The following is a 57,671-nucleotide window of genomic DNA, read 5'->3' as shown; positions in this document are numbered from 1 at the left end:
ATGAAACCCTAGAGCATGTTAAGCAAGCCAGTTCTGAAGCCTCGTGCGGCGAGCAGCGTTTGCAAAATAATGTTGCTGAAATCAAAGCGCTTGAAGCGTCAATCGAAAAGTCAGCAAATGCTATCTCGATGCTCAGTAGTGAACTGGATAATATAAACTCGGTGCTGGCGGTGATTCGCAGTATCGCAGAGCAAACCAACTTGCTAGCGCTCAATGCGGCTATTGAGGCCGCAAGGGCCGGAGAGCAGGGGCGAGGCTTTGCTGTGGTGGCAGATGAAGTGAGGACACTTGCCAGTCGTGCTCAAAACGCAACGGAGGAAATTGAAAAAGCCATAAATGGATTGCAAGAAGGGGCAAGAGATGCAGTGACTACCATGTCGACGTCTCAAAAAGATACTCAGACCTGTGTCGAGGGTATTGAGTCTGTGAAAGATACCCTAGTGTCAATCGTTGGTAGTGTCGAAACCATTAAAGATATGAGCCAACAGATAGCAGCCGCATCTGAAGAGCAAAGCTTGGCCGCGATGAGCCAATACGAAAATGTTCAACATATGCATGAAATCACCGATCTCACCTCGAGTCATGCTAAAGAAAATCAACAGGCCAGTCGGCAGCTCGCAGAAATGGCAGAGACGCTTAGAGCCATGATGAGCCAATTTAAAACTTAGGAGAATACAATGAAACTACTACTCGCAATTGGCGCTGTATCTCTAGTACTTAGTGCTATGCCAATAGAGGTAAAAGCAGGCACTTGTGAAATCAAGTACCTAAGAACGGCTTGTCCGGGTAAAGAAAAGATCAGCTTTAAAAAATGTAAAGGTAAGCAAGCATGCTCTAAATTTAAAGAAGCTGCAACCGCCTCTGAGTGTGGTGAAATGGCTGTAAAATCGTGTCGAAATAAGCGTTTAACCATTACCAAATCAAAAGTTATTACAGCCTTGTTTGATGGCCAACAAATAAAAGCGAGTAATGGTAACGAAGACTTTTGTACTGTCTATGAAAAGGCGTCTGAGGAATTTAATAAATGTGGTGGATAGCTATTTAGCTGGGCATTTGCCCACCATAGAGAACTGATGTTGGTGGGCACGTTGTTAGTTGGCACTTTTTCTTGAGTTCAAAACTCAGGAAGGTGGATTGCATGACTCATCGTTTTGACAAACAACTTTACTGTTCGGCAGAGTATGGAGCTCAACCATGAGATGTGCTCGTAGGTCTGCTTTTTGAAGGGGATTTACTAGCCACTGGCGTATTTCTTTAATTGTGGTGCAGTCTGATTCACCAAACTTGTCTAAATACATGTTGCTAAAAGAACGAATTGTCAATCGTTTACGTATTTGGCTTTGGGTTAGTTGTATGGTGATGGTATTTAATGATTCTACTGTAATTAGCTGTTTCAATAACGCCCATTCACCAGCATCAAGCTATATACCGCCAACAGTGACGCTGTAGTCGATTCTAAAATCTGACTTTTCAGAAACTTTGAACTTACGCGCAATTGAGCCAGATACAGGGCATCGGCTGGCACGCTTCGGGTCATAAGACGGAATTTGAAAAGGTGGCATATTCGTTCCTTTCTTTCCAAGCAACTGAATCTTCTATTAATACTCCATTCCCATTGCAATTAGAGTAGGTATGACCGCTAAACAATCCATCAAGTGGCGTTGATTTCAAAATACCATTTTCACAGCTTGTACATTGCATTTTATTTTCCCATGCGATGCCAAGTCCATTTGACTTGGTGAAATAGTCCATGCTCGACAGTGCTGTCATTTTAACTGACTGAATTAACACGTTGTGGTGCTGTAAAGCTGGTATTTATACCTGCTTCGCCGAGTTGGAGCACACTGAAGTTAATGGTAGACTCAGTAAAAAATTGAGTGTTGTATATCGCGTTTGTGCCAGAGTCATGGCAGCAAGGGTGTTAGCATAATCAATAATCATTTATGATTTTGATTTTTAAGGAATATGTGTTTTATGTGTGAATTGCTCGGCATGTCAGCCAACGTGCCAACAGACATTTGTTTTAGTTTTTCTGGCTTATTAGAACGTGGCGGAAATACTGGGCCTCATAAAGACGGATGGGGTATAACTTTTTACGAGGGCAAAGGCTGCCGTACTTTTAAAGATCCTGAACCAAGCTGTCGTTCAGAGATCGCAAAATTGGTGAAGGCCTATCCCATCAAAAGTGTGTCAGTGATTAGTCATATCAGGCAGGGAAATCGCGGCAGAACATGTTTAGAAAACACCCACCCATTTACGCGGGAGTTATGGGGAAGGGAAATGTCGTACGCACATAATGGGCAACTATCCAATTACAAAGATCTCAAACCAGAATATTATAAACCTGTCGGGAATACGGATAGCGAGCTAGCATTTTGTTGGTTACTAGATAAAATCCGTCAAAAGTATCCTAAAAAGCCATCTAATATGGCGAGTGTATTTCGTTATGCTGCGAAGCTTGCGCAACAGCTCAGAGAAAAAGGCGTGTTTAATATGCTCTTAACGGATGGTGTGTTCGTTTTAGCCTACTGTAGTAATAATCTGCATTGGATCACTCGTCGAGCGCCTTTTGGTAAAGCAACCCTCATTGATGCGGACATGGTGGTTGATTTTCAAAAAGAGACTACGCCAAATGACATTGTAACCGTAATTGCGACGAGACCACTTACCAATGACGAACAGTGGAATAAAATGGAGCCAGGGGAGTTTGTGCTGTTTAAACTCGGAGAAAAGGTATAACAAAAGCAGGTGCATAAAGCACCTGCTCAATACATTGGCTATTCTTTGCCTTTAGGTGTTTGAGAAGTCATTTGAATTTGAAACTGTTCAACGCCATCCTTGCCTTTTAGCATTTGTACCAACATATAATCGTACTTTGGTGCAAACCAGGCCATTGCATGGCGTTTGTTACTATCGTAAAGTCGTTTAACTTTGACCGTCTCTACGTTGCCAACAGGTAAAGTGATGGTTTCTGTACCTACCACTTTAAAATTATACAACCGGACATTACCGTTTTTATCAATGATTGGGTAGCTAAACTGGGTTTTTCCTGCTTTCAGTTCATGCCTCAATTGATTTTGATAAGAAAGTACATCTTGACGAGATTCATCCCATTCGACTTTTAGTGGGTACTCATGTTCTTTCGAAAACAGCTGTTTGTTGTCTCTATCAAACTTGATTCTAAAGCTTTTGTCAGGACGAGTACCTTCACGATTTAAACTGTAGTGTAAGGGCTTAGTTTCGCCATTCTCATATTTAAATAGGCTTTGCTCAGTCCGCTTCTCTGTAAAGATCATCCACTTAACATCTGTTTCGTAGCTTAAAGCGTAGGTGTTGTCTGCCACTTGGGTGAACGCCCGAGTTGCTTTGCCGTGAATTTTTCCTTTTCTTAATACATTGTATTCGGCTGAATATTCGGTGAGTGTCGAGGCTTGAAGGGAAGAAGAAAAAACAGCGCTCATGCCTATGAGCAAAGCGCTGTTGATGTATTTTTTAGTTGTGATCGACGCCTTGCGCTGGAAGGGGTTGTTTATCAAAAACTGCATAGTCTGCTTCCATTGTTAGTCTGTGTTCACTGAACCACTTGACCACCAAAGGATAAATGACATGTTCTTGTTTGTGTACCCGTTGTGCTAATGCATCAGCTGTGTCATTTGGCAAAATAGGTACTTTTGCCTGTAAGACAACCGGCCCTCCGTCTAACTCTTCTGTGACGAAGTGCACACTAGCGCCATGATACTCATCGTTTGCGTCAATTGCTCTTTGATGGGTGTTCAGCCCTTGATACTTAGGCAACAAAGAAGGATGAATGTTCAACATTTTTCCTTTAAATTTTTGCACTAAGTCAGGAGTTAGAATACGCATAAATCCAGCTAATACAACTAAATCTGGATTACAAGAGTCAATTATTTTCGCAAGTTGTTCATCATAGGCTTCACGACTATCGAACGCTTTATGGCTTAAAACTTGAGTTGGAATGCGTGCTTGCTCCGCTCGCGTAAGCCCGTAAGCATCTGCCTTGTTACTGATCACAGAGACGATATCACCTTGGATATCGCCGCTTTGACAGTGGTCAATTATGGCTTGCAAGTTTGAACCACTTCCCGAGATCAATACAACGATCCGAGTGGATGCCATTACTCGGCACCACCAAGAATTTCAACTTGCTCTTCACCGGCTTCGGCATTTTGAATTTCACCGATGTGCCATGCATTTTCGCCTTGAGCTGATAGAATTTCAATGCTCTGCGCTAGCTTCTCTGCTGGCACGACTAATATCATACCAACACCACAGTTGAATGTACGGTACATCTCATGTGTACTGATGTTACCGTTTTCTTGAAGCCAGTTGAAAATGGCAGGCCACTCCCAACTATCACCTTTGACAACCGCTTTTGCAGACTCAGGTAATACGCGAGGAATGTTTTCCCAGAAACCACCACCCGTAATGTGTGATAGTGCGTGTACGTCAACTTCTTTAAGCAGCTCGAGGATAGGTTTCACATAGATGCGAGTAGGCTCAAGTAAATGTTCGCCTAGGGGTTTGCCCGCATATTCTTCGTTCGTGTCTGCGCCAGATACTTCAAGTACTTTACGAATTAATGAGTAGCCATTTGAATGTGGACCACTTGATGCAAGCGCAATGAGTTGATCACCCGCTTTTACCTTTGTGCCATCGATGATTTTAGACTTTTCTACTACGCCCGTACAAAAGCCAGCCATATCATAGTCATCACCTTCGTACATACCTGGCATTTCTGCAGTTTCACCACCGATGAGCGCACAGCCAGAAAGCTCACAACCGGCACCAATACCGCTAACTACATCAGCAGCAGTATCTACGTCTAGTTTGCCCGTTGCATAATAGTCTAAGAAAAACAGTGGCTCAGCACCTTGAACAATCAGGTCATTCACACACATTGCAACTAGGTCGATACCAACCGTGTCGTGCTTTTTTAAGTCAATGGCTAAGCGAAGCTTAGTACCAACACCATCGGTGCCAGCAACCAAAACAGGTTCTTTATAACCCGTTGGTAGTTCGCATAGTGCACCAAAACCACCAATACCACCCATCACCTCAGGGCGGCGTGTTTTTTTCACTACGCCTTTAATGCGTTCAACCAATGCGTTACCAGCATCGATATCAACGCCTGCGTCTTTATAGCTCAGAGACTGTTTTTGTTCGCTCACAGGTTTTCCTCAAAATAACAGTATAGATTTGCTTAGAAACGCGCGTATTTTACAACAATTGCGCGAACGCGGCTAGTTGAAAAACGAGGTCGGAGCTTATTGTTGGTGAAAGTTTATCATTAGGTTTAAGTATTTGCCTGTTTGGTCGATTTTTTAAAAAGAGAGGGTCTTGCTAGCTTGCGTTAGATCAAGGTGTTAGTAATATTTGAGCGTACTATTTTGTTTTACAAAGAGGGGCATTTACGCGTTAAATTTTGATTTAATCGTCGTTAAGGTTATGAGTTTGCACCAATTTTGCGGATGCCATTTAACGATCTCTGCGTACAAACTCGAAAGACCTTTGCGTTGCAGGAGTTGGATATGACTGTAGGATACGAAAACCTTATTAGAGAGTTGCCTGAGTTTGAGTCTAAAATCTGCGAGCTTAATATGTGCGACCCGCAATTTACGCAACTGCTTAATGATTACAATATGTTGGAGCATAGAATTGCAATCATGAAAGACCGTGCACATCCAAACGATGAGACCCTTTTGGTTGACTTAAAAAAACGCAGTCTGACTTTAAAAGACCGAATGTACATCATATTGAAAAATGCTTAATTGGACTTTAGATACCGCGTCATGGTGAACAATGAGCACGCACATTTTGAATATTAAACTATACTAAAACAATCTTTCCCCTTGGGTCTTGTTTTTGGAAACATTAAGCCTTTGTTTGATCCTCGTTGGGCTCTCATTTTTAGTGGTATCGTTTAAACCCGCTATTGAGATATGCCGTATCGCTCAAGCTTCTGGTTGGCGCGTTTTATTTGCTCTGATCTGTTTTTTTGTGCTGGGTTATGCAGGGTTTGCCGCTTATGTTTACGACAGTGTAGATGCCTCTCATATTACGTTTGGTTTATCGACCATTTTGGCATTAGGTGGTTTGTTTGTCATCGTTGTGGTGAACTTAAGTAAAGCCAGCCTCACAAAACTAAAAAAATCGGTCGATTTAGAAAAGTACAACTCGCAACACGACCACTTAACTCAGTTAAGAAACAGGCCACAATGTTTCAAATGTATTGAACAGCGGCAACGCAAGGACACTCGATTTTCTGTGGTGTTATATGACCTCTATAACTTGAAGCAAATAAATGATGCAATGGGCCACTTTTTTGGTGATAAGTTACTCATTTCATTCGCACAGACTTTGGCAAATAGTCTTTTACCAGGGAGTGAATTATTTCGTATAGGCGGGGACGAGTTTGTTGTTGTCAGTGAAGCGAGGAATGAATCCGCTTTGTTTGCGCAAAACAATGCGATTTTGAGTGCTTTGCATAACGGGCTGGTGGTTGAAGAGGTTGCGGTTGATGTTATTTATAGCTCAGGTGCGATTATCAACATACCTGAAGAGAGGACATCTGCGTCTGAGCTGCTTAAGCGTGCTGATATTGCAATGTATGCCGCAAAAAGAAGCAAGCAGAGCTTAGTCTTGTTCGACAAAGCGTTACATCAAGGTGTGGTGTCTGAATTCCATATGCTTAATGATTTTAAAAGTGCGCTGGCGCGAGGGGATTTGACGGTTTTTTATCAACCGATAGTCGACGCGTCGAGCAGTAAAGTACATGGTGTAGAGGCGCTGGTACGCTGGCCCTCTGACGATGGTGCATATATTTTACCTGAACGTTTCATTCCAATCGCTGAAAAAAACAATATGATCAAGTATTTAAGTGCATATGTCATAAACACAGTCTTCAGTGACCTCAATATACTACTCAAACTCAATGCCAATCTAACCGTACATATCAATTTGTCGTGCCAAGACTTAGTCGGTAACAATTTAATTAATGTACTGAACAGTCAAATCGAAAGTAAGAAGGTCGATCCGAGCAGGATTATTTTCGAACTGACGGAAAGTATGGTGATGACGGACGTGGAACAAACGAAACACTTGATTGAGAAACTCATCGATATGGGGTTTTCTGTGAGTATTGATGATTTTGGCACTGGCTTTTCGTCATTTTCAATATTGAAAGAGTTACCTATTTCCCAAATTAAGATAGACAAATCATTTGTAACAAAATGTCTAGATCAAGAAAAGGATAGAGCCATTATTGAGACGACGCTCTTTTTAGCTAAAAAGTTGGAGTGCTCGGTGGTAGCTGAAGGCGTCGAAAATGATGAAACGTCGCAGTACCTAACTAAACAAGGTTGCACCTATATTCAAGGCTTCAATATCAGTGAGCCACTTTCTTTAGGGGAAGTAAAAGGGTGGATCACCAGCAGTGGCGTAATTCATACGGCGTTAAGGAAGTATTAAGGTTCATTCAGATATACTCGTCCGCTTTTTTAATCTGTCTGGGTTTTGGAGCGGGTAGGTATACATCGGCACGTGAGCTGATTGTGTATTACGTTGTGTAACTTGTTGATGTTATTCGCTAACGAATAAATCCGCATCGACTTGAAACAGAACACTCGATTCTCTGGTCCATTCTACTAAGCAGAATGTTTCATTCTGTAAAATTCAATACAATTTTTGACAACTTTTGCGATCATATAGCTTTAGGATATGGCTTAACATATTCATGTCTAAAGGTTTGGTTGAATACGTTGTTATAAACCCACATTTGAGCCATGTGGGACGTTAATTTATTCTGAGAGGATTTGAAATTGAAAAAAGTCGTCAGCTTTTTATTTTTATTGGTTTGCTCAACGATGGCGATGGCTAATGAGACGCCTTATCAACTGATCACACAGGTTGGTGACGGGCTCTTTGCAGACATAAAAGAAGTGAATGCAGGAGGCAAAGCAACATCTAAGGAAATGCGTGGTATTGTGAAAGCACGTTTAATGCCACACATCGATACACGATTTGTATCAAGAAAATTATTAGGTAAACATATTAAAGGCCTGAAACGTCAAGAGGCGATCGAGTTTATTAGTGCGGTAACTCACTATCTAGAAGTGACGTATGCTAGCGCACTGATGCAATACAAAGGGCAGGAAATTGTTTTCGAAAATGGACCTGTTCCCAAAGACAGTAAATATGCAACGATTAAAGCGATCATTAAAGAAAGCGCAGGGCCAGACATTGATCTGCATTTTAAATTCCGCAAAGGTAAGAATGGTCAGTGGAAAGTGTATGATCTGGTCGCCGAAGGAATCTCATTATTGAGTGCGAAACAAAAAGAGATAGTGTCGCGGATTTCTCAAGTCGGTTTAGCGCAGGTAACGACTGAATTGAAAAGTAAAGGCTAACAGCGCGTTAGCCGCTAACCTCTGGGAGATAGAAATTTACCTGTTTCTATCTCTTCGCGTGTTTTGAGAGCCAATTGCTCAAGTACGCCGATATTTCTTCCCCTTGATGTCAATTCATGTTTTATATCGATTATGTCCACCGCTTCAAAACCCGACAGCTGTGCTATGCGAGCAAAAGTATAGGCATGCTTAAATTTCTTTTGTTTATAGAAAATGCTCACTAATGCTTTATAGACTTCAATGTCAGGCGTCTCTCCCGCTTCATTCAACTCTAAAACGCGATAGAGCAGATCAATGGTTTTGTCATCATCAAATTTTGCATAATATGTTGCCAAAAACATTTGAATTTCGCTGCTGTCCTTGACGTACGGTTCATCTTGCATCCTAAGCAGCTTATTCATCGCAAATTGGCTATTGTTTCTAGACCAGTGGTAATAAAGCAGCCCAGGATGATCAGAACCGCGAGTATCTTGGTATATTCGGTTCATCTCTTTGAGGCTGGTGAGGTGCCCCTCTACACGGGAAGTGGTTTTTTCTTTGAGCTTGATGTGTTCTATCTTGGCTGCCAATGAGATACAAGTATTGTAGGTTTCAAAGTTTTTCAGTAATTGATATTTGTTGTCGTCATTGGGCGCTTTATATTCGAGGTAACGACTAATTATAACTGTGGCTCTCTCTTCTTTACAGTGACTATCCTTATTGAGGTCATTACAAAAGCCTGGCGTTTCATCACACACCTTTGCCAGCGTCAAAGGCTCCTCACACCCTGTCATTAATGAAAGTAAAGAAGCACTGACAATAGAAAACATCCACCTATTAGCCATTGTTTATCCTAAATAATTTGAACACGCGCACAACATACCATTTTTGCATCTTTCGAAACAGCCTAATCTCGATGTATGTTATCTAAGTTTAATCCAGATAGTGATTTTTGTACGACTATTTTATGAATTTTACACCGTCAACAGTGCGACAGCGCAGCCAAGTGTCTCAATTTTAGTGTCTCTGTAAAATCGGCAGGCGTTCCTATTATGAAAACTTGAGGAAATGTCAGGTAAAAGTGGAGAATAATTGCAGATTAAATTAGAATGGCGATGCCCAATAGGGCTATCCGTTCAAAAAATTGTTTATTAGGCAGAAAAAATGACCTTATCTCACGAGCAAGAATATCAAAATAGCTGGCAAGAGCGCCAAGATTACGCTGAAAATATGCAACCAATCATCGGTCGCTTATATCGTAACTTAGGTGTTGAAATCGCTGTTTATGGCCGTCCACTTGTTAACACAAGCACAATTGACGTGATCAAAGCACATAAAACAGTTGCACGTTTTGAAGAGACTAAATTGCGTCTTCGTGAAAGCTTCCCATTCCTAGAAGCTATCAGCAAAATGGAGCTTGCACCTGGCCGCATCGATTTAGGTAAGCTAGCTTATGCATACATCTACAAGAATGCAGGTGAAGGCCGTTCAATTGAAGAATACTTGAACAGTGAGCTTGCTGATTTATTAAATAAAGGTACAGGTCCTGAACCTCGTGACGTAGTACTTTACGGTTTCGGCCGTATTGGACGTTTATTAGCGCGCCTGCTTATCGAGCGCGGCGGCTCTCACGCTGATTTACGTCTTCGCGCAATTGTTGTTCGTGGTGGCCGAGATGGTGACCTAGAAAAACGTGCAAGTTTACTTCGTCGTGATTCAATCCATGGCCCATTCGATGGCTCAATTACGGTAGATCACGAAAAAGGCGCGATTAAAGCAAATGGTAACTACATTCAGGTGATTTACGCAAATACTCCTGAAGAAGTTGATTACACTAAGTACGGTATTGAAAACGCACTTGTTGTCGATAACACTGGTGTTTGGAAAGATGAAGATGGCTTAGGTAAACACCTTAAATCAAAAGGTGCATCTAAAGTATTGCTTACTGCGCCTGCAAAGGGTGACATCAAGAACATTGTTTACGGTGTAAACAATGTAGACATCCTAGGTGAAGACAAGATTGTTTCAGCGGCAAGTTGTACAACAAATGCCATTACGCCAGTATTAAAAGCACTTAACGACAAGTTTGGTATCAAGAATGGTCACGTAGAAACCGTTCACTCTTACACAAATGATCAAAACTTGATTGATAACTACCACAAAGCTGAGCGTCGTGGTCGTAGTGCTGCATTGAACATGGTTATCACATCAACGGGTGCTGCTAAAGCTGTGGCTAAAGCACTTCCAGAGCTAGCAGGTAAATTAACGGGTAACGCAATCCGTGTACCGACACCAAATGTATCAATGGCCATTCTTAACTTGAACCTAGATTCAGAGACAACAGCAGAAGAATTAAATGAATTCTTACGTGAAACGTCTCTGTATTCTGACCTGCGCGATCAAATCGATTACACTGCGTCTACAGAAATCGTATCTACAGACTTAGTGGGTAGCCGTTATGCGGGTGTTGTTGACTCTCAAGCAACAATCGTAGATGGTGACCGCGTTGTACTATACGTTTGGTACGATAACGAGTTTGGTTACAGCTGTCAGGTTGTACGTGTAATGCGTGATATGGCTGAAGTCGCCTTCCCAAGTCTGCCGTAATAAAGGTATGACCATTAAAAAAGCCAGCATTTGCTGGCTTTTTTAGTTTTTGATCGGCGTCATGTGTGTTAGGCTTTTCACAGTTTTTAGCTACATCTAGCTAACATGAATAACAATTCGTTGTTTTGCTAAACGTAGGCAATATTAAGGCAAGAATTTTGCCAAATGATTAGGGTAAATATGAGAATCTCAAGTAATTTTGACAGCGGTAATATCAAGGTAATTTCGGCTGAGCAGCCTCACGATATACAGCTTGAAATCAATAAAGACAATAACTCAGACTTCTTTCAATGGTTTCACTTTCGACTCGAGTCAACGCCTTTTGTCGAGCACAAATTACATATCAATAAATTGGCTGAATCGGCTTACCCAGAAGGGTGGGATGATTATCAGGCTGTCGCCTCATATGACAGACAAACGTGGTTTAGAGTTCCAACCACATATAAAGATGGCCAGCTAGTTATCGATTTCGAACCAGAGTATAGCCATACATTTTTTGCTTACTTTGCACCGTATAGCTACGAACGTCACCTAGATTTACTGTACAGAGCGCAAAGTCACGATGCATGTCAGATTGAAACGCTGGGTGAAACGATTGATGGCAGAGACATCAGTTTGTTGGTTGTTGGTGAGCCAAGTGAAACGAAGAAGAAAATTTGGATAACTGCGCGTCAGCATCCGGGTGAAACGATGGCTGAATGGTTTGTTGAAGGGCTATTAGAAAAGTTGCTTGACGACGAAGATCCACATGCAGCCGCATTGTTGTCAAAAGCCGTGTTCTACATTGTACCTAACATGAACCCGGATGGCAGTGTACGAGGACACCTACGAACTAATGCTAATGGCGTCAACCTAAATCGTGAATGGCAAACGCCGAGCGTTGAAAATTCGCCTGAGGTGTATTATGTGTTAGAAAAGATGCGTGCAGTTGGTCTTGATATGTACTTGGATATTCATGGTGATGAGGCACTTCCGTACAATTTTGTTGCTGGCAGTGAAGGTATTCCTAGTTATGATGCGCGTTTAGCAAACTTAGAAAACCAGTTCAAAGACGCATTATTAACTATAACGCCAGACTTCCAAGATGTTTACGGTTACCCAAAAGATGAACCTGGTCAAGCTAATTTAACGGTTGCATCATGCGCTGTGGGTGAAGAGTTCAAAGCGTTATCTTATACCATTGAGATGCCATTTAAAGACAACGCAGATTTACCAGATCCCTACTTTGGCTGGTCTGATAGACGTTCATACCAGTTTGGGCAAGATACATTAGCTGCAATTGTAAAAGTTGTAGATACACTCAGATAATCAACAGTAAGGCAGCTCAATGGGTTGCCTTTTTTATTTATATAACAACAACTAGAAGAGGAAGTGTCGTGGACGTATTAGGAAGTTTTCTTGATAGCCTAGATGCCATGCTTGGAGGCTCGTGGTGGTTTCCATATGTATTATTGGGGGTGGGTTTCTTTTTTACAGTGTATTTGAAGTTCCCGCAAATTCGCTATTTTAAACATGCTTGTCGCGTTGTTACGGGCAAGTACGATAAGAATGCACATGAAGGTGATACAACGCATTTCCAAGCGTTGTCGACGGCATTATCTGGTACGGTTGGTACGGGTAACATTGGTGGGGTTGCCCTGGCGATTTCTATCGGTGGTCCAGCTGCGCTGTTTTGGATGTGGATGACCGCATTCTTTGGTATGACGACTAAATTTGTAGAAGTCACCTTGTCTCATAAGTACCGTGTAAAAACAGCTGATGGCACAATGGCGGGTGGTCCAATGTATTACATGGACAGACGCTTAAACATGAAATGGCTGGCGGTTCTTTTTGCTGTTGCAACGGTGATCAGTTCATTTGGTACCGGTAGCTTGCCGCAAATCAATAACATTGCACAAGGTATGGAAGCCACATTTGGTTTTGAAAGAATGGCAACAGGTGCGGTGTTATCAATTTTACTCGCTTTGGTTATTTTGGGTGGCATCAAGCGTATCGCCGCGATTACGTCTAAAGTGGTACCAGTGATGGCTGCCGTATACATACTTGGTGCGTTTGCAGTTATCTTCTACAACATTGAAAACATCGGTCCGTCGTTTGTCTCCGTTTTCACGAATGCATTTTCAGGGTCTGCTGCCGCAGGTGGTTTCTTAGGTGCGTCTTTTGCTTATGCATTTAACCGCGGTGTTAACCGGGGCTTGTTCTCGAATGAAGCGGGTCAAGGTTCTGCACCTATTGCGCACGCGTCTGCAAAAGCGGATGAGCCAGTGTCGGAAGGTATGGTATCAATCCTTGAGCCATTTATTGACACTATCATCATTTGTACACTGACGGGCTTAGTTATTCTGTCTTCGGGCGTGTGGACAGAAAAATTTGAGACTGAGTTTGAACGCTCTGGCATGACTTTTATCAAAGGCAATTATGACGAAGCGAATGAGGCAGATAGAACGCAGCTATATAAGTATTTAAATGGGCACTCTGATCACCAAGTTGAAGAGTACAATGGTGCCATACAAGTTGTTCAAGGTATCGCTGTGAATAAGGACTTTACGGTGATTCACTCTCGTTCAATTGGTGAAGATATTCGCTTTGGTATTTCAGATGCACATCAATACACTGGTACGGTTGATATTGAAGACGGTACACCCGTTGACCCGAGTATTACCATTCAAGGTAAATCTTTGGTTCATTCAGCCGAATTGACGACGAAGGCGTTTACCCGAGGTTTCTTTGGCGACAGTGGTAAGTACATTGTGTCTATCGGCCTGTTACTCTTTGCGTTTTCTACGGCGATTGCTTGGTCATATTATGGTGATCGTGCCATGACCTACTTATTAGGGCCACGCTCAGTTATGCCATATCGTGTGTTCTATGTCGCTGGTTTCTTCTGGGCATCGTTTGCAGATACGACGCTTATATGGAAGTTAGCTGCGGTAGGGATTGTAGTAATGACCCTGCCAAACTTGTTCGGCATAATGGTTTTGAGAAAAGAAATGAAAGAAACCGTTGATGATTATTGGGAAAAGTTTGAAAAAGAACAAGGTCAAGCTTCTGGAGACGATAAAATCGAAAAATCTCGTGATTTCCAATAAGACAAACTAGCTTAAACCAAGTAGAATAGGGCGCCATCAGGCGCCTTATTTTTTATTCGGAGTAACTAGAGTATGGCAATTGCCCAATGCCCCAGTTGTAATAAATCGATTTCTTCTAAGCATACAATTTGCCCTCATTGCGACGTAGAGCTCGGCAAAATAAGTGAGGACGAATTACGTCGTTTATCTGTAAGAAACCGTATAAAGAAACAGCAGAGCATTATGAATTACTCTTTCTTAGCTCTGATCTTATTCTTAGGTGGCTTTTTATATATGTACTGGCAACATCCAGTTGAGGGCAGCTTAGAGATGTATGCTGCTAAATCAGCCATCGGGATAGGTATGGTTTGGTATTTAGTTAATCGTGTGATCTTAGTAATTTTGAAAAAGAAAAAGTGACGATGAATGTAGAAAACTTGGTAAGTAGTATTACCCCAGAATTATTTGAGCGCTTGCAATATGGTGCGTCAACAGGCCGCTGGCCCGATGGCACTGAATTAACTGAGGCACAAAAAGAGCAGACTGTTCAACTCGTCATGTTGTATCAAGCCAAAGTGGCAAAGTCGAATGAGCAATTTACGATTAATGAAGACGGTGAAATGGTTCAGAAGTCAAAACGAGAATTGCAAAAAGAATTTAAAGCAGAAAACGAAATAGCTAGGTTCACTGAAAATGATCTTTAAACACTTATTTACACCTAAATGGAAGCACCCTAAAGCGCAAGTGCGTTTAGCGGCGGTGGATAAATTAGACATAACCAAGGATGCGGAAGCACTTACAACATTAGCGCTAGAGGACGACTCGATACAAATAAGAAAAAAAGTCCTAAATAAAATCGATGATTTAGGTCTATGGTGGAAAGTCTACAAGCAAGACCAAGCGTTAAAAGAGGTTGCGGAGCAACACATCAATCAAGCGGTGCTCTCCGGCTCTCAAATGCTGAGCAATGAGATCCGAGAGGAGTATATTGATCGTTACGCGCCAGTAAAAACCTTAGAAAAACTCGCATTTTCGAATATTGCGTCAACTCAAAGAGTGAAGTTACTAAAACGTATCGCTAATGCGAAGTTAATTGAAAAAGCATTTAAAGAAGGTGAGGCGTCACTTCAGGTAGCATTACTAGAATTGATTTTTCAATATGACCTCGCAAAGGCCGTATTGAAGCATGCTCAGGGCGATGCGAAAGCACAGATCGATGCTCATATGGAATCAGTGAAGCTGGCAAAGGTTATGCCAAAACAGGTTGCTGAGCAGGTTAAGTTGATCCTAGCTAAGTTTAATGCACTACGTGAGAAGGTAGATTACCAACTAGTAGATACTCAATTCAATGAGCTTAGCCAGCAGTGGCAGGCACTAGAGCTTAATTGGCTTGATGAAGAAACGCTGAATATTCAGTCTGAAAAATACCAAAATCTGACAGAAAAACTTGCGGTTCATATCAGCAAATTAAAAGCGCAGCATGAAGCACAACTCGCAGCGCAACAAGCCGAAGAAAACAAGCGTATTGCAATGACAGAGATTGAGACTCAGTGCGCCAGTTTTGAGTCTGTCGTAAACAACGCAGTGAAGGAGTTAGATGTAGACTCACAAGCTGCACTGCAATCTCAGTACGAGCAATTACTGACATCGCTTGAAACATCACCATATCATGACTCAAAAGAGCTTCAGCCATTTTTCACCAAACTAACAGAACTCAAAAGCGTGTTGGTCAAATTGCCAGAAATGATTACGGCGAGCAAAGACTTTCAATTAGCTTTAGATGCCTTAACCAAAGTGGAAGCGAGCGAAGACATTGAACAGCTGGATAAGTTGTTAAGTGAACAAAAACTGGCTTACCAAGCTTGCAATAATGCGCTCAAGGCGTTGCCTTTTGAATTACAAAAACAGGCAAAAGCGGAGTTAGGTGAAGTTTCGAAAGCGTTTTTAGCTGCAATGAAACCGCTGGTAAATAAACAACAGCAATTACTCAAAGAAGCACGTAAAAAAGCGCGAGATGTGCAAAGGCTTATTGAGCAAGGTCGCTTTAATATTGCGTTTGGCGTGTTTAATGGTTTTATAGAAAGCTATGAACAATTGACTGAAGGCCATAAAGAGCAAGTTGCAAAGCAGCATGAGTCATTACAAGCACAACTTGCAGAGGTGAAAGACTGGCAACGTTATGCATCTGCGCCTAAAAGGACAGAGTTGTTAGAGCAGATTGATGAAAAGTTAAAAGAAACAGACATTGATCCAAAAACACGTGCAGCTGACGTAAAAATGCTCCGTGTACGTTGGAATGAACTTGGCCGTATAGAAAGCGAAGAAGAAAAGCAGCAAGCCAAGCAGTTTGATGAAAAAGTTGAGTTGTTATTTGCGCCTTGCCGAGCCTACTTTGCAGAGCAAGAGGAAGCTCGTAAAAAAATCATTGCTGACAGAGAGAAGCTCATTGTTGACATGCAAGCGCTTGTTGCGTTTGCAGTTGAGGAAGAAGGCGCATGGCGCAAACTGGAAAGCCAATTTAATCGTATTAACAAACAGTGGCGTGGTGCAGGTAGTTTAGATGCGCAAACCTATCAAGCGTTGAACGGAAAGTATCGTGATGCGTACACAGCAATTAATGAGCGTTTGAAGTCGCATCACCATAATAATGCGCAACAAAAGCAAGCATTAGTTGATGAAGCACTGACACAGATTGATAATGACGATGTTGCTGATGCTTGCGAAGTACTAAAAACACTGCAAAAGCAGTGGCAAAGCATTGGGTTTGCAGGCAGTAAAAATGAACATGTACTGTGGCAAACCTTCAGAAAGCACAATGATGCAGTTTTCGCTAAGCGAGAAGCGCTTGTCGCACAGCAAAAACGCGAGAATGCCGAACTGGAAACTGAACAAAGGCAAGTACTTGCTAATTTCGACAGTGCGGTGATTGAGGCAAAAACCCAGTCTGAATTGAACCAGCTTCAAGAAGACATATCTGCATTAGAAGTCCTGGGCGGCCTGAGTAAAATCAAAAAAGCACTGCTTGAGCAAGTTAATATTAAATTGAATGAACTATTCTCCACTTTAAATAGAGAAAAATTCACTGAGTTAGTGAATGCGGTTGAACAGGGTAGTGACATTCCAGCTTGCTGGCAGGGTAAAAACGCATTAAATTTGAATGCCAATAGCCTTTTATTGAGGCTAGAAATTTTGACCAATGTGGAATCTCCAGAAGGTGAGCAACAGTCAAGAATGGCAGAGCAAGTTGCATTGCTTGATGAAAAACTGCAAGGCGAGTCGCGTAAACTCGACTTCTACCTTGTATGTTATTTGGCTCAGGCACAAGCGGAAGGCGAAGAGTTAGACTCCGAGCGTTTACTTAAAGTGCTCAACGCATAAATTAGTGTAAAGGCCCGCAAGGGCCTTTTTAATGCTCAGTTGGCGTATAAAATTAACCCTTTTCGGTTTTTACTCATTATTGAAAAGGCGGTGATAAACACAGTTGCTAGACGATATAGTGTTTAAACTTGACGACGTCATCTGGTCTGAATTGACAGTTCTTTTGCAAGGTAGCACTAAATTTAATCTGAATTGAAAAAGCCCCAAATGTTGGGGCTTTTTGCTTTTGAGTAGGTTGACAGGTTAAGTATCACAAGGCGGAAACAATGCCGATACATCAATTGAATATGACTGTTCAATCGTTTGCCCATCTACGGTCGCCAATACAGTCACAGGGAACTGCCCAAAGGTCGCTTCAGGCGGTGTCCAAGTTATTCGGTTGCCGCTGAGAGACATGCCACTGGGTGCATTCAATAAGCTGAATTCAACCGGTCCTTCAGAATCTACACTTAATTCATAGCTGTATTGTTGCTTGCTATAGGCTTGGGTATCTGGTGTTGAGGTAAATACATACTGCCTTTGCTCGGTTTCTATGCGCAAGTGCTGCTTGTTGATTTTAGCAATGTTGCCATTAAACCAAGTTTCAACGTAGTCATTGGTTTGTTGAACTACGACCCAAACAGAACCGCTGGGTACATTGCCAATAATCACATTATTCGCATTGTACACGTCAGATTGAGCGATTGCCTCTGCACATATTCCTTGACTTTGCGACAGGTAGCCTTTTGCGTAGGCCCAGCGAGGCTCGTTATCAAACCACATATTTGCCCAATTACCATTTTGACCTAAAAGCGCATATTGCTCTGTGGCGTGTAAATAGCCAACTTTTTCACTGGCGCTTGAATTACTGGCGCGGACGTTCACATTTTTGACCCCTTCCACGATTGCACAGGAGGCCTGATCCAACTCGGAAACTTCAATATCGAAAGATTGCTTAAGTTCACTTTTACTGACATCCATAGCGGTAATTTGAACGGTGTGCTTGCCGACTTGTTGTGCTGTAGGCTTCCAAACTAGCGCGCCATCATTGAGCGTCATGCCTGCAGGTGATTGCGTCAGTTTAAAAGTTACATTTTGTTGGTTATTTAAGCGTGGATAATATTGAAATGAAGCCCCTACGTATGCTTTACCACTTGGGGTGGATTCAAATTGCCAGTTATCGTGAACAGGCAAAAGCTGGCTGTGGGATTTGCGAATATAGCCAAGCTGATTTTGCCAGCGGATTTGGTACCAATCATCGACTTCTTGAAGTACTACAAAGCGAGTATCTGGCTGCACCAGAGCCTGTTGATTAGAGTCAATCTCAGCAGAGATATTGACAGGCGTTTCTTGGGTAATTGCAATGCACCGCCCACCGCCTTGAGTTAAATACCCTTTTGCATATGACCAAGCTTGATGGCCTTCAAACCAAAGGTTTTTCCAATTGCCGTTTTCACCAATTAGGGAATACTGCTCTTTTGAGCGAATATAGCCAATTTTTTGTGCGCTTCCATTTGGGTGCGCTCTGACATTAACGCCCTTAATACTTTCAACAACTTGGCAGTTTGCTTGCGTCGCAGGCAGTACGGTTAACGTGTAATCATGCGCTATGATTTGGCCATTCGATGCTGTCCCTTGCCATTTGATAGTGTGACTTCCCAAATCACTTTCCGTAGGCTGCCAAAATAAAGTGTCGCCCTCCAACTGATGGCCAGTAGGGGCAGAGATTAATTGCCAAGTAATGTTTAGGTTAAAGGAAGTAATGGGTTGATAAGAATAGTAAGTACCAACAAATGCGAACTCATTAGAGCGCGACAAAATATTTATATCAATATGATCTAGTTGCTTTTTTAAATAAGCTCTTTGATTAGCAAACCAAACTTCATACCAATTCGGGGTATGGGATTGAATGACCCATTTTGATTCACTGGGTGCAGTGCCATATACCTCACTCGTATCATCTAGGCCAGCATGTACCTGTTGCACCTTGGTCAATGTGGTGCACTCACCTTGCTTTTCTTCTAAGTAACCTTTGCCATAAGACCAGCGCGGCTGTCCGTCATACCAATAGTTGTACCAATTTCCGCTTTTTTGAATTAATGCGTATTGTCCACCCTTTGAAAAGTAACCAACCTTAGCCGATGAAGAGTTAGGTTCGGCTCTCACGTTTACGCCTTTGATACTCTCAACAATATCACAGGTAGCGAACGAAAATGGGGAAAATAAGAGCAGGTTTAGGAGGCCTATTTGGGGTTTCATTACTGCAAGTCCATGTCTAAGTTTGACTAAAAATGGCGCGATAATATATTTGCATTGTTTGGTGGTCAACAAATATATATAGAGTTTACGAGTTTAATAATATTTTCATATCAAATCGGGAAGAGTTTTACTAATTAACGAAACTCTCTTCCATTGGAGGGGTTATATTGTTTTAGTTACATAAAAATAATACTTTTTAATTATTATTCTTGACAGGGATCTTGTTTTTCATATAATTCGTTCGCCGTTCAGGGACGAGATAAAAGGTGTATTAATGGTTCTAAAGCAAAAAATTGTGAATTTTAAGATTAAAATAGTTCTGCTATTTGCTTTATTTTTGTTTAATTATTCTGCTAATGCATTATCTCTTGCTGATGTAAGCCGCATTACTCAGCAAGTTAATGCGCTCTCTTCACAACCAGATAAAGGCCTCGATCAGATACCGCAGCTCGTTACCCAGTTAAACGCGCTAGAAGCCGAATATCAAAATGAACGTTTAAAAGACAATGCTAATTTGGGCGAGCTTGAAAAAGTTAATACTGCGCTCTTAAGCACAAAGCTTAGACTTTCTAACCATGTATACGAACAAAGGTTATATTCGGCTTTGCAAAACAGCATGATTGAGTTGGCATCAGAGACAAGCACTGCTGCAATCGCGCATAAAAGCTTTGCACTTAATATATTCATTGCAGGTCCATCATCCCAGAGTAAACAGTACTTTACTCGCTATCTGAATGACGAGATGGCTGGCGGGTTCAAGCTGCGCGAAGCGATATTGTATTTCACCTTTCATCCAAATAATGATGTAGAGAAGCATATCAAATTGCTCGCCAGTGAAAAGGTACACCCAATTTTTAGAGGGCCAGCAAGTTGGGTGTTTGGTAAATTGAGTTCGAAAGATGACTCAGTGGCAATCGCGCAGTTAACACGTGCACTCAACCAATCTATTCTTGATAACTATGGCTTTGAAACCAAGATTTTAGGTGTTTTAGGTTTAGCTGAAGTGGCAAGCCTTGACTACTTTAAAGCGAATTTCACGAGCGTGGGTTTGGACAAAAACCTGCAAAATCTGGGTGTTCGATACATTACTTTTAAAAGGGCCAATGCCGTTAAAAAACAAGCGCTAATAGTCAATACCTATGCCTCAGAAATGAATCAGTATGAACGCGCAGAGGCAATTGCTTTTATTTTAGAAAATAATCTAAAAGATGTTTTGAAGCAGCTAAAGTTGCTGGTTGACTCAGATAAAGGCCTAATTGTAGAGCAAGAGCTGTCGAAGGTAGCGAATATACTAGGCTATTCCATTTCGGGTAGTGCTGATAACCCTATAATTTCTATTAAATAAATGGGCTTAAGAGTTATTTAAAAGGTGTCACTTATGTTTATGGCTTTGCGTATTTTCACATTGATATTGGTGTCATCACTGTTAGCCAGTTGTGACTTTTTAGATGACTCCTTTGGCTATCGAGGGCCTATTGAAATCACCATAAAAACCAGTGATGGCAGTAAACCGAATTTTCCTTTTGTCGTCACATCAGGCTACTCAGAAAGCTGCGGACATGGAGGGTGTGGTATTGAATTTGGATATAACCACGTCAAAACCGGATTCGCCGGAGATGCGATTAGATTTCCTAGAGAGCATCTTGATTTACTTCGCCCGAACGCGTACGCAAGCATTACTTTTGTCGTTATGCACCCCAACTATAAAAAAGTCGTATTGAGTCAAGGCTATGCGCCGAGCAAAGCGGATGACCCAATAAAAGTGGACATTGTCGTGACGCCTTTCGAGACATTTATGGCGCAATGGAGCGACATAGCGGTAAAAGCGAAGCTCGACATGGCACAAGCAGTGCCAGACAGCGATGACTATGACAAATTAGAAATTCAATATCGTAACCGTCGATTTGAACTAGGGCGTTCAATTGTATCCCATATCCAAAGTGTAAAGCGAGACTATCTGGTTCAATTTGAGGGCGTTCTAAAACAAAAAATAATAGAGAAATATCGCCCTATTTTTAAGCAGTGGTACTTCAGTGTTCCCGAAACAGATTGTTGGAGTTCTGTTAAGTGTCAAAGACAAATACAAAAACCTAATCGAATAATGGAATATAATGGACTATAGCGTACCTACCACTATAAAAACGATCATCTTAGTCTCGGCAATTGTCTCTAGCGATTGGTGTTCAGCGCATGACACCAATACGAGTCACCCACGAATTACAGAGGTGATTATCAAATCAATTGAAAGTCAGGACTTCGAGGTAAATGCATACCATCAGCTTTACCAACATCACCCGAAATATCGCACGGCGCAATATGGGAAAGCGCGCTATACAGTTCCTCTAGATTCATCTTACCCTTATTTATGGGGTTATGACCCGTCATTCGATGACAAGGATCAAAAGGCGATTGATGAAAACGATGATGCTCCAAACTACAAAGCGTTTAGAAAGCTAAGTCTCAATGTGATTGATGGGGTTGTGATGGAGGATACGCCAGACAGCAGAGTAATGTCTCACTTTCAACATGCTTATACGGGCTCTCCATTGTCAATCGATGACTGGTTGGACTCTATTACATATTATGTCGATTGGATTTATGGGACCGTTGAGCCCAGTGAGATTACAGCGGGGCGGTTTTTTAATAAAGCCATTACAACAATGGGCTATATAAACAGCATAACTGATTTAAGAGAAGCGCAACCAGACAAAAGTTGGACTTTGGAACAGCATGGCCGAGAGCTGAGTGGCGCCAAAGCGATGTGGTTATTTGGTCATGCTTTACACCACGCAGAAGATATGATGTCTATTGCTCATGTGCACAATGATGCACATTTAACTCGGTTAAAAGACCAGCTAGGGGAGCCAGATGATTACGAGGCACATTTTATTCCAAGTAAAATATATGAGTTTATAAATAGGCAAGATATAGACAAGTGGTTTGTTGAAGTAGCAAAGCACAAATTAATTACTTCAGCGGACCAAATTTGGTCGCGTAAGACAAGTCCTCAAGGTTATTCGCAGCTCAACACGCTGACTGACCCTAACAATATGTCCAGAGGTATTTACAACACGGCATTATTTCAAGCGGACTTATCTTATGACGTTGAGATGAGAGATACGAGGCTGTTTACCCACCCCATATCCGTACTGATAGAGAATAATATAAAAGCTTGGAATATTGATGTAGAAGCAACGAAAGCGGCTTATCGTGCGGCTAATAAGCTATGCGGAAAGGGTGAGCTAAGCAAAATGTTCTACTTCGGAGCGCTTTCTGATTTTGATAGCGATTTGGGCCCAAAGATAGATGCATGTGGCTTAAAGCTCAATGTTTGGTCCAGATCTTCGCTGCCGCAATATGAGATTATGCATGCTGCTGCAGATAGCTTTGGAGATAGGGGAGACTTCAATGTTCATGAGTTTAAACTTGCCGGAAAGTTAAATAGTTTGTTCGCCGAATGGTGGGAAGCCAGCGCATTTGGTGGACCGCAAGGGTATTACTATATAGAACAAACAATGAAAGGCGTGACCTATGAAGGGGAGGTTGCTGGGCGTCAGATATCGCCCGGAGAGGTTTTACTGAGACCGGTTTATATAAGACAAGATATTACCAAGCCATTTTCAGCCTCAAACCCATTGATAAAAACATGCGATCTTTGGTCAAAGCAGGAGTTAAGGTGTTTTCGAGGTGATAGCCTTTTGGAACGTTATGCAGAAAAGCTCATCCCGTATTCCATGGAGTTTTTAGTCGGTTATAGCCAGTTTTTTTATGACATTGCTAACTTGCCACCTTATTTGCAGCAGGTTGAGGTTATTCAACAAGAGCGTAAAAGCTATGGTATGAGGTGGTTAGGTGAGGTCAAATCAGATGGGCGTATAGAAATGACGGATGAGCGAGGCCAAGGTCGCCATAGCACAGAGTATTTCAGCTATATCTCTGGGCGCTACAAGGCGCAGACAATTCCGCACTTGAGCTTCATGACTCAAGAACAGGATTTAACTGTGCAGCTCAAGTTTAACGAAGTGATTAGACATCCGAAGTTGAAAGACAGTGCATTTTCACTTGGCCTGTCATTCAATGGCAATGAGGCTGTTTTTGACAACAACGATTTATCGTTTTCGATATTACCTTCAGATACTTACAAAGGATGCCAGATACTTGGTGAAGAAGGCAGTGAGACGAGCAATTGCTGGCGAGTGCGTGTGCCCGCGAATGCGCTTAAAAGCCTGTTCAGTGATGACTTAAATGGCCGCGTTACACTGCTGGTGAAAGCCGCAGATGTAAATAATCATAGAGATTCGAAAGGCTTTCCAAGTAATGATTTAAATCACGGTGCACTACTGGACGCGACCCCGCAATCTCCAGCAAGACGTTATGTGACTCGGTCAGGCCCTGAATTCACAATTTTTGATGATGGCAAAAATAAGTTTACCTCTCGAGAAAATCGCTACTTTTGGCACTCTGACACAACGAGTCCGGGTGACATGTTTGGTTTGAGCAGTGAGGAAAAAGGCGCATTTGCATATCACCCAGGTTATGACAAAAATCATGTTTTGCTGTTCGACAGCAGTGCACCTGAAATCAGATTAAATGTTTCTCAGGGCTCAGCAACACCAGAGAAAAAGGAGTTATAAGCCGATGTATTTACGCATTTGGTTAGTATTACTGATATTTATCAGCAGTTACAAGGCTGGGGCCATTGATCTTACTCAGCAGATACGCGCTGCTGACAATGTGGTGCAAGGTCGAGTTATGTCGAAAAGCAGTGAATGGGTCGACGGTAAGATTGTGACACGCCATCGCATTTTGGTGAGAGATGATTTAGTTGCAAGTACCTATGGGATAGCTGGGAAAAGCGAATTATATATCGTCCAAGCGGGTGGTAGCGCCATGCACCCGACGTTAAATGTCATGATATCTCAGTCTATTTCACATCAAGTTAAATTAAATGTGGCAGATGAAGCGATATTCTTCACCCGTAATACGGTATCTGGTGCACAGCAATTAGTAAGTGGCGCAGATTCGGTGCTACGCCTAAGTGGCATTGGCACAGATAAAGTGACTTTGCCAGCTTTAAAGCAACTGAAAGTTGTACCACCTCACAAAATAGATGTGCAAGCACAACAGCCATCTGTTGCTAAGTCCAGCAAAGCTGTGCTTCAGCAAGAAGTGTTAACATTACCCAATGCTAAAAAGCGTATCTGGCAATTGATTAAACAGACTAGAGTAAAGGGAGAAAAGGACAATGTATAAGCTTATTGTTGTTTTATTACTCACATTTATCGGTATAAACGCTGCCAATGCTGTTCAGCAGTCGAGCGCAGTGCATGCTTTGGATGTCTTGATGCAAACTCAAACGACCGAAGCTCAGCAAACACACCTTTTGCCAATGAAGTCTGTGCCAACAGTGAAAACTAACGTGCCTGTACAAAACAAAGTAAACCGCGCTGAACCCGCTTCAAAAGAGATTCATCTGAACAATAAAAAGATAAAAAAAGTAAATCTAACAAATAAATTTATCGTTAAGCGTATTAACCCACAGTCAATTGCATATGGTGCAACCGGTTTACCGAGTTTAAAGCACCAGCCGCAGGTTGTTATTAAAGACAAATCAGCCGTGGGCGCGCGCAAAGACGCGCACGTTGAGTCTGATAAGGAAGGCAACTAAGACATGGAAAAAGTGAGCGTATTGTTTGCGACAATTCTGTCGTTTATCGTGGGGACGGCGCAGGCTGCGTATTTACAATTTAATACCACGGCGCAAACGAGTGAGATCTATTTAAAAACGGCTTTGTCTTTTGAAGGTAGTAAATTGCCTAGTAGGCATCTGCACTTAGGGGTAAAGCAAGCAAATATTGACTCACATATCACTGAGCTTGCCAACCATGGCATTGAGATTCATTTGCCCAGCCTCGAACAAATGCAATTGAGCGCATCTTTGCCTTATTTGAAAGTGAATAACACAACTTCTGTAGATGGACTGCACTTTTTAGCGGTCCCAGATATTGCAGAGTTTCCACTTGCGGTGAAGGCGCAGTCAAAACACAGCGTATTTCACCTGTCTAATTTTGCATTGCTTGTACCTGTGCAAGCGCTTGATGGCGCACTTGCCATAACCAGTGTTTGGGACCCCAATTACTCAGCGGCAAATATGACTTTGCAATTAGCTCACTTAAATAGCGTGGCGGACAATAACTACGTACTGAACACGTTATGCGAAATTACCTTACCTCAAAAAGTAGGGGTTTCTTTGTTTAAACACACATCACAAGGGCATCTTAAGCAGCTTGCTGTGAGCCACAACTGTATTAACTAATAAAAAGACCAACTTCATGAAAATTGCAAATTGGATTTGCCGACTTTGTACGTTGGCAGCATTTCCTGTGCTTGCTGGTAGCCCTCAGTGGATAATCAACGAGTCAAATCAAATGGTTCCGCTGCGTTGGCACCAAGATCTTTTACCTTATCAATGGCACCTGAACGAAGCGGGGTACGCAGCGGTTGAGTTTGCGACCTTAGAGCAGAGGTTGCAGCAAGCTTTTTCGGCTTGGCAGTCACTACCTGACAGCAACGTTGAGTTTGTGTATCAAGGCACCACTTTAGAAACTGGTAGAGGGTTGGGAAGCCGCTTGAGTCCATTTATAGATGGCATCAATATCGTGTCATTTAGTAATGGCGAGATGGAGTTTGCTCAAGACGTTCTGGCTGTTTGCGCAACAAGTTGGTTTTATAATGATATTGTCATCAATGAAGACAATCACGATTTAGATGGTGATGGCAATGGTGATATTCCCCACGGTGTTTACCCTGCCGGTACGATTTTTGACGCAGATATTTTCTTTGATGGCGCGAAGGCGTTTTCAGAACAAAAAGTTCATAACGTTGCCCTGCATGAGATAGGACACTGTTTAGGCTTAGATCACAGCTCGTTTGAATACAGTGTTATGTACCCTGGTAGCGATAACGATCTCGAGCGTGGTGCAAAGCTGAAAGCGGATGATATCGCAACGCTGACAAGTTACATGGGCGATGACGATTCGAAGCAGCGCTACGGCACCATTCAGGGAAAGGTCGTAGATGGTGTATCTGGTAATACAATTAATGGTGCTCACATCTATGCAATTAACAGCGAGACCTTAGAAAAAGTAGTAGGCACTTACAGCGTTAACGGTGGCGGATATCGTTTACATGTGCCGCTTGGCAAGTATTTCTTAAAGATAGAACCACTGGATGCATCCCACGCGGGGCTCGAAGCAGAACAACTCACCAGTATGATAGGTGTACCAGACTCAACGTTTTTTGAAAGAGAGTATTTTGATGCTGCGGAGTCCTCCTATGAAGCTGGGGCTGAAGAGCCTAAGTTATTTGAAGTCACTCCAGGTTCAAAAACCGAAAACATCGATTTTTACATTAATAAAAAGGTGGCCAGTGAATTTGGTTTTGCCTTAAAAAAAGGCTTGAACTACTTTGGTTATCCGCAAAAAGTACCATTTGGCCTCACGTCTCATGATTTGTTGCGACAACTATCTGAATTTATTGGTGTGAATCGTATTGAGCGATTTAACCGTGAAACGGGAGGTTTTGAGTTTGCCTTTATGCTGGATGGTAAACCTCAGGGTATTCAATTTGATATTCAAGAGGGAGAAGGCTATCTGGTTAGCAGTGAAACGGATGGTGAGTTGCTGTTTCCTGGTGAAACCCACTGCCATGCATTTGAACTGCGAAAGGGCTTAAACCTGGTCTCGGTCACTTGTCCACCAGCCAATTTCGACTCTTATCAATTTTTAAGTACATTAGGCCCCAAGGCTAAAGTAGAAAGTATTCGCTACTATGATGCTACAACTAAAACGCACCTTGAAACACGTTACCAAGACGCGCAAATCATTGGCGATAAATTTGATATTTCTCACGGTATGGCCGTTGAAGTGAGAATGCTTATAGACAGTGGCGTTTTCGAGCTGTCAAAAAAGGAAGTCGCGGCACCAATTATCAACCATATTTCGCCAGGCGTGGCGTTGCCTAATGATTATGTGTTGATATCTGGCCAAGGGTTCATTGCTGATGTCGGTAAAAATGTTGTTCTGCTGGGCGAGCAACGTCTCGCCGTACAAAGTGCATCGCACAATACGTTACTAGCCCAATTACCGAGCGATATAGCGAAGGGAGATTACCTGCTTAGTGTAACAAGCAACGAGTTAACAAGTAATGAAGTAACGCTGGTTGTCGAAAATCAGCATATTAATGAAGCGTCGGATGGCGCAAACCAACTTCTTTCAGGTATGAAAGTCAATGGCGCAATCCAGACACTTGGCGAGCAAGATGTGTACACTTTCGTTGCGCTGGCAGGCTCGAAACTGAACTTACAGTTGACACCTGTAGACAGCGAACCAAAGTTAAGCTTGCAGCTGATGACGCCAAAAGGCGGGTTGCTACTCAAGCGCGATGCCAGCACCCCAGCAAGTACAGTGAGTGTGCAAAACTTTCCGCTGCAAGAAACGGGTATTTATACCATCGTCGTATCAGCGCAAACCATTGGTAACTATCAACTGAGTTTTGATATTGATGCCCCGCAAGGCGCTGCCCGAACCTCTATTTTACAAGGTGATTTGCAAACGGCGGTAAGAGGCACTGAGCTCCAGCAACCAATATTACTATTACTAACAGACAAACGCGGACAGCCGGTTGCTAACGCAGATGTGGTTATCTCTCAAAAAGCCCCTTCGTCACAGTTAAGTGCCATGCTTACGCGTGATGGCGTTGCTGCAAGTTCTCACCATGCATTACGTGCGAGTGATTTTTCGGGTGATGTCTATCTTGAAACGCTTAAGTCGGACAACTACGGGATGGTAGCTGTGAACGCGGTAGTTCCTGATTTGGTTGAAAACTTCCAGTTGTTGATTAGTGTTCCAGGTTTTCCAGAGATAAAGCCTGTACTGATGCATGTCAAAGTCATCAGCGCGCCTGTCGCTAAGGTCTTAATTGATAAAACAGAGCAAAACTGTGGCAGCCTCTGCCCAGTTGGTGCGGAGCTACCGGAGCCGTGGCAAGCAACTTTTCAAGATGCAGACGGTAATGGCATCGAAGGGGTGCCCGTTGAGTGGATTGTCGTTTCAGGTGGTGGGAAACTTGGCGTTGAGTCAGGGAGCACAGATAAAAAGGTAATTCGAACAGAAACTGATGCACAAGGTCAGGTAAAGGTCTATCACAAACTGGGTGAAAAGCTGCATTTAAACGACGATGCCAGTGACCTGTCACAACCTTTGGTTGCAATACCTCAAGTCGTGATGATGTCAGTTCCAGGTCAATCGGCGCCTGTTGTTTACACAGCAGACGCAAGGGCTGGGTCAGTTGCGAGTCTCACGCCAAGTCGAATGTCCGAGTTTCAGGTCACATTGCTGACAGTGAATTACAACAGAGTGGGCCTGATAGCAAAAGATGAGTTTGGTAACCCTGTGGCTGATGCTGAAATTAAAGTGATATCACCGAAGTCAGATTCGGGTATCGAAATCTTGCCCGGTCGGATTAATGGGGCTCAGTTGAGTCGTAACCGCACTGATGAACGAGGCATTTGGCTAGGCTCTGTAAGTGTGGGTAATGTGATCCCGACAATCGATGAATTTGGTCAAAGAGATACGCCAGGGCTTGCACAAACATACAAACTCGTTTTACAAGTCGGCTCACACATGATTGAGTTTGACCTAGATATTGATATGGGGCCAAGGCTGGTGGCTGAGAAGTCAATCATCAATGAATTAGTTGGCCAGCCAGTCAAAGAAGCACTGTTATTTAAACCACACGCATTCACTCGAGATCTGACTAAGTTACCAGTGACTTCTGACAAAGTGTTGTGGGCAGATGTCTATGAGCTTATTGAGGATGGTACGGTTGAGGGTTATCACTGGCAAGGCCCCCAAGCCATGTATGTATACAATGATATCAACCGCATACAAGACTTTTCTCACATTGTGCCCACGGGCCAAAAAGCAGAGGAGATATTCTTCAGTGTTTTAAATCAAGAAGAAATTGGCACTGAAATCGAGGCGGTTGATAGTCGATTAGTGTGTACGGAGAATACCAGTAACTTGAGATGCCGAGCACCGCTATACACGCGTTCATACATGCACAGAGCGGGTGCCGTGAAAGTCACCAGTGTGGGTGATTACAATCCTAGAAAACCGATTATTGTCAAGGCTTTGGTGCCAAGTTACACGCATGGTGTAGCGGTTGGTGCATCTCAGGAAAGGCCTGGCATTGGTACCTGGATAGATGTGGTCTATGAGCGCACTGTCAAAGACCTAACTGGTTATGTGTATCTTTATCCAGAAGCTGTGAGTTTATCCTTTGTGGCGGAAGATGTTTTCTCTGGAGCTAACCAAGATACAAGCATTTATCCGGGGATAAAAAAAATGAGTGGTATCGACTTGTCCAAGTTAGAAATTACGATGCCAAATGGGGATGTTGTAAACGGTACTAATTTAAAAGACACCATCAAGCTGGCACAAGCGCCTAATTTTGCACAAATCTGGCTAGAGCATCACAAAATAGCAGAGGTAAATGATGCAGTACTCGAAACGAGTCCTCAGCATTTCCAATTAATTTACGAGCCAAAAGCGTCCGAACTTCAACCGGGTAGTAATACCTTTACGCTAAGCATTTCTGATTCAGCTGGTAATGCAACGCAAGAAGTAAGCTGTTCGTTTATTTACCCCACATCGATTCAATGTCAGGAGTAGGGATACGATGAGATTCAAGTTATTAGCTGCGATAGTTTTATATTGGTTGCTGTTTTCAGTTGTATCCGCGGCTGAGTTAATTCATTCGAGTGTTAAAACATCTGATGTCAGCACGCGATCTTTTATTGTTGCTTGGTCTGCGCCGAATGATACGCAGGGTACAGTGCACGTGTATTTGGACCCAAAAGGCGAAGTGCCTTTTGACCACGCGCATAACGTTCGTCAATTCATCTATGCTGACAATGAACACATCAAACAAGTTATGCACGCGCAGGGACTATTTAGAACTCGAGTTCATGGTTTAGCGCCAGATACACACTATTATTTTCGTATTCAACAAGAAAATACGGATGGGACGAGCCAGAGTTTGCCTCAAAGTGGGCCTCTTTTTCATGTAAAAACAATGGCACGAGAAAACGTCGTATTAAATGATACGTTAGCGGCATATATAGAAAGAAAAAGTGAACAAAGCTCGCAAGGCAGCTTAGTGTATTTTCATTTTCCGGACGGAGCCTACCCTTTATCCCATATTGTGGGTGACTCATTACCAGAAAATATGGCAGCGGTAAGCTTGTCAAATGTCGCCAATAACGAACAGCACATTCAGTTGCTTCAAAGCAATGTAAAGATCAAGGGACATACAGCCAGTGGTTTGTCTAACGAATCTTATACATTAGCTGAAAATTCAAAAGTGGGGCGATTACAGGTCATTCCTTACCCGTTGTATATTGATGAAGTTAAAGACACCGACTCAGATGGCATACCAGATTGGTATGAACTGGAAAATGGTTTGAATATCCACGTCAATGACGCTGCATTAGATTTGGACAAGGATGGCCTGTCCAACTTCGAAGAGTATACGTTGGGCACAAACTCGAACTCGACAGACACAGATGGTGATGGGCTGAGCGACTATCAAGAGGTAAAAGTTGCTGGCGTGTCTGCAACAAGTGCAGATTCAGATAATGACGGCTTATCTGATTATGAAGAGCTGTCTGTGTATAAAACGGATGCATTATCGGCAGATACTGATGGAGATGGTTTCTCTGATTCGGAAGAAATTAAACAAGGCTTTGATCCAAAAGATGCCCAAGCGCACCCACCTTATTCGGATGCTGACAATGATGGGGTTGCTGACCGTGTAGACAATTGCCCCGCATTGGCTAACCCAGACCAGCGAAATTCTGATGATGATGCATTGGGTGATGCATGTGACGACGATGACGACAATGATGGCATAAAAGATTATAAAGACAATGCACCTTTCATTGCCAACCCTGAGCAAACGGACAGTGACGCAGACTTGGTGGGGGACATCGTTGACAATTGTCCGCTGCATGCCAATCCGCATCAAAATGACAACGATTTGGACGGTTTGGGCGATAAATGTGACACGGACGATGACAATGATACGGTCTTAGATTACAAACAGTTAGGTGAGCCATCTGATAGAGCGTTACGCTTGTATGATTTACGTAGCGTGAAAAGTGCCAATCTGCGTTTTGCCAAAAATGCGAAGGCTAAGTTGCACTTTGTAAAACAAGCGCTAAGCGATAACCAGCAGTTTCTACTTGGCGAGTTTGATTTAAGTCTCCATCAATACAAAGCATTTCCACTCACGCCGGAGCAAAAAGCGGTGCAAGGTCAGTTATTGGTCGTGTTGGATGCTGATAATTGCGAATGTGTGATTGTGAATCAGCCCCATAGTCAGTTGACCATAGAGACAACAGAGCAGACGTTAGCGATCCGATTGCCGAGCCATATACCGACTCAGGGCAAAGTTTTGTTTATGACTGCGTCGGATGGATCTGCATATTCAGCTTACAGTTCAACGGATCATACTAAGCTGCTTAATCTGTTACTCGCGGGTAGTGCTTTTGTGGCCGATGACAACTGTCAGTTTACGCCCAATCGTGATCAACTTGACAGTGACTCAGACGGTAAAGGTGACGCGTGTGATATAACGCCCCAAGACTTAGACGGCGATGGCATTTTAAACGTCAGTGATAACTGTCCAGAAGTGCACAATGAAGACCAACATAATATCGATGGCGATGCGTTTGGCGATGCATGTGATCATGATATAGATGGCGATGGGGTAGAAAATGAGATCGAAATAAATACGTTATTTACCGATCCCAAAAACCCCTATTCGTGGTCGAATACAATAACAGATGGCGAGGCCGATTTTGACAATGATGGTGTGAGCAACGCACAAGAGTTGGCACAAGGTAGCAACGCATTAATACCCAATATTCGTTTGATAAGAGGAAATAACTACGTCTATTTCCCTGTCGAGTTATTACAGCAAGCGAAGGTTTCGGGACTAAGTCATGTATTACGTGAGCATGGTGATGTGAGCCGAATTGCCACTATTGATATATCAGGAAATATCGAAAAAGAGTATTCCTTTGATGGAGAAAAATGGGCAGGTGAGGACTTTAATCTCACTATGCATCAGGCGTTAGTCGTGCAAAGTGCTAACCAAGCCTTGATTGAAACTACCAAAGATAATATCTGTCGTCCTGTTGACCTCAAAGCTGGGGTAAATTTCACAGCCTTACCTTGTAGCACAGCGACGGCTACCGCTTTTGAGTTTTTAACGGAGTATGGACCAGATAAAGTAAAATCAATCACCGCCATTAATACTGAAACTGGACTACATCAAACCGCATTATTTGTTGATGATGAACCTGCTGGTGAAGATTTCTTCTTAGCTGTGACGGAAGGTTATCAAGTAGAGGTTATATCGCCATTCACGACCAAATCGCATCAGGTAAGTAAGCATGGTGTCAGTATTAACAATCTTGAACAACTGCAGGTCGTTTCTACTTCTTCAGTTGAGGTGAGTGGCTACATAGATACTTTGTCAGGGCTTGTGATGATTAACGGAGAAGCCGTTGAAGTGGTGAATGGTCGCTTCAGCTTGCAAGATTTCACCTTACAAGAAGGTGAAAATAGGGTGGTTATCTCAGGGCGAGACCAAAATGGTTCACCGATTTTCTATGAATTTACAATAAAGTATGCAGAGCCACCTCGTATTTCATTGGTATCTCACCAACAAGACCAATTGGTTTTTGCTAAAGCCGTGACGATTGCAGGGCGATATGACAATGCAACGAGTATTACGGTTAATGAGGTACCTGCGAACTTACAAGGAGAGTACTTTGCTGCATATCCAATTGAACTTAAAGCAGGTGACAATACCATTAAAATAGTGGCCACTGGTAAATATGGTGTGCGTTCAGAGGAAGTGATTTCGCTTCGTAGCCAACCTCGTTCTGTGACTTTGCCCGCGGCGACGAATGTGGACCTCGATCTACTTCAGTCGGTAATGTTTGACAGAGTGAAAGAGGTTAAAATCCCGTCCCATGTGACGTATTATGGTAAAGGCCAGACATTAAAAGCCGAGTATTCTGCATGGAACAGCATCTACCCCGAGATGCAACAGGTCGGGTATTTGGTTTCGTTTAGAAACGTGATTTCAGAGCATGTACCTGGTGTGCGCATTAGTTTTAACACGACCAGCATAGACCCTAAATATGGCTCAGAACAGTTTGGTGTGCCGATTGAGGTGAACAATGCGTTCGGTACTTTAAAGTACAGTGAAGAAGCATGGCTAAATCTAACCACCATAAAGGAAGGGGGCGGTGCTGTAATGGTAGTGACTTCTCATCAAGATGGTGATGAGGTCTCTTCTTCGAATACTCGGTTCCAAGGCTATGTGATTGAAGCAGACGCATTGATATATCAGGGAGTCAGCGTGCCTCTTGATGATGGGTATTTTGATATGCCGATCACCTTGGAAGCTGGCCGTAATTACTTAGAGTTTGAATTGATCCGTCAAGGAAATCGCAGTAAAGAAACGTACAGGCTCGACTATTATCCCCAAGACAGTGTAGACATTAAAGTAACGTCACATGGCCATAATCAGCACGTATCTGGCGATGAAATTTTGTTGCAAGGACGGGTCTCTGAAGAGGGGGCTGTCGTCAAGGTGAATGGGCAACAAGCAATAATGGATGGGAAACTATTCTCGATAACCCTGCCAATCACAGCTGGCGAAAACTGGCTGACAGTGATGGCGCAGTATCAAGGAAGTAGTACACAATACAAATTAAAAGTGCATCAAAATCATATCCGCGCGCGTTACACAAATGTGGTGGATAGAGCGCGTTTATTTACAAATTGGCCAACGATTAACATCGCGACAAATGGTGAATTAAAGCGTGCCAGAATTAACAATGGTCGCTGGATTAATGCCTATGGTGAAAGCGATGTGTCTATTGCTGTTGAGTTTTACAGTGAGATAAAAGAGGGCCGCAACGTACTGACTACGGAATTGGAGTTCACCGATGGGCGAATTCAGAAATTGCAGGGCATTGTGCATTATGATAAGCGAACTTTGAAACTTAAAGTTTTACAACCGGATACTGTACGCGCATCGTTCACGATGGATAATGCGCTTTTTAGTAAAGCAAAAACATTTCGATTTGACCTTGGCTGGGTGCGCAGCAAAAGACGAGGATTGTTTCAGGCGCCTGTACCGGATGGTGCGTCTTCACGCTACGGTGCCTATGGCCACATAAGCAATGGTAAAATCGTTGAAGATCTTGGCGTCGATGAGCTCAACCGTCGCACGGTCATTTTGGAGTTTGAATACGAAATATTCCAACGTTTGGTGGATGTGGGAGATATCTCAGATATTGCCAATCCAATTAGTGCCTTTGATGAACAAGACAAGGTACTTCACTACCAAAAGTTCAACTATTTTGCGCAATATGTAGACATTTCAGAACAGCCTAAAGTTTATATTTGGAACCATGCTGAACAGGGGAAAGTATATTCTACGAGCACCTCGGTTGTAGCAAGTGTTGCCAACTTTATTCCATCAAGCGCAAAACTCAATGGTCGAGGTATTCGGGTACAGCGAAGCACATTAAATAATGGATTCAATGAGTACCTACTGTTATCTGGGCGTGTAGATGCTTCAGAAAAACAGTATAAGCTAGAGGTATTTAACGCAAACGGGGAGTCGATTAGTAAAGAGTTTAGGCTGGAATATACGCCATTTGTTTATACGTTAGCATCGGGCGAAGTTTTTAATAATAACTATTTAGACGAAATTATCACGTACTATGATCCGGGGAATGTATGGTCACAGGCGAGAATCAACAAAAATAATGACACAGTTAACATGTCGTCGTTTATTCAAACGATGTCAGGGCAAGTTAACAACGACGGCATTTTTATCGGTGATGTACGTTATGGTGTAGAAACCAACGCTGGCGGGGCAACGGTTGGTGCACAACGCATACACCACTACCTGAATGTGCCAGATAATCAATCTGTGATACAGCACGATAGACGCTATATTAGCTTTGTCGACGTGCTAGCAAATACGCAGGTTGCACCACAAATTGAAGTCGTTTCACCGCAACCCAATAGCGAAACGTATTTCCCCGTGGTTGATGTACAAGTGAAAACACCGAATGACCACTTTGCAAAAGTATACATCAATGGGCAGCTTGCTGAGCAGAGTTATAGTGCACTTGCGGTGAGCTATGATGTTGAAACGTATCAATATGTAAAAATGCCTATACAAATTGGCGAAAACCAAGTGTCAATCAAAGCGCATTCAACGCTTAATGATCAAGTGTCTGAGCGCACGTATCATTTTACGCGCAAAGAAATGCCGTTACCTGTGTTTACCGTGACCAGTCCTCGTCAAAGTGAAGTGTTCAAAATCTATCGTGCCGGTGACAAGAATATCGTGATCGAGGGAACAATTGATCAAAGTATTCCTGTGAATGAGTTAACCATAGATGGTAAACCTGTATCTCAAATGAGTAGTGGCCAGTTTTTCCATCACGCTGATTATTCGCAAGGGGAGCATCAAATCGTAATAAGTGCTCGTAATGATGCTGGTAAAACAGAAAAAGTTGTTCGGTTCTCAATTGAGTATGGAAGCCCTAACCTGACGATTGAGTTGCCAGAGTCTCTAAATCAAACCACTACCAATGAGTATGTTTTCATCATGGGATCTGTAGAAGATTACACTGCGTCAGTGACGATCAATGGCTCTGCTGTTCAGGTTGATCCAGAATATGGCAATTTTAGATTGGAATACGCGCTCAACGAAGGTATGAATGTCATTGAAATTGTTGCCGAAAATGACTTTGGGGAAAGTCAAAAAACACTCAATGTGAATCGTGTTGTAGCAACTCAGTCTCATATTTCAGTGGCTCGAGATGCATCGGTTGATAGCGAGTTTGATCTTGTCGCCACCGTAGAAGCCATTGCACAAACATCAAGATTTAGGTTTAGAGAAGCGCAAGAAGCGCCTTGGGGCGTGGAAGTTGATTTCAGATACAAAACAATGAAAGGCACGCCCAGAGATACGATTGTATTTATGTACAATGTCTGGGTGCGCGACTCTGTTCAGCCGGGTGTTTACACGGTTCCTATGATTGTCGAATTGCTCAACTCTCGCGGGGAAGTGATCTACACAGGTCGAGTAGACATCGTCGTGTATGTTGAAGTACCCCGATTAATCTTAGAATTGGATAATCTAGCGCAAAATCAACAAATTCCAACAGTACGATACACTGTCACAGGTTCAGTGAGTGATTCGGGTGCAACCCTGCTGTTCGATGGCATCGCGGTAGCGCTGGATAGCCAAGGCCGGTTTGCTCATGAATTGCAGCTCAATGAGGGATATAACCAAATTGAAGTCACAGCGGCAACGCAGCACCAAGAAATTTCGCAAAAATACCGAGTTAACGTTTTGGTGTCAGAGTTAAGACTATCAGTGAGCAGTCCTGAGCAAGGGGAGGCGCTGTCGAGTAACACCGTCACATTTAGCGGGACGGTGAATGACCCCCTTGCGAATGTCACAATCAATGGCGTAGCGGCGCAAGTCTCAGCGCAAGGGCAATTTTCAAAACAATTGAACTTCTTTGAAGGACAGCATCAAGCGACGGTTCGTGCAGATAATGGCTATCAGGTTCGGTCTCAGTTGATCAACTTTGAAGTGTTACCACAGCCCTTAACTTTAACGGTATCAAGCCCTCAAGACGGTAGCCCAAATGAAGATGGGCGTGTTGTTGTGACGGGTCATATTTCTCACCCAACTGCAAAAGTCAAAGTAAATGGCGTGGCCGTGGATGTGGATGATGCAGGACATTTTTCAAAGGTGATTAATCTATTCGCTGGAGCACATTCCGTGCGAATCAGTGCGACCTATGGAGGTCAAAGTGTGAAAGAAACGCGCTTAATACAAGTGAATTCAGCCACACCAGGCAATGTTATCGAGGTACTCAAAGGCAGTGAAAGCTCGGTGAGAAGTCTCCATATCGACATGAGTGATGTACAAATGTCAGCATTAAAATCATACACCTATGAATTATCGAATATGTACACGGGTATCGATTTTAAAATGGTCAACGTTTACTGCTCGGGCAATGGCGGCGGTTTTGATTTTAAGTTTGTGGTTGGCGAGACGGTGACGGCTGATAGCTATGCAACCGATCTGTCTATCGTGATGAAAGATAAAGCGAATCAAGTCATTTCTACACTTGTCACGCCATTGATGATCAAGGTCGTTGAAGCGCCCATTGGGCTGGTGGTGTCGACGCCGAAACCGAATGATGTCTTCAACGCTGAGCGTATCATCATCACAGGTCAAGTTGATGAACCCTTGGCATCTGTGATGGTAAATGGCAATGCTGTGAGTGTACGTGCCGATGGATCATTTATGACTGAGCTTACTTTGGCCGATGGTGTGCATACGGTAACCGTGGAAGCGACAAATGGGACGCAGCGTGAAGTAGTTGAAGTACCCGTTGAGATTGCATCAAATTCATCTATTGAAGTGGTCACTCTGATAGAGGGACAAAGCAAAACGATCGCCATTGATGTGAGCGCTGATAGCCAAGTTATGTCACAAGTACGCAACTTATCCAGTCAATTCTCTGAAATGCCAGCGGGCTTGAGTGTACAAACCAGCAATGCCAGCTTTGTGGACCAACACACATTACGTGTGAATTATGAGCTCTCAGCATCTCAGGTAATTTCAGCAGCGGATGTTCAATTCAATATTATTTTGCGTGATGCAGCGCAAAAAGAGGTGTTTGTGCATCCGGTGACTTTGAGAATTAACCCTTAGTGTTGGAGATGAACATTGCTTAGTTTTATCAAAAAACAATATTGTTTCGGCTTGGTTCTCGCAACGTTACTGGTGGTAATCGGGTTCGCCTTATTACGACCGGTAACCTTCAAGCTTACGTCATCGCAAGATTACCAAGGGTATTTAGTTCAAGTCGTGGATAAAGGTGGAAACACGATAGAGTCGCATGTTGTAGACTCAACACTGGAGCTGACGTCTCACCAAGTATTACGTTGGATGATTGAAGGCACAACATTAAATGTGGTTCACCCATTAGTGCGAGCGCAAACCATTATGTTAACGCCAAGCATACTACTTAAAGGCATGAATAATCTAAACCTGAGCTGCTGGTGCGCAGACAAAACATACCCTGTTCAACAAGACTTATTGGTTGTCTATGCACATTTTGCCACACTGAAAACGGATTATATTCCCTTTGTTGATGTTGCCATACGCACTAAGTCTGTCGAAGGACACAGCAAAGCCCTTTATATGATGACGGCAATAGCCAGTGCAAGAGAGGGAGCGGCACGTCGTCTTTCAAAAGTGGAGGCAAGAAAGGTGCGTGCAGAGATTGGAGAAATCATTGCGCAATTGTACATAAATTGACTATTGACCTAAATGACATAAGGTTTATGGGGGCCTGAGTAATATTAGTTTGGTAAATGGGAATCATTATCATATAAATGGTATTTATACCGCGCATTAACTTTATAAATTAGCGTAACATAGCGAGTTTAGTGTATTTTGCGGCCCAAATAAAAACTAAAAAGTGCTTTTTAGTTAAATGATTACGAGCGCTTTAAAATAGGGTAAAATAACCCTGTTTTATCTATGCGTATTACTGCCTGACGAGGTTTATATGAGTTTGTATAATGAGTACTTGGATGAAATCCAGACCCGTAAAACGGAACAAGGACTAAATCCTAAACCAATTGATAGCGCAGAGCTATTATCAGAAATTATTGCCCAAATCAAAGACGCTGGGCATGAGCACCGTGAAGATTCTCTTAAATTCTTCATCTACAACACACTGCCAGGCACAACGAGCGCTGCTGGTGTTAAAGCACAATTCCTAAAAGAAATTATCCTAGGTGAAGAGACCGTCGCTGAAATCTCAGCTGACTTTGCATTTGAACTTCTTTCTCACATGAAAGGCGGTCCTTCAATTGCTGTGCTTCTTGATCTTGCACTTGGCAATGACGAAGCAGTTGCGAAGCAAGCTGCTGAGGTACTTAAAACGCAGGTATTCTTATACGATGCGGATACTGCTCGTCTACAAGACGCATTCAAAGCAGGTAATACAATTGCGAAAGATATCCTAGAAAGCTACGCGAATGCTGAGTTCTTCACGAAGCTTCCTGATGTGGCTGAAAAAATCGAAGTGGTTACTTTCATCGCGGGTGAAGGTGATATTTCGACTGACTTACTGTCTCCAGGTCACCAAGCACACTCACGTGCTGACCGTGAACTTCACGGCCAATGTATGATCACACCTGAAGCACAACAAGAAATCGTTGCGCTTAAAGAAAAGCACCCTAACGCGAAAGTGATGCTTATCGCAGAAAAAGGTACTATGGGTGTAGGTTCTTCACGTATGTCTGGTGTGAACAACGTTGCATTATGGGCAGGTACTCAAGCAAGCCCTTACGTTCCATTCATCAACATCGCACCTGTTGTTGCAGGTACAAATGGTATTGCGCCAATCTTCCTTACTACAGTTGATGTAACGGGTGGTATTGGTCTTGACCTTAAAAACTGGGTTAAGAAAGTAGACGCTGATGGCAATACAGTTACTGATGAAAATGGTGACCCAGTATTAGAAGAAGCATACTCAGTAGCGACTGGTACTCTGCTTACTATCGATACTAAAGCGAAAAAATTATTCAACGGCGAAGCAGAGCTTGCGGATATTTCTTCTGCATTCACGCCACAAAAAGTTGAGTTTATGAAAGCGGGTGGTTCTTACGCGGTCGTATTCGGTAAGAAACTTCAAACGCTAGCGGCAGAAACGCTAGGTGTTGAAGCGCCAACGGTTTATGCGCCTTCGAAAGAAATCTCACATGAAGGCCAAGGCCTAACGGCTGTTGAGAAAATCTTCAACCGTAATGCAGTAGGTGTTGCTTCTGACACGCCATTGCATGCAGGCTCTAACGTTCGCGTTAAAGTAAACATCGTAGGTTCGCAAGATACAACAGGTCCTATGACGTCACAGGAGCTTGAAGCAATGGCTGCTTCAACGATTTCTCCACTTGTTGATGGCGCATACCAATCTGGTTGTCACACAGCATCAGTTTGGGATAAGAAAGCGCAAGCTAACATTCCAAAGCTTATGGCATTCATGAACAAGTTTGGCCTTATCACTGCACGTGACCCTAAGGGTATTTACCACTCAATGACTGACGTTATCCACAAGGTACTGAATGACATTACTGTGGATGACCGTGCTATTATCATTGGTGGTGACTCACATACTCGTATGTCTAAAGGCGTGGCGTTCGGTGCTGACTCAGGTACTGTTGCACTTGCACTGGCAACGGGTGAATCGGCTATGCCAATCCCTGACTCTGTAAAAGTGACCTTCAAAGGTAAAATGGCAGAGCACATGGACTTCCGTGACGTTGTACACGCAACTCAAGCGCAAATGCTTAAGCAATTTGGCGGCGAGAACGTGTTCCAAGGTCGTATCATTGAAGTTCACATTGGGACTCTAATGGCTGACCAAGCGTTCACTTTCACCGACTGGACTGCAGAGATGAAAGCGAAAGCATCAATCTGTATTTCAAACGATGAAACGCTTATCAAGTCAATTGAGCTGGCTAAGAGCCGTATCCAGATCATGATCAACAAGGGCATGGAAAACGAAGCTAAGACGCTTCAAGGCCTTATCGACCTTGCTGATGAACGTATTGCAGGAATCAACTCTGGTGAGCAACCAGCGCTTGCACCGGACGACAATGCTAAGTACTACGCTGAAGTGGTTGTTGACCTTGACGAAATCGTTGAGCCAATGATTGCAGACCCTGATGTAAACAACGAAGATGTATCTAAGCGTTACACGCACGATGTAATTCGTCCTGTTTCATACTATAACGACAAGCCAGTTGATTTAGGTTTCGTTGGTTCTTGTATGGTTCATAAAGGTGACATGCAGATCATCGCGCAAATGCTTCGCAACCTTGAAAAGCAAAACGGTTCAATTTCTTTCAAAGCGCCATTGGTTGTTGCGCCACCAACATACAACATTGTTGATGAGCTAAAAGCGGAAGGCGATTGGGAAATTCTAGCTAAGTACGCTGGCTTTGAGTTTGACGATGAAAAGCCGAAAACAGCTGCACGTACTAAGTACGAAAACATCCTATATCTAGAGCGCCCTGGGTGTAACCTATGTATGGGTAACCAAGAAAAGGCTGAGCCTGGTGACACTGTAATCGCAACTTCAACGCGCCTATTCCAAGGTCGTGTTGTAGCTGATACATCAGAGAAGAAAGGTGAGTCTCTACTTGGTTCAACGCCGTTAGTTGTACTTTCAACTGTACTTGGCCGTTTCCCAACTATGGACGAGTATAAAGCTGCGGTTGAAGGCATTGACCTAACAGCGTTTACGCCGCTTGAAGAAGAGCTAACGACTAAGTTTGGTTCTGAGCAAGCAGTACCGGTTAAAGTTGTTTAACCTGTAAAATTTTTGACAGAGAAAAGCGCGTCTTGTACGCGCTTTTTTTATTTATAGTTATGGGATGCGGTATGTGTGGATGGACCGGTTAGACCTCACGCAAGCTTAAATTCATACGCCTTATTTCAGTGCTATCTAGATTGATATACAGAAAAGTTGTTTCGTCTAATTCCCGGGCTTGTAATGGTCAACGTATAGTTGCCGGTATAATTAGCGCGGTATGTTCCTACAACCACTTTGTAGGTGCCTGCTGGTAAATTTGTACGGATCTTAGAATCATATCCTTCCCCACTATCATCGTCTCTTAGGATGTCACCATTGGGTTTGATGAGTGTTAAGTATGCATCCCCAGCATGCCCATCTAAGGAGAGTTCAACATAATCACTGTATTGTTGAGTGAAGGTAAACTCCGGATTGTAAGGGTGGGTGTAGTCCTGGCCACCGGAGTTATGCCAGTTGCCCTGCGCTGCACTTCTCAAATTGAATTGCCATATACTCTGCTTAGGCAATGGGTGATTTGTGCTTGGGTTCGCGCCAAGGGCATCCAAAAATAACTCATTAAACCCCATATCGGTGTAACCCATTGCGCGAAATGAGTCACCTGATGGTCGCACAGAAATCGTGCCATCGGTTAACCAAATTTGCCATTTTTGTGCGCTAGAGCCGTTACAAGGGTTTGAGTTTACCAAGGTGGCGTATCCTTGATCTGTTAGGCATCTGTCGTTATACCTTGATGGAGAAATTGTATAGTAAGGACTTGTTGCAGCATTCACTTTAAATCCTTTTGCGTCTACGGAACCAGACTCTGAGCAAAAAAACAGCTGACGATTCCAGCTTGAAGCGCAGTAATTTCTCCAAGCTGATTGTTTGTAAAGGGAAAAGTTAGGCTGTAACCAAAGAGAGTCATCAATTGTTGCGACACTATCGAGAGTGTGTGCGGATAAACTCGCGGATAAAATAGCAGTTACTGCTAAGGCAATGTTGCATGTATTCATTTGTCTTTCCTTACTGGTTAGGTGTCAGAGTAGAAAATAGGAAAGTCGTAATAATTATTAATTACACAGGTATTACATAGACTTTGTCGTGTAAACGCAGTACTACTTATTGCACCAATCTTTAAACAAGTGGCTTGTGTGGTATGTATTGATCGCGATTAAGACTAAAGTTATTCAGCGTAAATTCGTTTAATGATTACGAGTTTTGATTGGTTACGATGCCGAATGAAGGTTTTGAATAGCGTATTCTGACGACAATATTTGTGCGAGTGACCCAGCCAAACACTGAATGAGGAACTGAAATACCATGCTTGAAACCAACCACTTTTATTTTCAAAGCTACGAGCAGTGGCGCCATGCTATCACAGTAAAGTGCAATATAAAGTTAACCCCTGAGTATGCTCGCAGTCGAATTGCGTCGCTTAGCAATGAGCGTGATCGTCACACTCAAGAGTTTTCTGCTAAGTATGGTGAAGCTTACTTGCAACAGGTGATAGATTGGTTTTCGCGCGCAGAGCAAGAAAGTTAGACCGTACAAGCAAAACGCTTTATTGTGACCCAGATAGGTTTATGCTGTTGAGTACGGTGTGTTTTCGCGCTATGGATCCCAGTGTAAGCATACGTAATATTTCTATCTAGGAAGGTGAACTAATTTTGTAGGGAAATTACATCTGTATAAGGAAGATAAAATGAAAACCTCTGTTTTGTTCATGTTGTTGTTTGCACTACATTCTTATTCACCTCTGATTCAAGCTGCCCAAGTTCCACAAACGGATCTTTTGGCATTCCCGTCAATGCATCATGATGTCAGCACACAAGCTTTTCAGTTTTATACCATGCTAGGTACAGGCACTGGCTGGAAGATAGCAAGATATGAAAATCGCAGACTTGCCACGCATATCCTAAGTGCTTTGAATGCGTCTGAAGATAGGAGTTTATACGGTTTTCAAGCGAAAGATATTGACGGTATGACGATATCCTCTTCTCAGGTTTATGATGTTTACATGAATGGGAATGGTAATAACTGGTATAGCTGTGCGAGTGGCTTTGTTGTAACAGGGATGTATTTTTATGATCGAGGAGACAGAAGTGTTGAGCGGTTCGAATGCACGAGAGTGATAGGAAAGTCGACTGCCTCTACCCATAGCTACAAGTACGCAGATATTAATGGCCCTGTGGTGTGTGGCAAAGTGGATGGCAGAGACACTTACACGACTGGCTTTTATTATCAAGATACCGGAGATGACCGTATTCGCTACATGCGGTGCAGTTACTTTATCTGATTGCGCAAAAGCGTTTAGAGAGGAGTAATACACACAACGTATTACTCCTTGATGTTTACTTGCTGATGATATGAACACCATGCCTTTGAGGCAATACAAATGATTGGTTTGTTAGGTGTGCTTTAAAAAAGGTCGTCATACTTTCTTTGACTATCTGGTGCATGACGTCGGGGTTAACTGCTGAAGGGTAGCCAACAATCCAACGGTTTTGGTCGGTAAAGTCATTGTGCTCACTGCCAATGATAGTGACTAAGTGCGTTTCTGCTTGATTCGCGGTAAACGTACTGTTTAACTGTGAAAAAGGCGTTGATGCGCTTAGTAGCAATAAAGGCTTATTCAAAGGTTGTTGCGCAACAGTACCCAGCACAATGCCATCCATATTGGCTGCGGCTATACAATACGCTATGAGTTGACACCCATTCATGGCGGCACTGCCGCCAAGACTAAAACCCAATGTGCCAATATTACGTAAGTCAATTTGGTGGTCTAAATGCCATTGGTGCCATAACAGCCACTCGTGTGTGAGCTGCACATCTTGCCCAATTTGTGCGGCGACAGTGGTGTCAAAGTAGGTCCTGCCAAGCGGTGTTGTGACGTCTTGCTGCTCTTCTGGCAGATACAAATGAGTCGATTTACCAGTGTTAAATGTCGTGACACCAGCCAGATAAGTGTGGTTGATTGCGACAACGACAAAACCATGGCTTGCTAGGGTCTCGAGCAACTCCCTGTTGTCGGTTTCAAAAAGCCCTAACCCGTGGGAGTAAAAAAGCACAGGCCAACCCGTGCGCTCGTGTTGCGCGATTGGTGCATCCAATATTGACCAAGAAGACATGTCAGATAATTGATGTTGTTCAGGGTGATTAGGTGCATCAGCAGGGCGTAAACCCTCGAGGTAAGCTGCTTGTTTCCCCCATTTGTCAAAATAGGGGTGATAGTTTTGGTTCAATGTATCGGAAGGGTAAAATACGGTAATATGTAAGTTTCGCAGCACGCCTAAAACTGGGCTGACACGGTCTTCTTGATAACTGGCGATATCAAACGTCTTGACGCCTACATTAAAATTGCCAGTTGGCTGTGGGTAGTGATGCTGGTGTGTCCTGCTTTCCTTTTTCGTATCCAATTGATTCATTTGTACAGACTGTTCAGTATCGTTACTGCATGCTCCGAGGACTTGAACGAATACCACGACAGGCCAAAGTTTTCTTTTTATCAAAATCATAAAACACTCCTTAATGAAAATATCAGAGTGCCTTTTTGCAGGAATATTGCGTCTAATTGGCTAAACTGGACGAACGAATTGGCTAATCTTTACTTATCAGAGAGGACTTATACTGCGAAGGAGTCACAGCGAGGTATCGTTTAAATGCGGCGTTAAAAGTCGATTTTGAATTAAACCCGGCTTGTAGCGCAATGTCTAATATGGGCCTAGTTGGGTGGTCGTTGAATAGTTGGCAGGTATACTCGACTCGACGTCGATTGATTAAGTCATAGAACTTCTCTCCAATATGTTGATTTATGACTTGAGATAAAATATAAGGTTTAACTTCCAGCAAATCAGCCAGCGACTTTAGGTTTAACTCGGGATTAGTAAATACCAGTTGTTCATCCAGAAGATGGTAAATCTGTTGTTCAAGCTGTACGTCAATGCTGTTATCTATCTGTTCCATATCATTATTTTTTTCTAAATTAGGGTTGAAACTAAGCAGCGCAGGGTTAAGCAGTAGGGCATAAGCGATGAAAAACATGACAAAACTCATCAGTAGCTGCGGCAACGGTAAGTCAGTTTGAAATACAAATTGAAAAGGGATCGTACTGATGGCAAGAAATAAGCTGGCACAGATCCCCCAAAGTAACCACAGATTTTCTTGATTTAAGTTTGCAAGGTAATCTTTACGGTATTTTTGATAGTGGTAGACCGTCATCGATGACCAAATTGCAAAAAATAAATAGATCAGTACTAGAATATGCCCAGATAAAATGTGTCTTGTTTCTATCGGGGTGCGCTCTGGCGCCAGAAGGAAGTCCAAAACAGAAATATTTAATAGGATCCAGGGTACAAAATAGATAATGATCTGCTTGCGCGAGGGCTTTTTACCTATGCAAGTACGTATAAAAACAAAGTATAAAATGGCGTATATTGCACCCCAACAGGCATTTAGTTTGTTTGATATCCATGCTTCTTGGCGAGCTAAGAGAATAAATAAGTCGGTGGCAAATACAATATGAATGAACATGAGTAACTTAAAATGCGGATGCTGATTTGTTTTCTTCGATAGGAAGGCAACCATCACGAGGCTTTGACTCAATCCAGCGAGCAAGATAGATGAAACCATATTTTCCCTTTGGGATTAAACTATGCGTTATTATTAAACCGTTTTATATGTGTATACCACACCAATGTTGTAAAAAGTATGCTGCTTTCGTTACTAATGAGTTTGATGATCTGGCTTACTGAATCATAAGCATATTCTTGTGCGAATTTTCCTGTTATTTATGATAGGCGTATTTGGATTTACGCGGGAGAGCGCTAAGAATCGCGCGGTGTGCACTCACTCAGGGATATAGTTCTTCACAAAGTCTAGCACCTTATCTTTGGGCATCGCTTTTTCATAGTACCACCCCTGCACGGTATCAACTTTTAAACGCCTAATAAAGTCCAATTGTGTGCGTGTTTCAACCCCTTCGGCTACCAAGCGTTTATTCATTTTGTGTAAAAGATCAACAACATGTGTGTAGAATCCTTCACCATTTGGTGTTTGTGCCTTGTCCAACATGGATTTATCCAGCTTCACGATGTCAATGGGCAGATCTGCAAGCATCGATAGACTTGAATACCCGGTTCCAAAGTCATCGATGACGGTTTTGATTTTGTACTGTTTGAGCTTTTCGATATTTGAAACTACGGTACGTTTGTCACTTAAGTACCCCGACTCAACCACTTCAATTTTTAACTGATCGGGAAATTGCGTGAAGCTGTCACAAACATAGGTAATAAGCTGGTTATCGCTGAGCACTTTGGGATTGACGTTAATGCTAATTATCGGCTTGTAGCTTCTCTTTGCAAAATACAGTAAATCGCGTTGTGCTTGCTCAATCACCCAAGTATCAATAATATCCGTTCTGTCGTGTTTAATGAGTGTTTCTAAGAAATAGGGCCCCACTATTGATCCGTCTGGCTTTTGCAATCTTAACAATGCCTCAAAACCGCGAATATGTTTGGTCTTTTGGCAGATCTGCGGTTGATAAAATAATCTCAACTTACCATTGCTGATTTCCGTCAGTATTTGTTGTAATGCCTTGTTTGAATTTTCAATGTCTCTTCGGTGTGAAAGATAGTCCTGTTCACTTGATTGCCTTAATTGCTCGGCAATATTCAATGTATCACTTAACTTGTTTACGGCATCAATAAAGTGAAATTGTTCACTTTGTTTTTTTAAAAATGGAAAATAAATAAGCGCGTTGGCCGCAATTAATATGATTTGCAGTATCACACCAGAGAAGTTACCTGATACTTCGTAGCCGCTGATTAATGTTGGTAACATCCAGCTTGTACTGACACTCGACACAGATACCCACTGTGCACTGATAGCGAAGTAAGAAACGATAAAGTTAAAGATAGGTGTAATAACAAAAGGGACTAACATGATTGGGTTCAAAAATACCGGTAGTGCAAACAGCACGATTTCACAAAAATTGAAGATCGTAAATGGCAGAGATAACTTTACAATGTTGCGTTCATGGCACCCTTTTTTTAAGAAAAATGCGGCGACTATAAGTCCGGCAAAGCAGCCAGTTCCCCCCATTAAGACAAACGTGTCGTAAAAGGTTTTAGCTGGTAGGTCGGCTAAAATCGGCTGTGATAAATACTCGGCATTAAACAACATATTAAAAGTATTGTCGCCATGGATACCGACAAACCACAAACCATGGATCACGACCATGCGTTGAAAAGTCAGCTCTGCAATAGACTGACTAGTTGGATCTGGGGTAATTAATACCGCGACATGGCTTCCTATGACATTGAGTAAGGGCATAAAAGCGTAAAAGCTAAGAAAAACCAAAAAGAAAGGCAAAATGATGAGTAACTTTTCGCTTAAGAACCGACTAACCTGATGAAAGTAATCCGTAAAGTTTGGCAATGTCTTAATCATGAAGATGAGCAGCAAACTACTGAGGCTAGGGATAATAATGGCATAGGGAGCTGCGCCTGTCGGATTGAGTGAAAACGCACCCTGATCTGAAACGATATAGTGCCCATGCAAAGAGAAACATAACAATGCCAACATGGCTCCGACAATGCCGCTTTGCCCATAGTTTTTGCACACAAAAAAGCCAATTGAAATGGCAACAATAACGGGAAATAAAGCCAAAATTAAAGAGGCGGCATTAAAAGCACTTTCGTATAAAGCGTGTCCTGTGGTGATTATATTGAGCGCCAGAGCGCTGTTAAGAATAAATATGGCCAGTGCACTGCTGACAAAATAGGGTATCAATGAAATGAAGGCCTCTCTCAGCGAGAGTAAATACTTGCTGTGTAAAGTGGCTTTTAAAATGGGCTTCAATCGACGGTAGGACAATCAATATACTCTTTAATGCTCGTAAAGGTAAGTATAATCAGCCTTTATGATTCTGCACGGCTAATTAATGTTGTTAGCCTTTTGCATTGGTTGATAATGATAACGCAACAAGTCATACATCAGAGGTAATTTTCATTCGTTTTAAGCTTTTTAGCTGAAAACCTCCAATTTGCATACGAGTAGATGGCACGCCTTTTGGTTAACTTGGGTGCAATGTTAGGGCAGGAGGTTATATGAACAATGAACAGGTTGCAGAGACACTGAGGTGGACAGAAAAATTAAAGCATAACGTGCGGAATATTTTGTTTGCCATTTTAGGCACGGTCTCTGCTGCGGCTATTCCTGTATGGCAAATTTACTTTGTTGAGACATCAGAGGTGGTCATTGAGTTGGCCTCTATCAGTCGCAATGAATCATCTCGTTTTACTGTCCCACTCGATACGGACGAACTGGCTTTGCTAGAGCCCTACATACCTGAAGAGCAGTTGTATGAGTATAACCTGCAAGGGCGCAGGGGAGATAAGATCGATTATCCAGAATTTACGTTAAGTACATTATTTAGTGCCCATGAAAAAGCAAAACAAGATTTAAAAAATATGGCACTGACAAAAGCCAGTTTACTCAAAAGTATTGCACGGATTGAGGCCTACTTAGATCCATCTAATCATCAATTTCCATTAGTGGAATTCAGAGTCAGTGAGCTTAAAGCGTGGGATTTGAGTAACTATATTGACGACTCAGAAGCGCAATATTTTGAAGAGCAAGTATTGGCAATTACGCGAAATTACTCACAAATGGCTTTCGGTTCGCAAGCGCAACCCGAGATAAACATAGCTGCACTCAAGTTCTTACTGAATGATGTGAAAGAGGATATCAATGACGTGATCCTCGAGTCCAGTATTCGTCATGAGCGACTGCGTGATGATATTCGCAATATTGAGACACAGCTACATAAACTAAAGTCCCAGCAATTAGAACTGTACACTTACTTTGATGTTGAAGTCGTTGCGTCTAATACTGGGCGAGTAAGTACTTCTTTACGACCTTTAGCTTTAATGCGTGTTCAGATCAGTGAGAATAACTATGTCGATATTCGCTTGCAGTTGCAAAACTATACTGAGCAAGCTGAGTTAGCTCCTTCGTCAACAAATATTTTGCGTTATCGCTCAAACGAACTAAACACATTTCCCAGTGAAGATCAGGGGCTCATCAATACATTTTGGGGAAGTACAGGCAGAGTTCGTCTGTATGCGATGGACACCAAACACACGGTATTTACATCCAACCAAATTGCGTTTGTTGATAATCGAAATCAAAAACTGATCATAGATAAACTCAAAGAAGTAGCCACTTTATATATGGAGTAACTGCAAATTTGCCCAGCAAAACCGGTGTTTAAGTTGGCGTGACAAACACCGAATAAAACACGATTTTCACAGATTATGCTTTTCGCCGTCCAGATAAACTCCAAACCATAATAAAATATAAATCAAGGGAGTTTTATGCAGGTTAACTCAATATCTGAGGGATTTGCGCGCGCGTTCACGGTAAAACTGGCTACGACACAAGCCGAGAAGGAGATAGTGTACGGTATTCGTCACCAAGTTTACTGCGCCGAGTTAAATTGGGAGCCAGAGAGTCCATTAAAGCAGGAGTCAGATAAACATGACGAGCGTGCTTTGCATCTCTTACTCAAACATAATGAACGTGATCAATACATCGGGTGCAATCGACTCATCACAAGCCCCATTGGCAATGTTAGCTCATTGCCCTGTGCGCACTATTTAACTGATCCGCAAAGCGAACAGCATCGTCAATTATTTTCCCAAGCTTGTCTTGGTGAGGCATCACGTTTTGCCATATTGCCTCAAGTAAGAAAAAAAGGGTGTGAGACGTTCAAAATCGAAGAGCATATTCGTCCTTTAATGTCTGCGGGCATGTACTTCAGCAACCTTGCGCTTGCAAAAGCATTGGGCTTGGCGGGTGTGCTTATTCTTGTCTCGCCTAAATTGGCTCGAAGAGTCAGCATGCTTGGGCTAGAGCTGGTAAAAATCAGTCCAGACATCGATCATAAAGGAAACCGTGCAGTGTATTTTTTACCGGTCGAACAGTCTCCTTTTTTGCACAAGTCTAACCCCAAAATGCTTGAGTTATACAACACAATTCATACGTTCATTCAGCCACAAGTGGATGGATTTCTGGCGTTAAATCAGGCGAAATAAACTAAGAATAAGGATAAAGAAAATGGCACATAATTTTGACTATGATCTCGCTTTTTCAAGAAATATTGGTTGGGTTACGCAAACTGAGCAAGATGTCCTAAAAAATAAACGGGTTGCGATAGCTGGTATGGGGGGGGTGGGGGGAAGTCACTTATTGGCATTGGTCAGACTCGGGATCACGCAGTTTAATCTTGCAGACTTCGATGTGTTTAATTGTGAAAATACCAATAGACAGGTTGGGGCATCTACGTCCACTTACGGCAAAAAGAAGTTGGAGACCATGATTGAGATGGCCAAAGATATCAACCCTGAAATTGAGGTCAGAGCTTTTCCTGAAGGTGTCACCAAAGACAATGTGGATGCTTTCTTAGAAGGGTGTGATTGTTATGTTGATGCGCTGGACTTTTTTGTTTTGGATATTAGAAGACTCGTTTTCTCGCGGTGTAGAGATGGTAAAATCCCCGCGACGACGGCGGCACCTATCGGATTCGGTACGGCTTACATCAATTTCTTGCCTGACAAAATGTCGTTTGATACGTATTTTGATTTTAAGGGTGACTCAGAGAATGAGCAATATCTAAAATTTTATCTGGGTCTCACACCTTCTAATTTACAACGACATGCTTTGGTGGACGCGACACGGGTTGATTTAGCGAATAAAAAGGGCCCTTCGAATGTCGCTGGGTGTCAGCTGGCCGCTGGGGTAGTTGTCGCACAAGTGGCAAAAATTTTACTCAATAGGGGGCCTATTATTTGCGCGCCTTATAGCCTGCACTTTGATGCTTTTAGCAATAAGCTCAATAAAGTTTGGAGACCTTTTGGCAATAGAAATCCAATCCAAAAACTCGCATTTAAACTGGCAAAAAAGCAATTTAGCGGGCTTGTTCACAGTTCACAAAATAATGATTGTGATGAAGAATCAGGGGCATTAACACTCGCTTGTAAAGTGATTGAGCTGGCGAAGTGGGCCCCAAGTGGCGATAACTGTCAACCTTGGCAATTCGAGTTGCTCGATGCAACCACATTTAATGTGCATGCCAACAATACGCGTGCATCTAGTGTGTATGACTTAGATGGCCATTCCAGTCATATTGCGCATGGCATATTATTAGAAACTATTGAAATTGCGGCCAGTAAATTTGGTTGCAGGGTCGAGGTGCACGTGTCACCGAGTAATGGGGTCAGTGACATCTATAAAATTTCCTTAATACCGAGCGACGCGGTTATCGCTGATCCTCTTCTTGCAAATATTAAAACCCGCACGGTGCAAAGAAAAGCAATGGGCACGCGAGCATTATCAGAGGAAGAAAAGCGCAGCTTAGTAGAGAGCTTACCACCAGGCTTTAAAGTGCAATGGTATCAAAGTACGGCAGAAAAAAGACGTTTTGCGTGGTTAAATGCACACAACGCAAAAACGAGATTGACGATGAAAGAAGCTTATTTGGTGCATGCAGAAATCATCGACTGGGGTAAACAATTTAGTGAAACAAAGATCCCCGAGCAAGCGCTCGGCTTAGATAAAATCACGGCAAGGTTAACCCACTGGTTATTTGAGAGCTGGGAGCGTGTCGCCTTTTTTAACCGCTACTTGTTTGGTACAGTTGCACCACGCCTTCAACTCGACTTCATCCCCGGTATGCGTGCCAGTTGTCACTTTACAATTCATAGCGAAGCGCCAATTGAAAACAGGGGGGATTATGTGGCTGCGGGCAGAGCAATACAACGTTTTTGGCTTAAAACAGATCAACTGCAATTGGGTCTACAACCCAGTATGACACCGCTTATTTTTGCACGATATTTGGAAAGTGACATTGCTTTCACAGAGAGTAGAAACACCGCTTACCATGCTTTTAAAAGTTATTATTTACTTAAAAAAGTAGTTAAAAATCATAACAGTGTCGTTTTCATGGGGAGGCTGGGACGAACTAACAGACCCTTATCTAGATCTGTTAGAAAGTCATTAAGTGCGCTTCTTTTCAAAAGCGCGTAATTGCAAGAATAGGGTGAACTGAGTCAGTGATAGCGTCGTCGTGTGTCACTCAGTTCATCATTGCTTTGTATTTTCTGTGGCTTTATGGCGTTTGCGTTGAGTTTGTTGCCATGCCCAAATTGGCGGCTTATACAGCAGCCTAAACTTATTTGACCATTTTGAAATTACACCCATTTGTTGTGCCAATTTGATGTAACCGCTAAAGAATACTTTAATCGGATTCACGCTATTTAATTGTGGGTAGACACCGTACTTTACTTTTTCTTCTTCTTTGGCAAAGGTGCCGAAGAGTCGGTCCCAAATAATGAAAATGCCCGCATAGTTTTTATCAAGATACTGAGTATTCCTTGCGTGGTGTACCCTATGATGGGAAGGGGTGTTGAAAATAGCCTCGATTGGGCGAGGTAATTTTTTCACGGTTTCGGTGTGTAATAAAGTTTGGTATACCTGCACGATCACCTCTGCAAGCAGGATAATAAATGGATGAAACCCTAACAAAGCCAATGGTAAGTAAAAAAACAGCGGGAACAGCCAGTCTAATGGACCATGGCGATACGCGACTGAAATATTAAAATGCGGTGAGCTATGGTGCACGGTATGCGTCGCCCAGGCAAAGCCATTTTTATGTAAAAAGCGATGTTCCCAGTAATAAGCAAGATCGGCCAATACAATGCAACACCCTATTGTCCATAGAGTCGGTGGTAGTTCAACCAGCTTAAAGTTGTCGTAGACAAAAAAGAATACGGCGATATAGGCAAGCGCGACAAAACTGACCAGCAGCATGAACAAACCCAGTGTAACAAAGTTTGTTATGCTATCACCAAGTAGGTTTTTAGTGATTTGCTTTTTAAAGGCGTATCGCAGTAACTCTACTACAAATAGAGCGAGGGCAATGACAAAAAACCAATCATCGATGAAGGTTTCGAGCCACCATATATCGTCTACAGAAAAAGGCATGATGAGATAATCCACGTTATTGCTCCTTATAGTTCACGAGCACTTCTGTTGCGAGTACCTCACTATTTTCTGACAGGTAATGGATCTCAATGACGTGTTCTAGGTTACGTCGATAATCTATCTCTTGCCAAGCCTTCGATAATTGGGAAGGCGTATATTTTTTCTTTTTCAATAAGTTGCCATATTTTGCGGAAGCAATTGTTGTAGCGGCTTTGGTGTGCGACAAGTCAGTAGTTGCGTATCCGACAGTAACTGTTGCGCTGTCATAGTTAGCCGAAAAGTCACGATAATAGACGTAGATGGTGGTGGGGTTTCGAAGCAACTTTTGATTAAGACGTTTATTGTTGCTCAGTTCGCGCCACAGTTGCTCGACTTGTGAAGTTGCAAGTGTCGCGGTGTTGCCTTCAATCACTAGCTCATCGAATTGCTTCACGGTGTGTCGATTGGTTTTTTCTGGTGAGACAACCGCAACGTTGTTGGCAATGGGTTTAGATTGTGCACTGGTTGTTGGCGGCGCTGGTGCGGTAATAGCGCGCGCAGGTGTTGGCTGCAATAGCGCAACCCCCCATACGGTAAACACAATGGCGCTAGATAATAATATTGACCCGGCTAGTTTCATATCTTGTCCTGAATATGGCAATGAATTAATTCTAGCTTAAATTTCGACTTTTAAATTGTCAATATGAAAATTTATTGGTCGGATTTATTTTTTGTCAATGTGGTACATAACAGTTTGGTGCTAGATTTAAGTTTATGTACTTGGTCCACAAATGTGAGTGGCAAAAATGACTCAGACAATAAGTAGTTAGCATAGATACCATGGGCCACAAGTTCGATTCTTTCATCACAGGCCTCAGTATATTGAGACTTTAAAATATTGCTCACGTGCTCAATAAACTCTGACATTATTTGCGCTTGGTCTGCTTTAATTGGTGGTAACCGTTTCGCTTCTGAGAAAATTGCTTCGCCCACTATCGTGGCATTGATTTGTTCTTTTGAGCCCACAGTAAACAAGGCGTCGATCATAGATTCTGCTTTATTTTTACTTGGTAACCAAGGGAGCAATTGCTGCCATTGCTGCGTGTATTTGGCCCTTAGGCGACTGCTCAGAGCACAAATAATATCGTCTCGGTTACCTATGTAATGGCGCAAAATGGTGCGTTTGACACCTGCAGTTTCGGCAATATTTTCAAGAGAGGTCGCTTGGATACCGTATTTTAAAATGCACGCTTCAAGGGCGTCTAAGATCTCTTCTTGGCGCTGAGCCGCCATACTAGGTCTAGGCATGGTTTTTACCTTTTTTATGATTTTGCATACTATAGCAATGCGGATTTTAATTGTCATGTTGACAATTAACTTGAAGTGAGAGTATAGTTTAAATTGTCAGGTTGACAATAAATGGGCGTTTAAAGACGTGTAGGGCGAAGCAATCACACTATCAGCTTAAGGTAATGAGGGTTGCGATGAAAATTGGAGGTAATATGTTATTTGGTTTCCCTTGGAGTTACTGGTTGGGGTTTGCATTGGTGCTTTGGTTGTTGTTTGATTTGATCCGGGGCGAAGCATATCTATGGCATCCGTATAATCGAAAGGCGCAGCCCGGCATGTATTGGCTGACGATGTTGGTATGGTCTGTGGTAGCAGCGTCTTGCTTCATTTATCCTTATTGGCCATTTTCCTATTAAATTTCTTACCTAGCTGGTGTTAAAAAACTTGTTTGTACCTTATTAAGATATTTATCCCATAAATGTGTATTGTTCACCATTGTAAAATCTAGTAGGCAATTGAATGATAGAGCATATTTATGAATAACACCGTTAAGTTAAGTTTAATAACAGTTGTATTGACGTCGAGCCTAGGTTTAGTGAGCCAAGTGTCAGCTCAAACAGACACTGAGTCACTGCCTCAAGTCGTTGCTGATACGGATTGGCAAGAATCGGCGACCAGCGTGACTACTCTCAAGCAGGTAGGCGTGGGTACATCTACTCCAAACGAGGCACTACATGTTATTGGAAACGCAATAGCTGACGATCCTTTGCACCCGTCTCATTTGGTCACTAAGCGTTATTTAGATACACAAATTCAAAGCATTGCATCTCAATCAGCAGCACAGCAGGAGCAAATACAATCTTTGCAAAATCGTGTAGCGCAGTTGGAAAGTCAGTACCAAACAATGCGTAATGATTACACACAAGTGATTGCACGTTTAAAAGAGGTAGAAGAGATACTTTCACCGACTGGCCGTAATTGTTTAGATATAAAGACACAGCTGCCAGTTGCTGCTACGGGTTTCTACCTGATTGACCCTGATGGCGAAGGCATCGGCGTGGATGCTTTCAAAGTCTGGTGTGATATGGATTATCAAGGAGGTGGTTGGACATTGTTCGCTAACCACAAAGATAATATCGTGAATATTCAAGAAGGTGAGGTGATTTCACCAGCCAGCTTCTCAGTAATGACAGCTCAAAGGTGGCAAGCACTGAGGCAAACTGTGACAGGTGGCATGATGTTTAAAGATGAGCATGGCCGCATTACGCAGATCTATCAGGCTAAAATGAACAATGCGAACTGTCGCAACATTTATACCGACGATAATTTAGCGGCATTGTCCACTTGGGGTGAGTATGGCTTGATCTGGCACCACGAAGATACTCACTGTGATGTATCTTGGGACTTTGCCGGTGTCATTCTCGGCGATAAAGACTCAACTCGTGTTGAATCATATACCTACCAAGGTGCATCAGTTATCCAAGTTCCTAACTCTAAAACACGCTTTGATGTTTGGCCTTATGGCAGTGACGAAAGCTCACGACATCAACAAAATGAGCTACTTTACTTTGTTAAGTAAAAAAGCGTATCGGTATCTCAAAGTGCGTACCGTTGCACTTTGAGATAAACGGTTATTTTTGATGGCCTAGTGCCTGCCTCACCTTTATTAACCTTGGTTTATCAGGTCCCTTGAGCGATTTGTCTGCAACTTTAAATTCAAGGCGTTTGTCTGGTTCAAATGCGAGTAAGATTGAAGAGCCACCGTAGCCAAAATGGCCCATATATTGTCCTCTCTCGATCTTTTCACCAGTACTAATCGCATTAGTGATGCTGCCGACACCCCAAAATCCGATTGCTATCATGGCCACCAAACCTACACTTTCGGTTTTGATAACCCAAACATAACGTTGATGTTTACCGAGCTTTTGGTACCAACCAGCCTTATCACTGGTGGCGGATGCCAAAGGCCCATAAGGATTACTGGGATCGAAATCATCAAAGTCATAATTATAAGCGCCAGCATAGAGCCCTTGTTCTATTACCTGTCCGGTGACTGGTGCGTGAAAGTGATGGTAGTCTGTAAACCATAGCAGGGCGTCAAGTAATGGC

General features: G+C 42.7%; 43 protein-coding genes (2 of these 43 only partly in view). 29 read left to right on the top strand and 14 right to left on the bottom strand.

Annotation, left to right across the window (positions count from 1 at the left end):
• On the top strand, positions 1-668 hold the end of the coding sequence (locus tag L1286_RS07350) for a methyl-accepting chemotaxis protein (RefSeq protein ID WP_235406257.1). The gene continues 1,336 nt to the left of window position 1, outside the view; 668 of the gene's 2,004 nt are visible here — the last part of the coding sequence; the start codon falls outside the window, past its left edge; the stop codon is at positions 666-668.
• 9 nt (positions 669-677) lie between these two features.
• Positions 678-1,037, top strand: coding sequence for a hypothetical protein (locus tag L1286_RS07345; RefSeq protein WP_235406256.1), 360 nt, complete (start codon positions 678-680; stop codon positions 1,035-1,037).
• A gap of 384 nt (positions 1,038-1,421) precedes the next feature.
• Here L1286_RS07345 and L1286_RS07340 read toward each other — a convergent pair whose 3' ends face one another.
• Positions 1,422-1,562: a hypothetical protein gene (locus L1286_RS07340; RefSeq protein ID WP_235406255.1), complete on the bottom strand. Its 141-nt coding sequence runs from the start codon at positions 1,560-1,562 to the stop codon at positions 1,422-1,424.
• 412 nt (positions 1,563-1,974) lie between these two features.
• Between L1286_RS07340 and L1286_RS07335 the strand changes: the two genes are divergently transcribed.
• Positions 1,975-2,739: a class II glutamine amidotransferase gene (locus L1286_RS07335; RefSeq protein WP_235406254.1), complete on the top strand. Its 765-nt coding sequence runs from the start codon at positions 1,975-1,977 to the stop codon at positions 2,737-2,739.
• Between the two features lie 38 nt (positions 2,740-2,777).
• Here the strand turns inward: L1286_RS07335 and L1286_RS07330 are convergent, their stop codons facing one another.
• The 3 genes from L1286_RS07330 to purM are packed head-to-tail and all read right to left on the bottom strand — an operon-like array spanning position 2,778 to position 5,189.
• Entirely contained in the window at positions 2,778-3,545 is a 768-nt protein-coding gene (locus tag L1286_RS07330) for a DUF3108 domain-containing protein (protein ID WP_235406253.1), read from the bottom strand.
• Complete coding sequence (gene purN, locus L1286_RS07325; protein ID WP_235406252.1) at positions 3,493-4,137, bottom strand: phosphoribosylglycinamide formyltransferase; 645 nt, start codon at positions 4,135-4,137, stop codon at positions 3,493-3,495. The genes L1286_RS07330 and purN overlap by 53 nt, the downstream gene beginning before the upstream one ends.
• Positions 4,137-5,189 (bottom strand): phosphoribosylformylglycinamidine cyclo-ligase, encoded by a 1,053-nt coding sequence (purM, locus tag L1286_RS07320; protein ID WP_235406251.1) that lies wholly within the window; start codon positions 5,187-5,189, stop codon positions 4,137-4,139. Before purM ends, purN begins: the two co-directional genes overlap by 1 nt.
• Before the next feature lie 360 nt (positions 5,190-5,549).
• On the opposite strand from purM, the gene L1286_RS07315 reads away from it, so the two are divergent.
• From L1286_RS07315 to L1286_RS07305, 3 genes are all read left to right on the top strand, one after another.
• A complete protein-coding gene (locus L1286_RS07315; RefSeq protein WP_235406250.1) occupies positions 5,550-5,789 on the top strand; it encodes a YdcH family protein in 240 nt (79 codons plus the stop codon).
• Positions 5,790-5,883: 94 nt separating this feature from the next.
• A complete protein-coding gene (locus L1286_RS07310) occupies positions 5,884-7,488 on the top strand; it encodes a putative bifunctional diguanylate cyclase/phosphodiesterase (protein WP_235406249.1) in 1,605 nt (534 codons plus the stop codon).
• Positions 7,489-7,838: 350 nt separating this feature from the next.
• Positions 7,839-8,426 carry an MlaC/ttg2D family ABC transporter substrate-binding protein gene (locus tag L1286_RS07305; protein ID WP_235406248.1) on the top strand — a complete coding sequence of 196 codons (588 nt, stop codon included), beginning with the start codon at positions 7,839-7,841 and terminating at the stop codon, positions 8,424-8,426.
• A 14-nt stretch (positions 8,427-8,440) separates the two neighbouring features.
• On the opposite strand, the gene L1286_RS07300 is transcribed toward L1286_RS07305, so the two are convergent.
• Positions 8,441-9,250, bottom strand: coding sequence for a DUF2989 domain-containing protein (locus L1286_RS07300; RefSeq protein ID WP_235406247.1), 810 nt, complete (start codon positions 9,248-9,250; stop codon positions 8,441-8,443).
• A 319-nt stretch (positions 9,251-9,569) separates the two neighbouring features.
• On the opposite strand from L1286_RS07300, the gene L1286_RS07295 reads away from it, so the two are divergent.
• From L1286_RS07295 to L1286_RS07270, 6 genes are all read left to right on the top strand, one after another.
• Positions 9,570-11,012 (top strand): glyceraldehyde-3-phosphate dehydrogenase, encoded by a 1,443-nt coding sequence (locus L1286_RS07295; protein WP_235406246.1) that lies wholly within the window; start codon positions 9,570-9,572, stop codon positions 11,010-11,012.
• 180 nt (positions 11,013-11,192) lie between these two features.
• Positions 11,193-12,320 carry a M14 family metallopeptidase gene (locus tag L1286_RS07290; protein ID WP_235406245.1) on the top strand — a complete coding sequence of 376 codons (1,128 nt, stop codon included), beginning with the start codon at positions 11,193-11,195 and terminating at the stop codon, positions 12,318-12,320.
• Positions 12,321-12,388: 68 nt separating this feature from the next.
• Positions 12,389-14,101 carry an alanine/glycine:cation symporter family protein gene (locus L1286_RS07285; protein WP_235406244.1) on the top strand — a complete coding sequence of 571 codons (1,713 nt, stop codon included), beginning with the start codon at positions 12,389-12,391 and terminating at the stop codon, positions 14,099-14,101.
• A 72-nt stretch (positions 14,102-14,173) separates the two neighbouring features.
• Positions 14,174-14,500, top strand: coding sequence for a hypothetical protein (locus L1286_RS07280; RefSeq protein ID WP_235406243.1), 327 nt, complete (start codon positions 14,174-14,176; stop codon positions 14,498-14,500).
• 2 nt (positions 14,501-14,502) lie between these two features.
• Positions 14,503-14,784 (top strand): YeaC family protein, encoded by a 282-nt coding sequence (locus L1286_RS07275; protein WP_063358365.1) that lies wholly within the window; start codon positions 14,503-14,505, stop codon positions 14,782-14,784.
• Positions 14,774-17,458, top strand: a complete 2,685-nt coding sequence (locus L1286_RS07270) for a DUF349 domain-containing protein (protein ID WP_235406242.1) — start codon at positions 14,774-14,776, stop codon at positions 17,456-17,458. Before L1286_RS07275 ends, L1286_RS07270 begins: the two co-directional genes overlap by 11 nt.
• Before the next feature lie 243 nt (positions 17,459-17,701).
• Here the strand turns inward: L1286_RS07270 and L1286_RS07265 are convergent, their stop codons facing one another.
• Complete coding sequence (locus L1286_RS07265; RefSeq protein WP_235406241.1) at positions 17,702-19,696, bottom strand: putative Ig domain-containing protein; 1,995 nt, start codon at positions 19,694-19,696, stop codon at positions 17,702-17,704.
• Positions 19,697-19,991: 295 nt separating this feature from the next.
• Here L1286_RS07265 and L1286_RS07260 point away from each other — a divergent pair, with 295 nt between their 5' ends.
• The 10 genes from L1286_RS07260 (at position 19,992) to L1286_RS07215 (ending at position 42,269) form a co-directional block, all read left to right on the top strand.
• On the top strand, positions 19,992-21,041 hold the full coding sequence (locus L1286_RS07260) for a hypothetical protein (protein ID WP_235406240.1): 1,050 nt from the start codon (positions 19,992-19,994) through the stop codon (positions 21,039-21,041).
• Between the two features lie 33 nt (positions 21,042-21,074).
• On the top strand, positions 21,075-21,818 hold the full coding sequence (locus tag L1286_RS07255) for a hypothetical protein (RefSeq protein ID WP_063374908.1): 744 nt from the start codon (positions 21,075-21,077) through the stop codon (positions 21,816-21,818).
• Positions 21,808-24,330: a hypothetical protein gene (locus L1286_RS07250; RefSeq protein WP_235406239.1), complete on the top strand. Its 2,523-nt coding sequence runs from the start codon at positions 21,808-21,810 to the stop codon at positions 24,328-24,330. Before L1286_RS07255 ends, L1286_RS07250 begins: the two co-directional genes overlap by 11 nt.
• A gap of 4 nt (positions 24,331-24,334) precedes the next feature.
• Positions 24,335-24,949 (top strand): hypothetical protein, encoded by a 615-nt coding sequence (locus L1286_RS07245; protein WP_235406238.1) that lies wholly within the window; start codon positions 24,335-24,337, stop codon positions 24,947-24,949.
• Complete coding sequence (locus tag L1286_RS07240; RefSeq protein ID WP_235406237.1) at positions 24,942-25,364, top strand: hypothetical protein; 423 nt, start codon at positions 24,942-24,944, stop codon at positions 25,362-25,364. The genes L1286_RS07245 and L1286_RS07240 overlap by 8 nt, the downstream gene beginning before the upstream one ends.
• Before the next feature lie 3 nt (positions 25,365-25,367).
• Positions 25,368-26,012, top strand: a complete 645-nt coding sequence (locus L1286_RS07235) for a hypothetical protein (RefSeq protein WP_235406236.1) — start codon at positions 25,368-25,370, stop codon at positions 26,010-26,012.
• A 16-nt stretch (positions 26,013-26,028) separates the two neighbouring features.
• Complete coding sequence (locus tag L1286_RS07230; protein WP_235406235.1) at positions 26,029-30,429, top strand: matrixin family metalloprotease; 4,401 nt, start codon at positions 26,029-26,031, stop codon at positions 30,427-30,429.
• 7 nt (positions 30,430-30,436) lie between these two features.
• Positions 30,437-38,596, top strand: coding sequence for a thrombospondin type 3 repeat-containing protein (locus L1286_RS07225; protein ID WP_235406234.1), 8,160 nt, complete (start codon positions 30,437-30,439; stop codon positions 38,594-38,596).
• 15 nt (positions 38,597-38,611) lie between these two features.
• On the top strand, positions 38,612-39,205 hold the full coding sequence (locus L1286_RS07220; protein WP_235406233.1) for a hypothetical protein: 594 nt from the start codon (positions 38,612-38,614) through the stop codon (positions 39,203-39,205).
• Between the two features lie 253 nt (positions 39,206-39,458).
• Complete coding sequence (locus tag L1286_RS07215; RefSeq protein ID WP_235406232.1) at positions 39,459-42,269, top strand: bifunctional aconitate hydratase 2/2-methylisocitrate dehydratase; 2,811 nt, start codon at positions 39,459-39,461, stop codon at positions 42,267-42,269.
• A 131-nt stretch (positions 42,270-42,400) separates the two neighbouring features.
• Here L1286_RS07215 and L1286_RS07210 read toward each other — a convergent pair whose 3' ends face one another.
• Positions 42,401-43,264, bottom strand: a complete 864-nt coding sequence (locus tag L1286_RS07210) for a hypothetical protein (protein ID WP_235406231.1) — start codon at positions 43,262-43,264, stop codon at positions 42,401-42,403.
• A 307-nt stretch (positions 43,265-43,571) separates the two neighbouring features.
• Between L1286_RS07210 and L1286_RS07205 the strand changes: the two genes are divergently transcribed.
• A complete protein-coding gene (locus L1286_RS07205) occupies positions 43,572-43,793 on the top strand; it encodes a hypothetical protein (protein ID WP_235406230.1) in 222 nt (73 codons plus the stop codon).
• A 160-nt stretch (positions 43,794-43,953) separates the two neighbouring features.
• Entirely contained in the window at positions 43,954-44,547 is a 594-nt protein-coding gene (locus tag L1286_RS07200) for a hypothetical protein (RefSeq protein ID WP_235406229.1), read from the top strand.
• Positions 44,548-44,602: 55 nt separating this feature from the next.
• Here L1286_RS07200 and L1286_RS07195 read toward each other — a convergent pair whose 3' ends face one another.
• From L1286_RS07195 to L1286_RS07185, 3 genes are all read right to left on the bottom strand, one after another.
• Complete coding sequence (locus L1286_RS07195) at positions 44,603-45,766, bottom strand: alpha/beta hydrolase family protein (protein WP_235406228.1); 1,164 nt, start codon at positions 45,764-45,766, stop codon at positions 44,603-44,605.
• 82 nt (positions 45,767-45,848) lie between these two features.
• Positions 45,849-46,880 (bottom strand): helix-turn-helix domain-containing protein, encoded by a 1,032-nt coding sequence (locus tag L1286_RS07190; protein WP_235406227.1) that lies wholly within the window; start codon positions 46,878-46,880, stop codon positions 45,849-45,851.
• A 216-nt stretch (positions 46,881-47,096) separates the two neighbouring features.
• Complete coding sequence (locus L1286_RS07185) at positions 47,097-49,124, bottom strand: EAL domain-containing protein (protein ID WP_235406226.1); 2,028 nt, start codon at positions 49,122-49,124, stop codon at positions 47,097-47,099.
• Between the two features lie 233 nt (positions 49,125-49,357).
• Here L1286_RS07185 and L1286_RS07180 point away from each other — a divergent pair, with 233 nt between their 5' ends.
• The 3 genes from L1286_RS07180 (at position 49,358) to L1286_RS07170 (ending at position 53,336) form a co-directional block, all read left to right on the top strand.
• On the top strand, positions 49,358-50,491 hold the full coding sequence (locus tag L1286_RS07180) for a hypothetical protein (RefSeq protein WP_235406225.1): 1,134 nt from the start codon (positions 49,358-49,360) through the stop codon (positions 50,489-50,491).
• A gap of 135 nt (positions 50,492-50,626) precedes the next feature.
• Positions 50,627-51,346 (top strand): PEP-CTERM/exosortase system-associated acyltransferase, encoded by a 720-nt coding sequence (locus L1286_RS07175; RefSeq protein ID WP_235406224.1) that lies wholly within the window; start codon positions 50,627-50,629, stop codon positions 51,344-51,346.
• Between the two features lie 22 nt (positions 51,347-51,368).
• Positions 51,369-53,336 carry a ThiF family adenylyltransferase gene (locus tag L1286_RS07170; RefSeq protein WP_235406223.1) on the top strand — a complete coding sequence of 656 codons (1,968 nt, stop codon included), beginning with the start codon at positions 51,369-51,371 and terminating at the stop codon, positions 53,334-53,336.
• Between the two features lie 57 nt (positions 53,337-53,393).
• Here the strand turns inward: L1286_RS07170 and L1286_RS07165 are convergent, their stop codons facing one another.
• From L1286_RS07165 to L1286_RS07155, 3 genes are all read right to left on the bottom strand, one after another.
• Positions 53,394-54,308 (bottom strand): sterol desaturase family protein, encoded by a 915-nt coding sequence (locus L1286_RS07165; RefSeq protein WP_235406222.1) that lies wholly within the window; start codon positions 54,306-54,308, stop codon positions 53,394-53,396.
• Between the two features lies 1 nt (position 54,309).
• On the bottom strand, positions 54,310-54,912 hold the full coding sequence (locus L1286_RS07160) for a hypothetical protein (protein WP_235406221.1): 603 nt from the start codon (positions 54,910-54,912) through the stop codon (positions 54,310-54,312).
• Between the two features lie 71 nt (positions 54,913-54,983).
• Entirely contained in the window at positions 54,984-55,580 is a 597-nt protein-coding gene (locus L1286_RS07155) for a TetR/AcrR family transcriptional regulator (RefSeq protein ID WP_235406220.1), read from the bottom strand.
• A gap of 176 nt (positions 55,581-55,756) precedes the next feature.
• On the opposite strand from L1286_RS07155, the gene L1286_RS07150 reads away from it, so the two are divergent.
• Positions 55,757-55,978, top strand: coding sequence for a hypothetical protein (locus L1286_RS07150; protein ID WP_235406219.1), 222 nt, complete (start codon positions 55,757-55,759; stop codon positions 55,976-55,978).
• Positions 55,979-56,097: 119 nt separating this feature from the next.
• On the top strand, positions 56,098-57,141 hold the full coding sequence (locus L1286_RS07145) for a fibrinogen-like YCDxxxxGGGW domain-containing protein (protein WP_235406218.1): 1,044 nt from the start codon (positions 56,098-56,100) through the stop codon (positions 57,139-57,141).
• Between the two features lie 52 nt (positions 57,142-57,193).
• Here L1286_RS07145 and L1286_RS07140 read toward each other — a convergent pair whose 3' ends face one another.
• On the bottom strand, positions 57,194-57,671 hold the final stretch of the coding sequence (locus L1286_RS07140) for a phosphatidylserine decarboxylase (RefSeq protein WP_235406217.1). 743 nt of this gene lie beyond the right edge of the window; 478 of the gene's 1,221 nt are visible here — the last part of the coding sequence; its start codon lies beyond the right edge, outside the window — the gene reads right to left on this strand; its stop codon occupies positions 57,194-57,196.

The sequence above is a fragment of the Pseudoalteromonas sp. SMS1 genome, assembly GCF_021530565.1.
Classification (GTDB): domain Bacteria; phylum Pseudomonadota; class Gammaproteobacteria; order Enterobacterales; family Alteromonadaceae; genus Pseudoalteromonas.
Note: the sequence above shows the minus strand (reverse complement) of the source record. Positions and strands in the feature narration are given on the sequence as shown.

Excerpts from the sequence above, each read along its gene's own strand:
- L1286_RS07345 (WP_235406256.1), top strand. The coding sequence starts at position 678 with ATGAAACTACTACTCGCAATTGGCGCTGTATCTCTAGTACTTAGTGCT.
- L1286_RS07340 (WP_235406255.1), bottom strand. The coding sequence starts at position 1,562 with ATGCCACCTTTTCAAATTCCGTCTTATGACCCGAAGCGTGCCAGCCGA.
- L1286_RS07335 (WP_235406254.1), top strand. The coding sequence starts at position 1,975 with ATGTGTGAATTGCTCGGCATGTCAGCCAACGTGCCAACAGACATTTGT.
- L1286_RS07330 (WP_235406253.1), bottom strand. The coding sequence starts at position 3,545 with ATGCAGTTTTTGATAAACAACCCCTTCCAGCGCAAGGCGTCGATCACA.
- purN (WP_235406252.1), bottom strand. The coding sequence starts at position 4,137 with ATGGCATCCACTCGGATCGTTGTATTGATCTCGGGAAGTGGTTCAAAC.
- L1286_RS07315 (WP_235406250.1), top strand. The coding sequence starts at position 5,550 with ATGACTGTAGGATACGAAAACCTTATTAGAGAGTTGCCTGAGTTTGAG.
- L1286_RS07300 (WP_235406247.1), bottom strand. The coding sequence starts at position 9,250 with ATGGCTAATAGGTGGATGTTTTCTATTGTCAGTGCTTCTTTACTTTCA.
- L1286_RS07295 (WP_235406246.1), top strand. The coding sequence starts at position 9,570 with ATGACCTTATCTCACGAGCAAGAATATCAAAATAGCTGGCAAGAGCGC.
- L1286_RS07290 (WP_235406245.1), top strand. The coding sequence starts at position 11,193 with ATGAGAATCTCAAGTAATTTTGACAGCGGTAATATCAAGGTAATTTCG.
- L1286_RS07280 (WP_235406243.1), top strand. The coding sequence starts at position 14,174 with ATGGCAATTGCCCAATGCCCCAGTTGTAATAAATCGATTTCTTCTAAG.
- L1286_RS07275 (WP_063358365.1), top strand. The coding sequence starts at position 14,503 with ATGAATGTAGAAAACTTGGTAAGTAGTATTACCCCAGAATTATTTGAG.
- L1286_RS07270 (WP_235406242.1), top strand. The coding sequence starts at position 14,774 with ATGATCTTTAAACACTTATTTACACCTAAATGGAAGCACCCTAAAGCG.
- L1286_RS07265 (WP_235406241.1), bottom strand. The coding sequence starts at position 19,696 with ATGAAACCCCAAATAGGCCTCCTAAACCTGCTCTTATTTTCCCCATTT.
- L1286_RS07255 (WP_063374908.1), top strand. The coding sequence starts at position 21,075 with ATGTTTATGGCTTTGCGTATTTTCACATTGATATTGGTGTCATCACTG.
- L1286_RS07250 (WP_235406239.1), top strand. The coding sequence starts at position 21,808 with ATGGACTATAGCGTACCTACCACTATAAAAACGATCATCTTAGTCTCG.
- L1286_RS07245 (WP_235406238.1), top strand. The coding sequence starts at position 24,335 with ATGTATTTACGCATTTGGTTAGTATTACTGATATTTATCAGCAGTTAC.
- L1286_RS07240 (WP_235406237.1), top strand. The coding sequence starts at position 24,942 with ATGTATAAGCTTATTGTTGTTTTATTACTCACATTTATCGGTATAAAC.
- L1286_RS07235 (WP_235406236.1), top strand. The coding sequence starts at position 25,368 with ATGGAAAAAGTGAGCGTATTGTTTGCGACAATTCTGTCGTTTATCGTG.
- L1286_RS07230 (WP_235406235.1), top strand. The coding sequence starts at position 26,029 with ATGAAAATTGCAAATTGGATTTGCCGACTTTGTACGTTGGCAGCATTT.
- L1286_RS07225 (WP_235406234.1), top strand. The coding sequence starts at position 30,437 with ATGAGATTCAAGTTATTAGCTGCGATAGTTTTATATTGGTTGCTGTTT.
- L1286_RS07215 (WP_235406232.1), top strand. The coding sequence starts at position 39,459 with ATGAGTTTGTATAATGAGTACTTGGATGAAATCCAGACCCGTAAAACG.
- L1286_RS07210 (WP_235406231.1), bottom strand. The coding sequence starts at position 43,264 with ATGAATACATGCAACATTGCCTTAGCAGTAACTGCTATTTTATCCGCG.
- L1286_RS07205 (WP_235406230.1), top strand. The coding sequence starts at position 43,572 with ATGCTTGAAACCAACCACTTTTATTTTCAAAGCTACGAGCAGTGGCGC.
- L1286_RS07200 (WP_235406229.1), top strand. The coding sequence starts at position 43,954 with ATGAAAACCTCTGTTTTGTTCATGTTGTTGTTTGCACTACATTCTTAT.
- L1286_RS07195 (WP_235406228.1), bottom strand. The coding sequence starts at position 45,766 with ATGATTTTGATAAAAAGAAAACTTTGGCCTGTCGTGGTATTCGTTCAA.
- L1286_RS07190 (WP_235406227.1), bottom strand. The coding sequence starts at position 46,880 with ATGGTTTCATCTATCTTGCTCGCTGGATTGAGTCAAAGCCTCGTGATG.
- L1286_RS07180 (WP_235406225.1), top strand. The coding sequence starts at position 49,358 with ATGAACAATGAACAGGTTGCAGAGACACTGAGGTGGACAGAAAAATTA.
- L1286_RS07175 (WP_235406224.1), top strand. The coding sequence starts at position 50,627 with ATGCAGGTTAACTCAATATCTGAGGGATTTGCGCGCGCGTTCACGGTA.
- L1286_RS07170 (WP_235406223.1), top strand. The coding sequence starts at position 51,369 with ATGGCACATAATTTTGACTATGATCTCGCTTTTTCAAGAAATATTGGT.
- L1286_RS07160 (WP_235406221.1), bottom strand. The coding sequence starts at position 54,912 with ATGAAACTAGCCGGGTCAATATTATTATCTAGCGCCATTGTGTTTACC.
- L1286_RS07155 (WP_235406220.1), bottom strand. The coding sequence starts at position 55,580 with ATGCCTAGACCTAGTATGGCGGCTCAGCGCCAAGAAGAGATCTTAGAC.
- L1286_RS07150 (WP_235406219.1), top strand. The coding sequence starts at position 55,757 with ATGAAAATTGGAGGTAATATGTTATTTGGTTTCCCTTGGAGTTACTGG.
- L1286_RS07145 (WP_235406218.1), top strand. The coding sequence starts at position 56,098 with ATGAATAACACCGTTAAGTTAAGTTTAATAACAGTTGTATTGACGTCG.